This window comes from Streptomyces sp. NPDC020192 (assembly GCF_044388685.1).
Taxonomy (GTDB): Bacteria; Actinomycetota; Actinomycetes; order Streptomycetales; family Streptomycetaceae; genus Streptomyces.
Window position 1 is genome coordinate 115344 of record NZ_JBIRXG010000010.1, and the last position, 57671, is coordinate 173014.

At 72.8% G+C, this 57671-nt stretch carries 48 protein-coding genes (2 of these 48 cut by a window edge); 31 read left to right on the top strand and 17 right to left on the bottom strand.

Going from position 1 to position 57671, the window contains the following annotated elements; all coding sequences use genetic code 11:
- Together ACH47Z_RS20615 and ACH47Z_RS20620 are read right to left on the bottom strand one after the other, a co-directional pair.
- A protein-coding gene (locus ACH47Z_RS20615) for an alpha/beta fold hydrolase (protein ID WP_399075576.1) crosses the window boundary here: on the bottom strand, positions 1-1463 show its 5' portion. It extends 118 nt beyond the left edge of the window; 1463 of the gene's 1581 nt are visible here — the first part of the coding sequence; it begins with the start codon at positions 1461-1463; its stop codon lies beyond the left edge, outside the window.
- A 107-nt stretch (positions 1464-1570) separates the two neighbouring features.
- Positions 1571-2320 carry a hypothetical protein gene (locus ACH47Z_RS20620; protein ID WP_399075578.1) on the bottom strand — a complete coding sequence of 250 codons (750 nt, stop codon included), beginning with the start codon at positions 2318-2320 and terminating at the stop codon, positions 1571-1573.
- A 144-nt stretch (positions 2321-2464) separates the two neighbouring features.
- Here ACH47Z_RS20620 and ggt point away from each other — a divergent pair, with 144 nt between their 5' ends.
- Positions 2465-4264: a gamma-glutamyltransferase gene (gene ggt, locus ACH47Z_RS20625; RefSeq protein ID WP_399075580.1), complete on the top strand. Its 1800-nt coding sequence runs from the start codon at positions 2465-2467 to the stop codon at positions 4262-4264.
- Between the two features lie 92 nt (positions 4265-4356).
- Here the strand turns inward: ggt and ACH47Z_RS20630 are convergent, their stop codons facing one another.
- Both ACH47Z_RS20630 and map read right to left on the bottom strand, forming a co-directional pair.
- Positions 4357-6894 carry an ATP-dependent Clp protease ATP-binding subunit gene (locus ACH47Z_RS20630; RefSeq protein ID WP_399075582.1) on the bottom strand — a complete coding sequence of 846 codons (2538 nt, stop codon included), beginning with the start codon at positions 6892-6894 and terminating at the stop codon, positions 4357-4359.
- 83 nt (positions 6895-6977) lie between these two features.
- The gene (gene map, locus ACH47Z_RS20635; protein WP_399075584.1) at positions 6978-7745 is read right to left on the bottom strand and encodes a type I methionyl aminopeptidase; all 768 of its coding nucleotides are present in this window, start codon (positions 7743-7745) and stop codon (positions 6978-6980) included.
- Between the two features lie 64 nt (positions 7746-7809).
- Here map and ACH47Z_RS20640 point away from each other — a divergent pair, with 64 nt between their 5' ends.
- From ACH47Z_RS20640 to ACH47Z_RS20695, 12 genes are all read left to right on the top strand, one after another.
- Positions 7810-8061, top strand: a complete 252-nt coding sequence (locus ACH47Z_RS20640; RefSeq protein ID WP_399075587.1) for a helix-turn-helix domain-containing protein — start codon at positions 7810-7812, stop codon at positions 8059-8061.
- Between the two features lie 116 nt (positions 8062-8177).
- Entirely contained in the window at positions 8178-10016 is a 1839-nt protein-coding gene (locus ACH47Z_RS20645) for a hypothetical protein (protein ID WP_399075589.1), read from the top strand.
- Between the two features lie 204 nt (positions 10017-10220).
- Positions 10221-11063, top strand: a complete 843-nt coding sequence (locus tag ACH47Z_RS20650; protein ID WP_399075591.1) for a nitrilase-related carbon-nitrogen hydrolase — start codon at positions 10221-10223, stop codon at positions 11061-11063.
- A complete protein-coding gene (locus tag ACH47Z_RS20655) occupies positions 11060-12343 on the top strand; it encodes an aspartate aminotransferase family protein (protein WP_399075593.1) in 1284 nt (427 codons plus the stop codon). The genes ACH47Z_RS20650 and ACH47Z_RS20655 overlap by 4 nt, the downstream gene beginning before the upstream one ends.
- An 18-nt stretch (positions 12344-12361) precedes the next feature.
- Positions 12362-13927, top strand: coding sequence for a PucR family transcriptional regulator (locus tag ACH47Z_RS20660; RefSeq protein WP_399075595.1), 1566 nt, complete (start codon positions 12362-12364; stop codon positions 13925-13927).
- Between the two features lie 155 nt (positions 13928-14082).
- Entirely contained in the window at positions 14083-14925 is an 843-nt protein-coding gene (locus ACH47Z_RS20665) for a nitrilase-related carbon-nitrogen hydrolase (RefSeq protein ID WP_399075597.1), read from the top strand.
- Between the two features lie 28 nt (positions 14926-14953).
- Positions 14954-16357: a dihydropyrimidinase gene (gene hydA / locus ACH47Z_RS20670; protein WP_399075599.1), complete on the top strand. Its 1404-nt coding sequence runs from the start codon at positions 14954-14956 to the stop codon at positions 16355-16357.
- Positions 16358-16368: 11 nt separating this feature from the next.
- The gene (locus ACH47Z_RS20675; protein WP_399075601.1) at positions 16369-17388 is read left to right on the top strand and encodes a TIGR03842 family LLM class F420-dependent oxidoreductase; all 1020 of its coding nucleotides are present in this window, start codon (positions 16369-16371) and stop codon (positions 17386-17388) included.
- A 163-nt stretch (positions 17389-17551) separates the two neighbouring features.
- Entirely contained in the window at positions 17552-19096 is a 1545-nt protein-coding gene (locus tag ACH47Z_RS20680; RefSeq protein WP_399075603.1) for an NCS1 family nucleobase:cation symporter-1, read from the top strand.
- A gap of 775 nt (positions 19097-19871) precedes the next feature.
- The gene (locus ACH47Z_RS20685; protein WP_399075605.1) at positions 19872-23546 is read left to right on the top strand and encodes a CHAT domain-containing protein; all 3675 of its coding nucleotides are present in this window, start codon (positions 19872-19874) and stop codon (positions 23544-23546) included.
- Positions 23543-24214 (top strand): hypothetical protein, encoded by a 672-nt coding sequence (locus ACH47Z_RS20690; protein WP_399075607.1) that lies wholly within the window; start codon positions 23543-23545, stop codon positions 24212-24214. Before ACH47Z_RS20685 ends, ACH47Z_RS20690 begins: the two co-directional genes overlap by 4 nt.
- Entirely contained in the window at positions 24214-24864 is a 651-nt protein-coding gene (locus ACH47Z_RS20695; RefSeq protein ID WP_399075609.1) for an RES family NAD+ phosphorylase, read from the top strand. The genes ACH47Z_RS20690 and ACH47Z_RS20695 overlap by 1 nt, the downstream gene beginning before the upstream one ends.
- A gap of 77 nt (positions 24865-24941) precedes the next feature.
- On the opposite strand, the gene ACH47Z_RS20700 is transcribed toward ACH47Z_RS20695, so the two are convergent.
- The 3 genes from ACH47Z_RS20700 to ACH47Z_RS20710 are packed head-to-tail and all read right to left on the bottom strand — an operon-like array spanning position 24942 to position 28055.
- On the bottom strand, positions 24942-26552 hold the full coding sequence (locus tag ACH47Z_RS20700; protein ID WP_399075611.1) for a hypothetical protein: 1611 nt from the start codon (positions 26550-26552) through the stop codon (positions 24942-24944).
- Positions 26527-27291: a hypothetical protein gene (locus ACH47Z_RS20705; RefSeq protein WP_399075613.1), complete on the bottom strand. Its 765-nt coding sequence runs from the start codon at positions 27289-27291 to the stop codon at positions 26527-26529. Before ACH47Z_RS20705 ends, ACH47Z_RS20700 begins: the two co-directional genes overlap by 26 nt.
- A 59-nt stretch (positions 27292-27350) precedes the next feature.
- Positions 27351-28055: a hypothetical protein gene (locus ACH47Z_RS20710; RefSeq protein WP_399075615.1), complete on the bottom strand. Its 705-nt coding sequence runs from the start codon at positions 28053-28055 to the stop codon at positions 27351-27353.
- Between the two features lie 237 nt (positions 28056-28292).
- Here ACH47Z_RS20710 and ACH47Z_RS20715 point away from each other — a divergent pair, with 237 nt between their 5' ends.
- Positions 28293-28988 (top strand): 4Fe-4S single cluster domain-containing protein, encoded by a 696-nt coding sequence (locus ACH47Z_RS20715; protein WP_399075617.1) that lies wholly within the window; start codon positions 28293-28295, stop codon positions 28986-28988.
- Here the strand turns inward: ACH47Z_RS20715 and ACH47Z_RS20720 are convergent.
- The gene (locus tag ACH47Z_RS20720; protein ID WP_399075619.1) at positions 28933-30093 is read right to left on the bottom strand and encodes a macro domain-containing protein; all 1161 of its coding nucleotides are present in this window, start codon (positions 30091-30093) and stop codon (positions 28933-28935) included. The genes ACH47Z_RS20715 and ACH47Z_RS20720 overlap by 56 nt on opposite strands.
- Positions 30094-30473: 380 nt before the next feature.
- Between ACH47Z_RS20720 and ACH47Z_RS20725 the strand changes: the two genes are divergently transcribed.
- The 4 genes from ACH47Z_RS20725 (at position 30474) to ACH47Z_RS20740 (ending at position 37027) form a co-directional block, all read left to right on the top strand.
- The gene (locus ACH47Z_RS20725) at positions 30474-32798 is read left to right on the top strand and encodes a serine/threonine protein kinase (RefSeq protein ID WP_399075621.1); all 2325 of its coding nucleotides are present in this window, start codon (positions 30474-30476) and stop codon (positions 32796-32798) included.
- Positions 32795-34420: a hypothetical protein gene (locus tag ACH47Z_RS20730; protein WP_399075623.1), complete on the top strand. Its 1626-nt coding sequence runs from the start codon at positions 32795-32797 to the stop codon at positions 34418-34420. The genes ACH47Z_RS20725 and ACH47Z_RS20730 overlap by 4 nt, the downstream gene beginning before the upstream one ends.
- 20 nt (positions 34421-34440) lie before the next feature.
- The gene (locus ACH47Z_RS20735; protein WP_399075625.1) at positions 34441-36468 is read left to right on the top strand and encodes an AAA family ATPase; all 2028 of its coding nucleotides are present in this window, start codon (positions 34441-34443) and stop codon (positions 36466-36468) included.
- Positions 36469-36565: 97 nt separating this feature from the next.
- A complete protein-coding gene (locus ACH47Z_RS20740) occupies positions 36566-37027 on the top strand; it encodes an FHA domain-containing protein (protein WP_399075627.1) in 462 nt (153 codons plus the stop codon).
- A 20-nt stretch (positions 37028-37047) separates the two neighbouring features.
- Here the strand turns inward: ACH47Z_RS20740 and ACH47Z_RS20745 are convergent, their stop codons facing one another.
- The 8 genes from ACH47Z_RS20745 to ACH47Z_RS20780 form a co-directional block, all read right to left on the bottom strand.
- The gene (locus ACH47Z_RS20745) at positions 37048-37716 is read right to left on the bottom strand and encodes a hypothetical protein (protein WP_399075629.1); all 669 of its coding nucleotides are present in this window, start codon (positions 37714-37716) and stop codon (positions 37048-37050) included.
- A 130-nt stretch (positions 37717-37846) separates the two neighbouring features.
- Positions 37847-38359, bottom strand: coding sequence for a hypothetical protein (locus ACH47Z_RS20750; protein ID WP_399075631.1), 513 nt, complete (start codon positions 38357-38359; stop codon positions 37847-37849).
- Complete coding sequence (locus ACH47Z_RS20755; protein WP_399075633.1) at positions 38356-38892, bottom strand: hypothetical protein; 537 nt, start codon at positions 38890-38892, stop codon at positions 38356-38358. Before ACH47Z_RS20755 ends, ACH47Z_RS20750 begins: the two co-directional genes overlap by 4 nt.
- Positions 38870-40156 (bottom strand): WXG100 family type VII secretion target, encoded by a 1287-nt coding sequence (locus ACH47Z_RS20760; RefSeq protein ID WP_399075635.1) that lies wholly within the window; start codon positions 40154-40156, stop codon positions 38870-38872. The genes ACH47Z_RS20755 and ACH47Z_RS20760 overlap by 23 nt, the downstream gene beginning before the upstream one ends.
- Positions 40156-40458, bottom strand: a complete 303-nt coding sequence (locus ACH47Z_RS20765; RefSeq protein ID WP_399075637.1) for a DUF6317 family protein — start codon at positions 40456-40458, stop codon at positions 40156-40158. The genes ACH47Z_RS20760 and ACH47Z_RS20765 overlap by 1 nt, the downstream gene beginning before the upstream one ends.
- The gene (locus ACH47Z_RS20770) at positions 40455-40973 is read right to left on the bottom strand and encodes an SAV_915 family protein (RefSeq protein ID WP_399075638.1); all 519 of its coding nucleotides are present in this window, start codon (positions 40971-40973) and stop codon (positions 40455-40457) included. Before ACH47Z_RS20770 ends, ACH47Z_RS20765 begins: the two co-directional genes overlap by 4 nt.
- A 192-nt stretch (positions 40974-41165) precedes the next feature.
- Complete coding sequence (locus ACH47Z_RS20775; protein WP_399075640.1) at positions 41166-42230, bottom strand: biotin/lipoate A/B protein ligase family protein; 1065 nt, start codon at positions 42228-42230, stop codon at positions 41166-41168.
- 281 nt (positions 42231-42511) lie between these two features.
- Positions 42512-42685 (bottom strand): SDR family oxidoreductase, encoded by a 174-nt coding sequence (locus ACH47Z_RS20780; protein ID WP_399075642.1) that lies wholly within the window; start codon positions 42683-42685, stop codon positions 42512-42514.
- A 339-nt stretch (positions 42686-43024) separates the two neighbouring features.
- Between ACH47Z_RS20780 and ACH47Z_RS20785 the strand changes: the two genes are divergently transcribed.
- From ACH47Z_RS20785 to ACH47Z_RS20835, 11 genes are all read left to right on the top strand, one after another.
- Positions 43025-44842 carry a gamma-glutamyltransferase family protein gene (locus ACH47Z_RS20785; protein ID WP_399075645.1) on the top strand — a complete coding sequence of 606 codons (1818 nt, stop codon included), beginning with the start codon at positions 43025-43027 and terminating at the stop codon, positions 44840-44842.
- Between the two features lie 92 nt (positions 44843-44934).
- Positions 44935-45780, top strand: a complete 846-nt coding sequence (locus ACH47Z_RS20790) for an inositol monophosphatase family protein (protein WP_399075646.1) — start codon at positions 44935-44937, stop codon at positions 45778-45780.
- A gap of 89 nt (positions 45781-45869) precedes the next feature.
- Complete coding sequence (locus tag ACH47Z_RS20795; protein ID WP_399075648.1) at positions 45870-47288, top strand: phytoene desaturase family protein; 1419 nt, start codon at positions 45870-45872, stop codon at positions 47286-47288.
- Positions 47285-47800, top strand: a complete 516-nt coding sequence (locus tag ACH47Z_RS20800; protein WP_399075651.1) for an O-acetyl-ADP-ribose deacetylase — start codon at positions 47285-47287, stop codon at positions 47798-47800. Before ACH47Z_RS20795 ends, ACH47Z_RS20800 begins: the two co-directional genes overlap by 4 nt.
- 285 nt (positions 47801-48085) lie before the next feature.
- Entirely contained in the window at positions 48086-49282 is a 1197-nt protein-coding gene (locus ACH47Z_RS20805; protein WP_399075653.1) for an ATP-binding protein, read from the top strand.
- Complete coding sequence (locus ACH47Z_RS20810; RefSeq protein ID WP_399075655.1) at positions 49279-50124, top strand: roadblock/LC7 domain-containing protein; 846 nt, start codon at positions 49279-49281, stop codon at positions 50122-50124. Before ACH47Z_RS20805 ends, ACH47Z_RS20810 begins: the two co-directional genes overlap by 4 nt.
- The gene (locus ACH47Z_RS20815) at positions 50121-50504 is read left to right on the top strand and encodes a DUF742 domain-containing protein (RefSeq protein ID WP_399075657.1); all 384 of its coding nucleotides are present in this window, start codon (positions 50121-50123) and stop codon (positions 50502-50504) included. Before ACH47Z_RS20810 ends, ACH47Z_RS20815 begins: the two co-directional genes overlap by 4 nt.
- A gap of 3 nt (positions 50505-50507) precedes the next feature.
- On the top strand, positions 50508-51068 hold the full coding sequence (locus ACH47Z_RS20820; RefSeq protein WP_399075659.1) for a GTP-binding protein: 561 nt from the start codon (positions 50508-50510) through the stop codon (positions 51066-51068).
- 12 nt (positions 51069-51080) lie between these two features.
- The gene (locus tag ACH47Z_RS20825) at positions 51081-52448 is read left to right on the top strand and encodes a cytochrome P450 (RefSeq protein WP_399075661.1); all 1368 of its coding nucleotides are present in this window, start codon (positions 51081-51083) and stop codon (positions 52446-52448) included.
- 94 nt (positions 52449-52542) lie between these two features.
- Positions 52543-53793 (top strand): cytochrome P450, encoded by a 1251-nt coding sequence (locus tag ACH47Z_RS20830; RefSeq protein ID WP_399075663.1) that lies wholly within the window; start codon positions 52543-52545, stop codon positions 53791-53793.
- Positions 53790-54566: an enoyl-CoA hydratase/isomerase family protein gene (locus ACH47Z_RS20835; protein WP_399075665.1), complete on the top strand. Its 777-nt coding sequence runs from the start codon at positions 53790-53792 to the stop codon at positions 54564-54566. The genes ACH47Z_RS20830 and ACH47Z_RS20835 overlap by 4 nt, the downstream gene beginning before the upstream one ends.
- A 362-nt stretch (positions 54567-54928) precedes the next feature.
- Here the strand turns inward: ACH47Z_RS20835 and ACH47Z_RS20840 are convergent, their stop codons facing one another.
- A complete protein-coding gene (locus tag ACH47Z_RS20840) occupies positions 54929-55423 on the bottom strand; it encodes a hypothetical protein (protein WP_399075667.1) in 495 nt (164 codons plus the stop codon).
- 160 nt (positions 55424-55583) lie between these two features.
- On the opposite strand from ACH47Z_RS20840, the gene ACH47Z_RS20845 reads away from it, so the two are divergent.
- Both ACH47Z_RS20845 and ACH47Z_RS20850 read left to right on the top strand, forming a co-directional pair.
- Positions 55584-56456, top strand: a complete 873-nt coding sequence (locus ACH47Z_RS20845; RefSeq protein WP_399075669.1) for a methylenetetrahydrofolate reductase — start codon at positions 55584-55586, stop codon at positions 56454-56456.
- Between the two features lie 87 nt (positions 56457-56543).
- Positions 56544-57671: the 5' portion of an AlkA N-terminal domain-containing protein gene (locus tag ACH47Z_RS20850; protein WP_399075671.1), read on the top strand. The gene runs 354 nt beyond the window's last position; the window shows 1128 of its 1482 coding nt (coding positions 1-1128); its start codon is at positions 56544-56546; its stop codon lies beyond the right edge, outside the window.

The following is a 57671-nucleotide window of genomic DNA, read 5'->3' on the forward strand; positions in this document are numbered from 1 at the left end:
AGCGCGAGGCGGTGCCCGGCGGGTACGTCGTAGGCCGTGGAGAATAGATCCAGGGTGACGTCGAACGGCGTGCCGGGCGTCCGCCCGTGCCAGGTGTACGGCGCGTGCGTGACCAGCTTGCCGAGGCCGAGCGGCCCCACGTCGTACAGATAGGCGACGAGGGTGCCGCTCTCCGCCGTCGGGGTCAGTGTGGTGTGCAGGGTGGCCGTGCCGCGTACGCGCTGGCCGGTGCCGTACGGCTGCGACTGCCACACGGCCGCCCAGCGGCGCGGCAGCAGCGGCATCGAGGCGATGGGCGGCAGCTTCGCGACCTGGTCGAGGATGCTGGACAGGAAGACGATCCCGCCGTCCGCGCCGGAGTCGACGCCCGTGTGGAGGGTGGTCGAGCCGGCGAGTGCGAACTTCTTCCGGGTGGCGCCGACCGACTTCCAGTCCGGGTAGCCCTCGTATCCCCCCGCGCTACGGGACTCCAGCTGGACCGGCCGCTCACGGTCGATGCCGTTGTCGGCGCCCTTGAGGTAGTGGTCGAACCAGCGCCCGGTGTCCGTCCAGACGTCGTTGGGCAGCCCGAACAGACCGGTCAGCTCGGCGGTCGCGTGGTCGCCGGGGCGCAGCTCCAGCCGCTTGGGGACGGTCAGCTTCTGGTAGAAGTCGGCGTACTCGTTCGGGTTGAAGACGGTGTCGCCCCACGCGTTGGCGAGCATCACCGCGGCGCCGTTCCGGTTCAGCCGGTCGACATAGGTCGCGGGGGAGCGCTTGCGCCCCCAGGCGATCATCTCCCGCTCCTTCGACAGGTTCGAGGAGTACAGGTTGTCGAACATCGCGCGCAGCTCGGGGCTCTCACGGCCGGTCAGGGTGGCCGCGCCGTCCAGGACGGCCAGCGCCTGGACGTGCTGGGTGCGCCCCGAGTAGATCGAGTCGACCAGGTCCGCCCAGCCGCTCAGCGCCGCCACCGCCCTGATCCGCCGGTCGTGGGCGGCGGCCAGCAGACTGATCCCGGCGCCGTACGACACCCCCGCCATGCCGACGTGCTTCGGGTCGGCCGGGGTGTGCGCGAGGGCCCAGTCGATGACCTTGGAGGCGTCCGCCACGTCCGGCGGACCGGCCACTTCTATCTGCCCGCCGGACTGCCAGAACCCGCGCACGTTGTAGGTGAGCACCACATAGCCGGCGTCGGCGAGCCTCTGCGCCTGCGCCAGGTACTCCACCTGGGGCAGCGACCAGCTCGTGGGCAGCACGATGAGCGGGTAGCGGTGGGCGCCGTTCGCGTTCGCGGGTGTGACGACGTTCGCCTTGAGTACGGTGCCGCCGTCGCCGGTGATGTCCACGAAGCGGACGGACGGGGTGGCGGCGGCCTGGGCGGCCGGGGCCAGGCCGACGACACCGCCGGAGATCAGCGCCGCCGAGACGGCTGAGGCGGCTGCGGTGCGCAGAGCGGTGCGGCCGTGCCGACCTTGTCCCATGGGTCACTCCTTCACTCGTGTCAGTGCAAAGTGACCCGACGGTAACCGGCTCGCTTACCGCAAGTAACCCGTCGGTAAGTTACGTGCCGGTAAAGATTGTTGAAGCGCTAAGCGGCCGTGTCGGCGGAGGCCGTCTCGGGCGGGGGAGTGCGCGCCGCGCGGGTCACGTCCGCCACCAGTTCGACCACGTCGGGGCCGTACGCCTGCGAGTTGAGCACCTTCAGCAGCAGCACGAACGAGCCGGTGCCGTACTTGCGGTGCAGGCGCTCGTGATGGCGGGCGAGATAGCGGGTGGCGGCCTGGTTGGTGATGGCCCGCTGGCCGCAGAAGAGGAACACCGGGCGGCCGGCGCCGTGCCCGTCGGCGCTGAGCCGGGCGAGCAGCACGTACTCGCTCCGGCCGCCGTCCATGCGGTAGTGCTCCCCGCCGATCCGGAAGGCGCCCGTCTCCGCGCCGGCGTCGGTGTCCACGTTGATCCGCACACCCGGCAGCAACGAGGAGAGATGCGCCGCCATCCGGCGGTTCGAGTAGGGCCCGCCGACGCAGAACTCCGTCCGCTCGCCGAAGCCCTGCTGGGTGGCGTCGTGCGCCACGACCTGGGCGTGCGCGTGGCAGTCCTTGATCAGGGCGGCGAGTTCCAGCAGGGCGAACATGTCGTACCGCATCACCGACAGGTCCGGCCCGCCCGCGTTGCGGTTCACCACCAGCAGCGACTCGGAGTGGTCCGCCAGCCCGAAGAACGCCTGCTTGCGCCGCAGCTTGCGCCGCCACAGCGAGGTCCGGGCGATCCAGCCCAGGGAGGCCGAGATGCCGGCCGCCACGAGACCGAGGACGATGTTGCGCAGGTCGTCGTTCATGGCCGGGCATGCTAGCGGCCCCAGGCGTCCGGGAGCGCACCGGTGTTCGACGTGTGACGTTCGTGTGGCAGCCCGCCGAGGCCCTCTGTCGGCCTCCCGGCAATCTCGTTACGCTGCGCTGACCGGTTCCGACGGGAGGTACGGATGCGTCGCCCTGGCAGACGGAAACTGGCGGTTCTGGCGGTCTCGGTCGCCGTGGTGTCGGTGGGGGCGGCCGCGCCGCCCGCCGCGACGGGCAGCACCCCCGTCAAGGTCCCGGTGGCCGTCGGGTACGGCGGCGCGGTCGCCAGCGTCGACGCGGACGCCTCGGCCGCCGGCATCGAGGTGCTCAGGCGCGGCGGCAACGCGGTCGACGCGGCCGTGGCCACCGCCGCCGCGCTCGGCGTCACCGAGCCCTACTCGGCCGGCATCGGCGGAGGCGGCTACTTCGTCTACTACGACGCCAGGACCCGCACCGTGCACACCATCGACGGCCGTGAGACGGCGCCCCTCAGCTCCGGCTCCGACCTGTTCCTGGAGAACGGCAAGCCCCTCGCCTTCGCCGACGCCGTCAGCAGCGGTCTGAGCGTCGGCACCCCGGGCACGCCCGCCACCTGGCAGACGGCGCTGGACGCGTGGGGCACCAGGAGGCTCGCTGCGGTGCTGAAGCCGGCCGAGCGGATAGCGCGCGACGGCTTCACGGTGGACGACACCTTCCGCTCGCAGACCGCCTCCAACGAGGCGCGGTTCCGCTACTTCCCGGACACCGCGAAGCTGTTCCTGCCGAACGGACAGCTCCCGGTCGTGGGCTCCACGTTCAGGAACCCCGAACTCGCCCGCACCTACCAGGAGTTGGGTCGCAAGGGCGTCGGTGCCGTCTACCGCGGGGACATCGGCGACGACATCGTCAAGACCGTCGAACACCCGCCCGTGGACTCCGCCTCCGGCTGGAACGCCCGCCCCGGCAAGCTGGAGGAGAAGGACCTCGCCGCCTACACGGCCACGTTCCAGGCGCCCACCAGGACGTCGTACCGCGGCCTGAACGTGTACTCCATCGCGCCCTCCTCCTCCGGTGGCACCACGGTCGGCGAGGCGCTCAACATCTTGGAGCAGACCGACCTTTCGAAGGCGAGCGAGGTGCAGTACCTGCACCACTTCATCGAGGCCAGCCGCATCGCCTTCGCCGACCGGGGGCGCTGGGTCGGCGACCCCGCCTTCGAGGACGTACCGACGAAGGAACTGCTCTCGCAGCGGTACGCCGACTCGCGCGCCTGCCTGATCAAGGACAACGCGGTCCTCACCAGCCCGCTCGCCCCCGGCGACCCGCGCCACCCCGCGTCATGCGGCGCCGGCGGTACGGCGGCCCCGACGACGTACGAGGGGCAGAACACGACCCACCTGACCGTGGCCGACAAGTGGGGCAACGTCGTCGCATACACGCTCACCATCGAGCAGACCGGCGGCAGCGGCATCACCGTGCCCGGCCGGGGTTTCCTGCTCAACAACGAGCTGACCGACTTCTCCTTCGCCCCGGCCAACCCGGCGGTCCACGACCCGAACCTGCCGGGCCCGGGCAAGCGGCCGCGCTCGTCGATCTCCCCGACGATCGTCCTCGACCGGAACAACAGGCCCGTGGTGGCCCTCGGTTCACCGGGCGGGGCGACCATCATCACCACCGTGCTGCAGACCCTGACCGGGTTCCTCGACCGGCACCTCCCGCTGGTCGACGCCATCGCCGCACCCCGCGCCAGCCAGCGCAACGCGGCGAAGACGGAACTCGAACCGGCCCTCTACAACGGTGACGTGAGGAAGCAACTGGAGTCCATCGGCCACTCCTTCTCCCTCAACCCCGAGATCGGCGCGGCGACCGGCGTACAACGCCTGCCCGACGGCAAGTGGCTCGCCGCCGCCGAGAAGGTACGGCGCGGTGGGGGATCGGCGATGGTGGTGGATCCGGCACCGTAAGGGACGCCATGCGGGCAGCGCCGGCGCCCTGTCGACCGGGGCGGCCGGCGCAGGCTTCACGGCCGTCGTCGTCTGTTCGGTGCCGTACGCCTCTACGGCTCCGGTGGCGGTGGCTGGGAGCGGCCTGTGCGGAAGTCCAGGCGGCCGTCCGTCACGGCCACCGTGACATGGCTGCCCTCGGTGATCGCGCCGTTCAGCAGGAGCCGGGAGAGCTGGTTGTCCACCTCGCGCTGGATGGTGCGGCGCAGTGGGCGGGCGCCGTACTCGGGCTGGTAGCCGCGTTCGGCGAGCCAGTCGACGGCCGCGTCGGTGAACGTGACCGTGACGCCCTGGCCGTCCAGCAGCCGGCGGGTGCCCTCCAGCAACAGGCCGGTGATCTGCCGGAGTTGCTCGCCGGTCAGCTGACGGAAGACCACGATCTCGTCGATCCGGTTGAGGAACTCCGGCCGGAAGTGCTCGCGCAGCGGCCTGAGGATCCGCTCGCGCCGCGCCTCCTCGTCCGCCTCCGCCCCGCCCGGCCCGAACCCGATCCCGGCGCCGCGCTGGGTGATCACCTCGGAGCCGAGGTTGCTGGTCATCGTGATGACCGTGTTGGTGAAGTCGACCGTGCGGCCCTGGGAGTCGGTCAGCCGGCCGTCGTCCAGGACCTGGAGCAGGATGTTGAAGACGTCCGGGTGCGCCTTCTCCACCTCGTCCAGGAGGAGAAGCGAGTACGGGTGCCGGCGCACGACCTCGGTGAGCTGGCCTGCCTCCTCGTGGCCGACGTACCCGGGCGGGGCGCCGACCAGCCGCGAGACGGTGTGCCGCTCCTGGTACTCGCTCATGTCCAGCCGGACCATCCGGTCCTCGCTGCCGAACAGCGCCTCCGCGAGCGCCCGGGCCAGCTCGGTCTTGCCGACGCCGGTCGGGCCGAGGAACAGGAAGCTGCCGATCGGCCGGTTCGGGCTCGCGAGGCCCGCGCGGGAGCGCAGTACGGCCTCCGAGACCACGGCGACGGCCTGCTCCTGGCCGACCACCCGCTGGTGCAGATGCCGCTCCAGGTCGAGCAGCCGTGCCTTCTCCTCCTGGGTGAGCCGGCTGACCGGGATGCCGGTCTGCCGGGACACCACCTCGGCGACGGCCTCCGCCGTCACCTCCAGGTCCAGCCCCTCGTCGGCCTTCTCGCCGCCGCTGGCCTCGGCGATCCGGGCCTTCAGCTCACCGATCCGGTCCCGCAGTTGCCTGGCCTGCTCGTAGTCCTCGTCCGCGACCGCCTGGTCCTTGTCCCGCACCAGCTGCTCGACCTCGCGCTCCATCGCCCGCACGTCCTGCCCCTTGGTCCGCGCGCCCAGCCGTACCCGCGCGCCCGCCTGGTCGATCAGGTCGATGGCCTTGTCCGGCAGCCGCCGGTCCGTGAGGTAGCGGTCCGACAGCTGGACGGCGGCGACCAGCGCCTCGTCGGTGTAGCGGACCTGGTGGTGGGCCTCGTAGCGGTCGCGCAGCCCACGCAGGATCTCGATGGTGTCCGTGACCGTCGGCTCGGGCACCAGGACCGGCTGGAACCGGCGGGCCAGCGCCGCGTCCTTCTCGATCCGCCGGAACTCCTCCAGCGTGGTCGCGCCGACGATGTGCAGCTCGCCCCGGGCGAGCGCCGGCTTGAGGATGTTGCCGGCGTCCATCGCGCCGCCCTCGCCGCCGGAACCCGCGCCGACGACGGTGTGCAGCTCGTCGATGAACACGACCAGCCGGTCGGAGTGGGCGCGGATCTCCTCCACGATGTTGTTGAGCCGCTCCTCGAAGTCGCCCCGGTAGCGGGTGCCGGCCACGACCCCGGTCAGGTCCAGCGCGACCACCCGCCGCCCGGCCAGCCCGTCCGGTACGTCCCCTTCGGTGATCCGCTGCGCCAGCCCCTCCACGATGGCCGTCTTGCCGACACCGGCGTCCCCGATCAGGACCGGGTTGTTCTTGCCGCGCCGGGAGAGCACCTCGATGGTCTGCTCGATCTCCGTGTCCCGGCCGATCACCGGGTCGATGCGGCCCTGCCGGGCCAGGTCGGTCAGATCACGGCCGTACTTGTCGAGGGTGGGCGTACCGGTGGGCCGCTGCCGCTCCACGCGCACCGGGACGGTCTCCGGGCCCTCGGGCGGCCGGGCGGCGCCGGCCGAGAAACGGACCTCGTTCAGGATGTGCCCGGCCGCCGAGTCCGGGTTCGCGGCGAGCGCGCTCAGCACGTGCTCCGGGCCGATGTACCCGGCGCCGCTCGCCCGCGCCAGGTCGTGCGCGTCCAGCAGGGCGCGCTTGACGGCGGGGGTGAGCGACAGCGAGGTCGGCGCCGGCCCCTCGCCCGGCGGGTGCTGGACCGGGCCGGCCCGGTCGTCGATCTCCGTCGCGAGCGAGTCCGGATCCGCACCGGCCCGGCTCAGCAGGCTCCGGGTGGGCTCCGCCGCCACCGCCGCGCGCAGCAGGTGCTGGGTGTCCAGGTCCCGGCTGCCGTGCTCGACGGCGTACTGGGCGGCCCCTCTGACCAGCTCCCGGGCAGGCTGGCTGAGCAGGCGGCTGATGTCGATGTGCCTGGGCGCTCCGCTGGGGGTGCCGCCGAAGAAGCGGGACAGGAATTCACCGAAGGGGTCGGGAGGGTAGCCGTTGGTCATGGCGTTCCGTTCCTTTGGTGCCGGTTCATATCACCTTGTCACGGATGCCTGCGGGTGGCACGTGCGGGGCCCCTTCGGGGCGCCTACCGTGCCGTGAGGATCCTCGGTCCCTCCTCCGTGATCGCCACCGTGTGCTCCACGTGGGCCGCGCGTGAACCGTCGCTCGTGCGCAGGGTCCAGCCGTCGTCCGCCTCGTAGAAGGTGTCCTTGCCGCTCGCGATCAGCATCGGCTCGATGGCGAGGGCCATGCCGGGGCGCAGCGGAAGGCCCCGGCCGGGGCGGCCCTCGTTGGGGACGTCGGGGTCCTCGTGCATCCGGCGGCCGATGCCGTGGCCGCCGAAGCCCTGCGGGATGCCGTAACCGGCGGCGCGGCAGACCTCGCCGACGGCGTGGGCGATGTCGCCGATGCGGTTGCCCGCGACGGCCGCCGCGATGCCCGCCGCCAGGGCCCGCTCGGCGGTGTCGATCAGCCGGAGGTCGGCCGGGCGCGGGCGGCCCACCGTGAAGCTGAGCGCCGAGTCGCCGGCCCAGCCGTCCAGTACCGCGCCGCAGTCGATGGAGACCAGGTCGCCGTCGCGGAGCCGGTACCGGGTGGGGATGCCGTGCACGATCGCGTCGTTCACGGAGGCGCAGATCACCGCCGGGAAGGGGGTCGGGGCGAAGGAGGGGCGGTAGCCGAGGAACGGCGAGGTCGCCCCGGCCTCGCGCAGCACCTCCCGTGCCACCTCGTCCAGCTCCAGCAGCGAGACGCCGACGCCCGCGGCCTGCCGTACGGCCGTCAGGGCCCGCCCGACGACCTGGCCCGCCGCGTGCATCGCGTCGATCGACGTGTCCGTCTTCAGTTCCACCATGCCAATTACTATACCGGTATTTAAATGGGTGGGGTGCCGGGGTGGCCGGTATTAGAATGGGCGCATGGTGCGCACCCCCCTCACCCCCGAAGAGCGTGAACGCGGCGAGCGGCTCGGGCGGTTGCTGCGCGAGGCGCGCGGCGGCCGGAGCATGACCGAGGTCGCCGCCGCGGCGGGGGTCTCCGCCGAGACCCTCCGCAAGATCGAGACGGGCCGGGCGCCGACTCCGGCGTTCTTCACCGTGGCCGCGCTGGCCGGAGTCCTCGGGCTGTCGATGGACGACCTGGCCGCACTGTGTGCCCTGGTCGCCGCGTGAGGCGACGGGTGGGGTGAGCTGTCCGCGCACTGCCGGAAAACAGTGCGTAGCAGAGCCGTAACACGACTGGTGTTGCCTGGCGGCCGGAGTGCTGGCGGTCGGGCGGGAGCTGGGCGATGGCGGTGGATCAACTCCCCGGTCGGGTGCGGGAGTTCGCGGGCTATCTGGACGGCCTGCTGGCGCGCCTCGACCAGGGGGAGGGGTGGAGCGGCGTCTTCTGGCAGCGCGACCCCGAGGGTATGCGGGCCTGCCTGGACGGGCGCGAGGTGCCGCCGTGGGACGTGGTGGCGGCCCTGCTGGACGACCTCGCGGCGGCCTACGGCACGGCCGCGGCGGACGCCGAGCGGGAGCGGGCCCGCGCCCTGTACCGGGCGGCCCTCGCGGCGTACGACACCCGCCCCGGGGCGCGTGAGGCCCTGGCCGACCGCCTCGACGTCATGCTCCGCGAGCAACGCTACGCCGCCGACCGCCAGGCCGAGCTGACCCGCCTGCTCTCCGCGGGTGCCTCCGGCGCGGAGGCCGACGCCCTCCGCCTGGACCTCGCCTGGGCCCACGACGACTACGTCCGCGCCTCTGCCCGGTGCGATGAACTCCGGGGGCGATTGGCGGCGTTGCACCGACGGGCGACGGGCAACCAGGCGGGGGCGGTACGGGGACCGTCGGACGCGGGCCTGGGTCGTCCCCTGGCCGCCGACTCCGGTCAGGTGGAGATGCCCCGGCGGGGTGACGCCGGTGCGGAGCGGGTTGCCTCGGGCGGCGTTCACGGTCGGGGGCGGGGCTCCTTGGCCGGCGAGTCGGGTTCGGTGGTGCCGGTGAGTGGTGATGCCGGTTCGGTGGGCGTGCCCGTGCGTGGCGATGCAGGTTCGGGGTGGGGCGTTGTGCGTGGTGGCCTCGGTGCGGAGCGGGGTTCCTCGGTCGGTGAGTCCGGTTCGGCGGGGGCGCCCTTGCGTGGTGAGGCCGGTGCGGAGCGGGTCGTCCCACGTGGTGACGCCCGTTCGGGGCAGGGGCCCGCGGCCGGCGGTTCTGGGCCGGAGCAGGTCGGTCCACGTCCCGGTTCCGGCCAGGACCGAGGCGCGCGGCTTGCCGGCTCCGCTCCTGCGCAGGGCCCCTTGCCCACCGGCTCCCTCCCCGCTCAGGCCTCCGGCCCCGCCGCAGCCCCCGTGGCCCGTCCGCACAGCACCGAGCCCCCCGCCTCGCACATCCCGCCCACCGCACCCCCGCCCCCCGCACCAACCGCCCCCGCCAACTCCCGCAAGCGCCGGCGCGGCAGTGCCCGCTTCGCCGGGATGGCCGAGGACACCGCCGCCTCCGCCGCCGTACCGCAGGTGTCCGTGCCGTCGGCCCCCCTGTCGCGCGGAGCCCGTTTCGCCGGGGGAGTCGAGCAGCCCGTCGAGGCGGAGCCGGTGAACGCGGAGGAGGTCGACGCCGACGCCGGTGTGGCCGTCGCCGGTGCCGTGGAACAGCTCGCGCGGTTGCGGACCGAAGGACGTACCGGTGAGGCGCACGTCCTGCTCGTCGAGGTCGCGCAGTGGCCCCCCGCCCGCTTTCCCCTGCTCGTCGACGCCCTGCACCGGGCCGGGCTCGGGGCGGACTGGGCGACGTTACTGTGGGAGGCCGCCTCGCTGCCCGCCGAGCGGCTGGTCGGGGTCGCGGACGCGCTGGTGGCCGCCGGGCGGGACGCAGACGGGCGGCAGTTGCTGCGGCAGGGCGTGGCCCGGCCGGCCGAGCAGGTCGGGGCCGCCGTACTGCGGCTGGAGGGCGCGGGGAGGCAGCGGGAGGCGCGGGCGCTGCTGGACGCCTGTGTGCGGGCGCGGGCGGCGGAAGAGGCCGCCCGCAGCGTCCTGCCCGATCCGCTTCGGCTCGTGCCCCTGCTGCTCGATGCCGCCCGTGCCGTCTCCGAGGAGCGGTACTGGGACCTCGTACACGCTCTGCGGGTTGCCGGGCACGGTGCGTGACCGCTGGTCGTCGGCCTCGTCCCGGTGTGCCCCGCTTCGCCCCGCCGGCCGGATCGGCCGCTCACCCATCGGCGTGTGAAACGTGATCGACTCCGTCGGGTTGACGACGATGGTCTTGGCAAGGGCCTCCAGGAGGCTTACTTTCGTCCCTCTAGGCCTGCTCTACGGGCGTAGAGGCTCTGAGTCCCGTCGAAGGAGCAGCTCATGGCCGACGTCGTACGCGCCGCACTGGTCCAGGCAACCTGGACCGGCGACACCGAGTCCATGGTGGCGAAGCACGAGGAGCACGCCCGCGAGGCGGCCCGGCAGGGTGCCAAGGTCATCGGGTTCCAGGAAGTCTTCAACTCGCCCTACTTCTGCCAGGTCCAGGAGCCCGAGCACTACCGCTGGGCCGAGCCGGTGCCCGACGGGCCGACCGTGCGGCGGATGCGGGAGCTCGCGCGCGAGACCGGCATGGTGATCGTCGTTCCGGTCTTCGAGGTCGAGCAGTCCGGTTTCTACTACAACACCGCCGCCGTGATCGACGCCGACGGCAGCTACCTCGGCAAGTACCGCAAGCACCACATCCCGCAGGTCAAGGGCTTCTGGGAGAAGTACTACTTCAAACCCGGGAATGTGGGGTGGCCCGTCTTCGACACCGCCGTGGGCCGTGTCGGCGTCTACATCTGCTACGACCGGCACTTCCCGGAGGGCTGGCGGCAACTCGGGCTCAACGGCGCCCAGTTGGTGTACAACCCGTCCGCCACCCACCGCGGGCTGTCGGCGCACCTGTGGCAGCTGGAGCAGCCCGCCGCGGCCGTCGCCAACGAGTACTTCGTGGCCGCCATCAACCGGGTGGGCCGGGAGGAGTACGGGGACAACGACTTCTACGGGACCAGTTACTTCGTTGATCCACGTGGGCAGTTCGTGGGCGAGGTCGCGAGCGACACGTCCGAGGAACTCCTCGTCCGCGATCTCGACTTCGGCCTGATCGACGAAGTGCGGCAGCTGTGGGCCTTCTACCGCGACCGCCGCCCCGACGCCTACGAAGGACTGATCCAGCCGTGAACGACCTCTACTCCCGCCACCGCCAGGTCCTGCCCGACTGGCTCGCCCTCTACTACGACGAGCCGATCGAGATCACCCACGGCGAGGGCCGCCACGTCTGGGACTCCGCCGGCCACAAGTACCTGGACTTCTTCGGCGGCATCCTGACCACGATGACCGCACACGCGCTGCCCGAGGTCACCAAGGCCGTCGGCGAGCAGGCCGGGCGGATCATCCACTCGTCCACGCTCTACCTGAACCGGCCGATGGTCGAACTCGCCGAGCGCATCGCCCAGCTGAGCGGCATCCCGGACGCCCGGGTCTTCTTCACCACCTCCGGCACCGAGGCCAACGACACCGCCCTGCTGCTCGCCACCGCCCACCGGCGCAGCAACACCGTCCTGGCGATGCGCAACAGCTACCACGGCCGCTCCTTCAGCACGGTCGGCATCACCGGCAACCGCAGCTGGTCGCCGACCTCCCTGTCCCCGCTGCAGACGCTGTACGTGCACGGCGGAGTGCGCGGCCGGGGTCCGTTCGCCGGGCTGGACGACCGCGCGTTCATCGACGCGTGCGTGGCCGACCTCAGGGACATCCTCGGGCACACCCGGCCGCCCGCCGCCCTGATCGCCGAACCCATCCAGGGCGTCGGCGGCTTCACCTCCCCGCCCGACGGCCTCTACGCCGCCTTCCGCGAGGTCCTGGACGAGCACGGCATTCTGTGGATCGCCGACGAGGTACAGACCGGCTGGGGCCGTACCGGCGAGCACTTCTGGGGCTGGCAGGCGCACGCCCAGAGCGGTCCGCCGGACATCGTCACCTTCGCCAAGGGCATCGGCAACGGCACGTCCATCGGCGGGGTCATCGCCCGCGCCGAGATCATGAACTGCCTGGACGCCAACAGCATCTCGACGTTCGGCGGCACCCAGATCACCATGGCCGCCGGCCTCGCCAACCTCACCTACCTCATCGAGCACGACCTCCAGGGCAACGCGCGCCGGGTCGGCGGGCTGCTCATCGAGCGGCTGCGGGCCGTCACCGCCCAGCTGCCCGGCGTACGCGAGGTGCGCGGGCGGGGGCTGATGATCGGCATCGAGCTGGTCAAGCCGGGCACCGACGAGGCCGATCCGCAGGCCGCCGCCGCCATCCTGGAGGCGGCCCGCGAGGGCGGCCTGCTCATCGGCAAGGGCGGCGGCCACGACACCAGCGCCCTGCGCATCGCCCCGCCGCTGTCCCTGACCGTCGCCGAGGCCGAGGAGGGCGCGGCGATCCTCGAACAAGCGCTGCGGAGCGCGTACTAGAGAAACAGGTGTACGGCCATGACCACCACCTCCGAGGCCCGGTACGGCTGGGAACCCGTGCTCTCCGTCCGCCAGGTGCTGGCCCTGGAACGGGTCCTGGCCGGGGAGCCCGAGGTGGTGGCCGGGGCCGGGCAGCTGGACCGGCCGGTGCGCTGGGTGCATGTCGCCGAGGCCGCCGACGTCGGGGTGATGCTGAGCGGCGGCGAGATGGTGCTCACCACCGGTGTGCTGCTGGCCGGTGACGAGGCCAAGCAGGCCGAGTACGTCCAGTCTCTGTACCGGGCCGAGGCGGCCGCCGTCGTCCTCGGTCTCGGGCGGGCCTTCCCCGCGCCGCCGGACGCGATGCGCCGTGCCGCGGACCGGTGCGGTCTGCCCATGGTGGTGCTCCACCGGCCCTTCCCCTTCGCCGAGTTGACGGAGGAGGTCCAGTCCCGGCTGGTGCGGCGCAAGTTCGCCGCCGTCAGCCTCTCGGAGTCGGTCCGTACCGCGCTCACCGGGCTCATCACCGCCGGCGTCCCCCTCCAGCGGCTCCTCGACGAGGTCGTCGTGCACAGCGGCTGCCCGGTCGTCGTCACCAACCTCGCCCACCGCGTCCTCGCCACGGCGGGGGAGCGGTCCGCGGTGGACGACGTGCTGCGCGACTGGGAGCGGATCGCCCGGCAGGCCGGCGGCGCCGACGGCGAGGGCTGGATCAGCGCCGAGCTGGGCGGCCGCGGGGAGCGCTGGGGCCGGCTCCTGCTGTGCGGCTACCGCGGAGACACGGCCACCGGGCGGCTGCTCGCCGACCGGGCCGTCGAGGCGCTGGTGCTGCACCGCATGCTCGGCGGCGGCTCCGCGCGCACCTGGGAGGAGCAGTCCGCGCAGAGCCTGCTGACCGACCTCGTCTCCGGTGTCGTACCGGCCCGGCAACTGCTGCCCCGGGCCCGCGCCGCCGGACTGCCGGTCAACCGGCGCACCTTCGTGCCGCTCGTCGTCCTCGGCCGCAGCCCCGAGCAACTCGACCGCGTGCTACGGCTGCTGGGGATGTCCGGGCTCGTCGCCGAACTCGCCGACACAGCGGCCGCCGTACTGCTCAGCCTCGCCCGGGACCAGGACGCCGAGACCCTCACCGGGCACTTCGCGGCCCGGCTGCGCGCCGGGTCCGACGCCGTGGTGGCCGCCGCGGACCCTCGTACCGCCTGGGAGGACGTGCCCGCCGGGCTGCGGGAGGCCCGGCATGTCGCCGACGCCGTCGCCGACTCCTCCCACGCCCTCGACCTACCGGCCGTCGTACGCCTCAAGGACGTCCACCTGCGCGGCCTGGTCCGGCTGCTGCGCGACGACCCGCAGGTGCAGTCCTTCGCCGAACGGGAGCTGGACGGGCTGCTCTGCGCGGCCGAACCCGAGCTGCTGAACGTGCTGCGGACCTATCTCGCGACCGGCCGCAACAAGTCCCGCACCGCCCAGCTCCACCATGTCTCCCGGCCCGCCCTCTACCGGCGCCTGGAGGCGATACAGGCCCGCCTCGGTGTCGACCTGGACGACTTCGAACAGGCGGCCTCCGTACACATCGCGCTCCTCGCGCACGACGCGCAACAGCGGTGAAACATGCGACGACCTGGGAAAACGGCGGTGAAACATGGGTCAGCGAACACGTGACACGGTGGCACGCCCACGCCCCGCAGACGTGACACGCTGCCAATCCAACGGCCTGCTCCGGCTTTCTAGGCTCACGGCACACCGAGCTACCGGAGGTCCCGATGAGCCGAGTGATCCGCGCCGCCCTGTTCCAGACCGCCTGGACCGGGGACAAGGAATCCATGATCCAGGTCCACGAGCAGGCGGCCCGCGACGCCGCCGCCCAGGGCGCCCAAGTCCTCTGTTTCCAGGAGCTGTTCTACGGCCCCTACTTCTGCCAGGTCCAGGACAAGGCCTTCTACGAGTACGCCGAGCGGATTCCCGAGGGGCCGACCGTCCAGCGGTTCCAGTCGCTGGCACGGGAGTTGGGCATCGTCCTCGTCCTGCCGATGTACGAGGAGGAGCAGCCCGGCGTGCTGTACAACACGGCCGCCGTGATCGACGCGGACGGCTCCTACCTCGGCAAGTACCGCAAGACCCACATCCCCCAGGTCCAGGGATTCTGGGAGAAGTTCTACTTCCGGCCCGGCAACAGCGGCTGGCCCGTCTTCGACACGGCCGTCGGGAGGATCGGCGTCTACATCTGCTACGACCGCCACTTCCCGGAAGGCTGGCGGGCGTTGGGCCTCGCCGGAGCCGAGATCGTCTTCAACCCCTCGGCCACCTCACGCGGCCTGTCCCGCTACCTCTGGCAGCTGGAGCAGCCGGCGGCGGCCGTCGCCAACGAGTACTTCGTCGGCGCGATCAACCGGGTCGGCGTGGAGGACCTCGGCGACAACGACTTCTACGGCACCACGTACTTCGTGGACCCGGAGGCCCAGTTCGTCGGCGAGCCGGCGAGCGACAAGGAGACCGAACTCGTCGTCCGCGACCTGGACCTGGCCAAACTCCGCGAGGTCCGCGACCGCTGGCAGTTCTACCGCGACCGGGCGCCGGGGGCGTACACGCCGCTGACCGCACCCTGACCGTAACCGAGTTGACCGAGGGAGCAGCATGACCGGCCGTACAGTCATCCGCGGTGGTCTCGTCATCACCGCGTCGGACGAGATCCACGCCGACGTCCTGATCGAGGACGGCCGCGTCGCCGCCCTCGCCGCCTCCGGTACGCCCGCCGCCGGGGCGTTCACCGCCGACCGGACCATCGACGCCACCGGGAAGTACGTCATCCCGGGCGGCGTCGACGCGCACACCCACATGGAGCTGCCCTTCGGCGGCACCTTCGCCTCCGACACCTTCGAGACCGGCACCCGGGCCGCCGCCTGGGGCGGTACGACGACGATCGTGGACTTCGCGGTGCAGGGCGTCGGCCACACCCTGCGCGAGGGCCTGGACACCTGGCACGCCAAGGCCGAGGGCAACTGCGCGATCGACTACGCCTTCCACATGATCGTCTCCGACGTCAACGACGAGACGCTGAAGGAGATGGACCTGCTGGTGGAGGAGGGCGTGACCTCCTTCAAGCAGTTCATGGCCTATCCGGGCGTCTTCTACTCCGACGACGGCCAGATCCTGCGCGCCATGCAGCGCTCCGCCGAGAACGGCGGGCTGATCATGATGCACGCCGAGAACGGCATCGCCATCGACGTGCTGGTGGAGCAGGCGCTGGCCCGCGGCGAGACCGACCCCCGTTACCACGGCGAGGTCCGCAGGGCCCTGCTCGAGGCCGAGGCCACCCACCGCGCCATCCGCCTCGCCCAGGTCGCCGGCGCCCCCCTGTACGTCGTACACGTCTCGGCGACGGAGGCGGTGGCCGAGCTGGCGCGGGCCCGCGACGAGGGCCTGAACGTCTTCGGCGAGACCTGCCCGCAGTATCTGTTCCTGTCCACCGACAACCTCGCCGAGCCGGACTTCGAGGGCGCGAAGTACGTGTGCAGCACCCCGCTGCGGCCGAAGGAGCACCAGGCCCAGCTGTGGCGGGGCCTGCGGACCAACGACCTCCAGGTGGTCTCCACCGACCACTGCCCGTTCTGCTTCACCGGCCAGAAGGACCTCGGCCGCGGCGACTTCTCCAAGATCCCCAACGGGCTGCCGGGCGTCGAGAACCGTATGGACCTGCTGCACCAGGCCGTCGTGGACGGGCACATCTCCCGGCGCCGCTGGATCGAGATCGCCTGCGCCACCCCGGCCCGCATGTTCGGCCTGTACCCGAAGAAGGGCACCATCGCCCCGGGCGCCGACGCCGACATCGTGATCTACGACCCGCACGCCGAGCAGGTCATGTCGGCCGAGACCCACCACATGAACGTCGACTACTCGGCCTACGAGGGCAAGCGGACCACCGGCCGGGTCGAGACCGTGCTCTCGCGCGGCGTGCCCGTCATCACCGAGCGGGAGTACACCGGACACGCCGGTCACGGCGTCTACACCCCGCGCTCCACCTGTCAGTACCTCAACTAGGAGTGGCGCCCATGGACTTCGGACTGGTCCTCCAGACCGACCCCCCTGCCTCCCGTGTCGTCAGCCTGATGAAACGAGCCGAGCGCAACGGCTTCCGTTACGGCTGGACCTTCGACTCCGCCGTGCTGTGGCAGGAACCGTTCGTGATCTACAGTCAGATCCTCGCCAACACACAGAAGTTGACGGTCGGCCCGATGGTCACCAACCCGGGCACCCGCACCTGGGAGGTCACCGCCTCCACCTTCGCCACCCTCAACGACATGTTCGGCAACCGCACCGTGTGCGGCATCGGCCGCGGCGACTCCGCGATGCGCGTCGCGGGCCGCAAACCCAACACCCTCGCCCGGATCAGCGAGGCGATGAAGGTCATCCGCGCCCTCGGCAGCGGCGAGGAGGCCGACCTCGGCGGCACGAAGATCCGCTTCCCGTGGATCAGGGAAGGCGCCCGACTCCCCGTGTGGATGGCCGCGTACGGCCCGAAGGCGCTGAAGATGACCGGCGAGGAGGCCGACGGCTTCATCCTCCAGCTCTCCGACCTCTACCTCACCGAGTACATGGTCAAGGCGGTGAAGGACGCGGCAGCCGCCGCCGGACGCGACCCGTCCGAGGTGACGATCTGCGTCGCCGCCCCTGCCTATGTCACCGAGGACGACTCGCCCGAGGCGCTCGCCCACGCCCGTGAGCAGTGCCGCTGGTTCGGCGGCATGGTCGGCAACCACGTCGCCGACCTCGTCGCCAAGTACGGCGAGCACTCCGCCCAGGTCCCCGACGCACTCACCGAGTACATCAAGGCCCGCGAAGGGTACGACTACTCGCACCACGGACGCGCCGACAACCCCGACACCGCGTTCGTGCCCGACGAGATCGTGGACCGCTTCTGCGTGATCGGCCCCGCCGAGAAGCACATCGAGAAGCTGAAGGCACTGCGCGCGCTGGGCGTCGACCAGTTCGCGGTCTACGACATGCACGACGCCCAGGAAGCCACCATCGACGCCTACGGCACGAAGGTGATCCCGGCCGTCAACGCCTGACCCCGTCCCTGCCGTCCGAGTCCCCCCACGCCCCCTCCTGGTCTCCCCTCCCCGCCGTCCCCGGGGAGGGGGCTGGTGCCCGCACGGCCACGCCCCGACGGGCGCGTGGAACTCGCTCCTGGCACGCATCGTCACATGAGTCTTGCGATACGAGGTGGTCCTGATGTCCCCCAGTGGAAGAACCCTGGCCGATCCGGCCGTCGCGCAGCAGGTGTATCCGGACGGCCGGGTCGCGTTGTCCGATCCGGCGGTGCTGGAAGATTCGCGTTTCGCCAACGCGGACCTGGTGCCGGTCCCGATCGCGCACCGGACATGGGGGACTTACAACTATCTCGCCCTCTGGGTGGGAATGGCGCATTGCATTCCGTCGTGGACGCTGGCTTCGGGGCTGGTGGCGCTGGGGATGGACTGGAAGCAGGCAGTGCTGACGATCGCGCTGGCGAACGTGATCGTGCTGGTGCCGATGTTGCTGACCGGTCATGCCGGCACCAAGTACGGGATCCCGTTCCCGGTGTTCGCGCGAGCGTCCTTCGGGGTGCGCGGGGCGAACCTGCCGGCGATGGTGCGGGCGGCGGTGGCGTGCTGCTGGTTCGGCATTCAGACGTGGATCGGTGGGGAAGGCATCTTCCTGCTGGCCGGCAAGCTGTTCGGCCACGGCTGGCTGCACGCCGGCTCGATCGGGGGCACGCCGTGGACCCAGTGGCTGTCGTTCGGGGTGTTCTGGCTCATCGAGGTCGCCATCATCACCCGCGGCATGGAGACGCTGCGCAGGGTGGAGAACTGGGCGGCGCCGCTGGTGATCGTCGGCGCGCTGGTGCTGCTGGGGGTCATGGCCGCCAAGGCGGGCGGCTTCGGCCCGCTGTTGGACCAGCCCTCCAGCCTGGGTTGGGGGAGCGGGTTCTGGAAGGTGTTCTTCCCCTCTCTGATGGGCATGATCGGCTTCTGGTCCACGCTGTCGCTGAACATCCCCGACTTCACACGCTTCGGCGGCAGCCAGCGCGCCCAGCTGTGGGGTCAGGCCCTGGGCCTGCCGACCACGATGACACTGTTCGCGATCCTGTCGGTGCTGGTGACGTCCGGCTCCCAGGCCGTCTACGGGGCGCCGATCTGGGATCCCATCGCACTGAGTGCGAAGATGAGCAACACCGTCGGCGCCCTGTTCGCGCTGCTGATCGTGATGGTGGCGACCTTGTCGGTGAACATCGCCGCCAATGTCGTCTCCCCGGCGTACGACCTGTCGCACCTGCTGCCGCGACTGGTCAGCTTCCGTACCGGCGCGCTGATCACTGGCGTGGTCGGCATCCTGATCATGCCGTGGAAGCTGATCGCCAACCCGCACGTGTACATCTTCACGTGGCTCGGCTTCGTCGGCGGACTGCTCGGCACCGTGGCCGGCATCCTCGTCGCCGATTACTGGATCGTGCGCCGTACCCGCCTGGCACTGGGGGAGTTGTACCAGCGCGACGGCCGCTACTGGTACACCGGCGGCTGGAACCTGCGCGCGGTGGCCGCCTTCGCGATCGGCGGCGTCCTGGCCGTCGGCGGCTCGTACTCGACCGTGGTCAAGGGCGTCAAGCAGGGCCCCTTCCCCGCCGACGGCATCATCCCGTTCCTCAAGCCCCTGGCCGATTACGGCTGGGCCGTCGGCCTGGCCTCCGCTCTGCTGGTGTACACCCTGCTCAGCCTCACCACATGGACACGGCGTTAGCTCCCGTCCCGTCCGCAGTCGCCCCACACACCGTGGGGCGGGCGTGGTTCCCGGCGTCCAGGTGGCGCGCGCCACCGTGGAGCGTGGTATCGGGGGCGGTCGAGCAGCTCGCTCGGAGGCCGAGTGCGCGGGCCGTAACCCGCCATGGTGAGCGTTCCGGTGCCGGACTGCAGACAGGCGGTCAACTGGGCTCCGCCGGCGGGCGCAAGCGCGGCGTGCCGGTGGCCGGCGGAGGAGACGACACCGACCGCGCGCCTCGCTTCCACGCGAATGAAGTGCACCCAGGAGGCGCTCGGCAAGGCCTTCGAGATGGTGGAACAGTCACCATTCGCGGAGCGCCCCTCGCCCAGCTCCTCGCACCTGAATTCCCGGGCGTGCAAGAGCTGAGGAACCAGCAGGAAGGCTCTCGGCCCTCGAATTCTCGTGGTACGGCGACACCGCACCGACGGAACTGCCGGAACCCGCTCTCGTCACCGCGACGGTTCGGTGATCCGCCCATCACGGCGAAACCAGATGCGGGTATAGCGTTCATTACGGCGGTCCTCGCGGTCCTGATCTTCCCGTGGAAGCTGTACTCCCTCCCCTGGCGGACTACGGCTGGACGGTGGGCCTCGGCATCACGCTGGTGCGTCCCCGCCTGCCCTTCGTGCCCCGCGCGGACCGGTCGTAGGCCGGCCACGACCCGGGCGTTGTCCGGCGCGATGCCGGTGAGGTGCGCCGGAACCCGGCTGCCGGAGCGCGGGAACGGGCACCATGGCAGCGGAGGGGAGGACGCATGAGTGAAGCCGGGGCCGCATCCATGGCCGACCGCGCCGCCGTCGCGCTCGCGCGTACGGACGGGTTCTCCGTACCGGTCGATCCGGAGGCGTACGAGGGGATACGGGGGCCGGAGCTCGATGCCCTGACCGATGAACTGACATTCATATTAGGCGAGGTGCGGCGTGAGAAGGGCGATGACGCGACCGGCGCCGCGGTGGCCGCGCGGCTCGGCCGGTGCCACGCCGTACGGTTCGTCCTGGACGGCACGCCCGCCGACCGGGAGCGAGCGCTGGCGCTGTTGCAGGAGGCCCGCACGTCGGCCCTGCTGGGCGAGGGGGACCGGGAGGCGGCGCGCCGGGATCTCGGGGCCCTGGTCGGGTCGCGGCTGGTGCGGCTCAACCGTGAGGTGGGGGCCGTACCCACGGGCGAGTGGACCGTCGACCGGCTCGAGTTCCTGTCTCGGATCGGCTCGCCCCTCGCCGAGGGGGGTTCGGGCATCGTGGAGGACTGCGCGCTGCTCGTCCAGCTGCTGCTGGAACGCGAGCACCCGCAGCTGACACCCCAACTCCGCGACCAGTTGAGGCTGTTCGGCGCGATGACCGAGGCCCGGGGGGCCGGTGACACCGCCGCGATCTTCCGTGAGGGCCGGCACCTGGTCGACACGGCGGACGGACCGCTGGCGCCGACGCTGGCTCCCCTGGTGCCGTTGCTGCTCCACGAGATGGAGCGTGTCCTCACCGTGCGATCGTCGCAGCCGGAGGGGACCGGTGAGGCGGCGGCCGACGACACCGACGCGTCCGGGGCGGTCCGGCAGGACCTGGCCCGGTTCCTCGCCTTCGCCGAGGTGATGTCCCCGGGGACCGTCGCGCCACGGGACCTGTCCGGACTCCTCGCCGAACTGTCGGGAGCACAGACCGCCGGCGTGGGGGAGGACGGCCGCGCACCCCTGCCGTCCAGGATGATCGCCGCCCTGGCCCACGCCGCCCTCGCCACCCGCACCGGCGACATGGAGGGCTTCCGACAGGCGCTCCGGCTGATGCACGAGGCGTCGGCCGACGGGGAACTCGACAGCCGCGAACACGGTGAGTGGCTCGGCGGCGTCCTGCCGGGACTGCTCCTCGGGGCCTCGTACACCGGTGGCAGCCTGCAGGAAGCGGACCTGGCCCGGGCCCTGCTGGAGGCGCAGCAGTGGGACGACGCCCCGTCGAGCGACGTGGCCGCCACCCTGCGCCTGTGCGTCGAGTACGTCCGGCTCCAGGAGCGGTTGACGTCCGCCCTGGACCGGGGTGACGCCGAGGCGGTCGAGGACGTCATCGACGCCGTGTGCGCACGGGAACTGGAGGAGACGTACGCCGGCGCCGAGCGATGGACCGCGGCCATGTCCGGACTGATCCTCGGCGTGGCCTACCTGGGCCTGGCCGTGCTCGCCACGTCGGCGGACGACTGGACCGCGTCCCTGCGCGCCTCCGTGCACCACGTGCGGCGGGCCGTGGAGACAACGGTGGACATGCCCGTGATGCGGGGACTCCTCGACATCATGTGGGCCCCGCTGATCAGCCTGACGGCGATCACCGAGTCGGATCCGGGCCGTATCGCCGAGGGCGTACGGCGTGCCCGGGCGGCGCTGGAGATCCCCGGATTCACCGCCGACTTCCGGCCCAGGGCGCGCGAGGGCATCGCGCATGCCCTGGACATCCTGCACCACCTCACCGGGGACGCCGGGGCCCTGGACGAGGCGATCGAGGAGCTGACGCGGGCGCGGACGGAACTGCCCGAGGGCGGGCCGGGCGAGGCCCGGCTCGTCTGGCACCTGGCCGACTACCGCGCCCAGCGTGCCATCCTCCGCGCGGGCGCGCCCGGCGCCGACGACGAACTGCGGGCCGCCGTCGCCCTCGCCCTTACCTCGCTCCGGCACTCCGCCGACGACGTCCTGCTCCAGCAGGGCGTCGGCCGCGGCCTGCGGATCGCCCGCGCGGCCGCCGACCGGGGCCGCAAGGCGGCCTTCTGGGCGCTGCGCGCGGGCCGTACGGAGGAGGCGCTCGCATGTCTGGAGGCGGGCCGTTCCCTGGTGCTCGGCGCGGCGGCCGTCTCGGCGGGTGTCGCCGACCGGCTGGCGGCCCTCGGCGAGAGCGAACTCGCCGAGCGCTGGCGCGAGGGGGCCGACCCGGCCGGGGAGTGGGGCGACGACCGCTCCCTGCGCGAACTGTCCGCCGAGGCGGGGTCGGGCCCCCTGGCCGATCTGCGGGGGCGCTCCCCGCTGGAGGTGCTGGCAGCGGCCGGCGCGGGCGCCCCCGGGCTGCCCGGTGATCTGCGGCGCCGCTCGCTGGAGGTGCTGCGGGGGCGGGGCGGGGACGACGTACAGCCGGTGCCCGCCTCCGTGGACGACCTGCGCGCCGGCCTGCTGGAGTCGGGCGCGGACGCGCTGCTGTACCTGGTTCCCGGCGTCGAGGCCCCGGACGGGGCCGTGCTGCTCGTCACCCACGAGGGCCCTGTCGAGGCGCTGCCCCTGCCCGCTCTGGCCCCCGAGGGCCGCGGGCCCGTCGCGGAGTACCTGGCGGCGGGGGCGCATCGGCAGACCCTGGAGACCGACGACTACCGCGCCTTCAACCCGCGGGAGAGGGAGCGTACCGAGCGGCGCCGGCTGCGCGCGCTGGACGGTATGTGCGGGTGGGCCGGCGAGGTGCTGGGGCCCGCCTTGGACCACCTCGCGGTGTGGGACCGGGCGCTTGCCGAGGCCGGCGTGACGGGTGCTTCGGGGGGCGCGGCCACCGCCGATGCCGTACGTCTCGTCGTCGTGCCCTGTGGTGACCTGGGCGTCGTACCCTGGCCGGCCGCCGTGCTGCGGCCGCCCGCCGGTCCTGGCGTGCCGGGTGCCGTCCGGGCCTGTGAGGTCGCCGTCGTCACGCATGCCGCCTCCGGGCGGGAGTTCCTGCGGGCCGTGGCCCGGCGGCGCATGGCACCCGCCGAGCGGCCGGCCCTGGTGTTCCACGGGGCGGACGATCTGGAGTGGGCCGAGGAGGAGATCGAGACCCTGGCCGACGTGTACTACCCGGGCGCTGTGGTTCACCACCCCGACGGCGACCCCGCCACCCCGGAGACGGTGCTGGCCCTGCTCGGGGGCCGGGCCGCCGCCCCCGCCTCGCTGGTGCACCTCGCCTGTCACGGACTCGCCGGGCCGGACCCCACCCGGTCGGCCCTTCGGCTCGCCGCGCGGCCCGGCGCCTGCGGGGACCTCACCCTGAGCGCGCTGCTGGAGGCACCCTCGGAGGGCGACGCGTTCCGCTCGGCCGGGCCCCTGGTCGTGTGCGGTGGCTGCGAGACGGACCTCACCACCCGCGACCACGACGAGGCCCTGACCGTCACCTCGGTCCTGGTGCACCGGCTGGCCGCCGACGCCGTCGGCTCCCGCTGGAAGGTCGACGACAGGGCGTCCGAGATCCTCATGCTCGTCCTGCACGACGCGCTCGCCCGGGGCCTGGCCCCGCCCGACGCGCTGCGTGCCGCCCAGCGCTGGATGCTCACCGCGCCGGACGCCCGCCCGCCGGTCCGGGCGCTGAAAGGCATCGCGGCCGGCCGGCGGCTCGCGGAGGACTTCCGGGACCGGCCCGACACCTGGGCGGCCTTCGTCCACCACGGCAACCCGGCACCGGCCACCACTCCTGCCCGGCAGAAGGAAGGAGAGCACGCATGACGTCGGAGGAACTGCTCCGGCTCCTGGAGCAGCACTGGACTACTGTCCTCACCGGGCTGGACGACGACACCCTCATCCAACTGGCCGTAGTGCTACGGGAGTTGCGTGAGGAGACCGCCGCCGGGAACCCGGCCGCCGTCGCCCGCGCCGTACGCCGGCTGAGGCGCACGCTGTCCGCGCTGCCGCCCGGCCACCCCGTGTCCCGGGCACTCGGCGGCCACCGGTACGCGGCCGGCACCCGGGAACTGCCCTCCCTCGCCACGGTCGACGCGGTGCTCGGCGTCCTCGGCACCCCACCGCCCGACCCCGCCGAACTGCTGCGGGCGGCCCGCCGGAAGCTCCTCGCCGCACCCGCGCTCACCGAGGCCGAACACGCCGCGCTGACCGGGACCGGGCATCCCGCTCCGCCCGGCGGTCTGATCCGGCTGCGCGACCCGGAGCGCGGCATCCGCTACCCCCGCTTCCAGTTCCGGCCCGGCACGGCCGAACCGCTGCCCGTCGTCCGCCGGATCAACGTCCTGCTGTGCGCGGACCGTGATCCCTGGGGCGCCGCCGACTGGTGGCTGGGCGGCAACAGATGGCTCGGCGGCGTCCCCGCGGAGCTGCTCGGTGTCCTGCCCGACGAAGCGCTGGAACGGGCCGCCGCCGAGCTGGTGGGAGCGAGCTGATGGGGCAGCAGATCCCGCCCGAGGGCGTTCCCATGGAGCCGGTGTGGCACGCGCTGCCCGCGGGCACGTTGCTGTGGCGGTGCCACGAGGAGCGGTTCGCGGCCGGAGAGTTCAACCCGACCGTCGCGCACGAGTACTTCAAGGGCAACCGCTTCGACCCCACCGAGAAGGACGCCTACCCCTACCTCTACGCGGCCCTCGACCCGGTCACCGCCCTGTCCGAAGTCCTCCTCAGGTCCGTCGAGTTCGGTGCCGCCGGCGTGCGTCTGATCCCGTGGGCCCAGGCCTCCCGGTATGTCCTGTCCGCCGTCCGGACCACGGCGGAGCTGTCCCTGGTGGACCTCACGAGCGCCGAGGGGCTGGCCGCCGTATGGCAGGACCACTGGCTGGTCGACACCGAGGAGTACGCCGGCACCCGGTACTGGGTGCGGGTGATCCGCGAACGCCGGGCCGACGCGCAGGGCCTGTGGTGGACGTCCAAACGCTGCCGGCCGCGCCCGGCGCTCCAGCTGTTCCGGGACCGCTGCCCGGAGGTCCCCCTCGAGCCCGGCCCGGAGCAGTGCCTGCGGCTCGCCTCGGCCGACGACCTGCGCACGGTCAACCGGCTGCTGGCGCCGCTGCGCGCGGTCGTCCCCGCCCCGGAGGAGTGAGCGCCCCGAGGAACACGCCACTGCCCCGGCCCTCCTGACGAGGACCGGGGCAGTGGCGTGTCCGGCGCCGGGCGGCCTCAGCGGTCCCGTACCGAGGCCGGCAGCAGCGGCCAGTTCTGCGACAGGCGCATCGCCGACTCGGTGACGGCGCTGTCCTGCGCGGCCGTCATCACCCCGTCGAGATACTCGTGGGCGGCGGCCTCGTACAGCTTGCGGGCCGTGGCGATCCGCTCGTTCGCGGCCTCCCTGCGGTCCCGCTGCCGGTCCTCGGCCGTCTCCTGCGCGGCCCGGGCCCGCTCGGTGACGGCGAGGTTCTGCTCGCGGCGCCGCAGCAGTCCCGTACGCCGTTCCACCGCCGTGCGGAAGGCGTCGAGGAAGGGGTGTTCCCGGAACAGGCCGAGCAGGAAGCCGACCCCGCCCGAGAGCAGCAGCAGCGCGCAGAACAGCCAGGTCACCGTCTGGGTCGTCAGATGCAGCCGGTCCACCAGGGTGGTGGAGTCGGCGGACGGGCCGCCGAGCCCGCGGAAGCCCGCGGCATCGCCCCCGGCGGGGGCCGCGGGGGCGTGCTGCATCACGAACTTGGCGCGCAGCGTGCCGAGCAGCCAGGTCAGCCCGCCCCACACGCCGAGCAGCGACGCGGCCGGGAACCAGCCGCCGCGCGGCGATCCGGTCGCCGAGCGCCAGCGCAGCAGGAGCCCCGCGAGGTGCGGCACGGCCACCATGACGATCGCGGACGAGACCGCGAGCGTGCCGGAGAGCAGATCGCCGCCCGTGCTGCCGACCCCGTGGAAGGGCTGGTACGCGATCCAGTAGACCGGCATCTCCACGGCCCCGATGACGCCCAGCAGGGCCCAGGTCATCCACCGGGGCAGACCGGGACGGGTCTGCAGCCCCTCCCAGCCCTCGCCGGACGCGGTGGCGGCGGTGTCCTGCCGGGCGGCGCGGATCTCCGCCCGGAGTGCGGCGGCCGAGGTGCCGTTCGGGGCGGTGCCCGCCGTGGCCACCGACTGCCAGTCGTCGCCCGGGTCCGCGCCCTCCTCGGCGTCGGCCGCGGGCTCGCCCCGCAGGGGGCCGCCGCCCGCCGGGTCCGGCTCGCCGGTGCGGGTGCCGGGCGGTGGCTCCGGGTCGGGGAAGCGGGCGCGCAGCCAGCGGTCCTCCACCCGTTCGCGCAGCCGGTCCCGGAAGCGGAGCCAGCGCGAGGAGCGGATCGCGAGGAGGTCGAGCTGCTGCCGGGCGTTCACGATGTCCCGCTCGGCCTCCCGCAGGCGCTCGTCCAGCAGCCGGGTCTCGGTCTCGCCCGCGGTCACGTCGGAGGCCGCCTGGGCGTCCTCGAGCCGTGCCGTCTCCTCCCGCAGCCGCAGGTCCTCCTCGACCCGGTGGATCACGGCGTCCCGCAGGGAGGCCAGCTCCGCGAAGTAGGGCACCCGGTCACCGCTGCCCAGCACCCAGGGGTCCAACGCCCCCTTTCTGGCCGCCTCCTGGCCCTTGCGCCCGGCCTCGGCGATGAGACCGCGTTCGGCCCTGTCGTCGAGGACCAGGGGCCGGCGGCCGGCGGGAGCGCCGGGGGCCGCCTGGGGCCGGGGCCGGGCGGTCCGCTGCCCGGTCCGCCCCGGGACCGGGACGGACCGGGTACGGCGCCGTCGGCGCGGCTCCGGCCCGCCGTCAGCGCTTGTACTGGTTGTCGACATGTGCCTTGGCCCTCCCCTCCAGGGCTTCCGTCCAGAAGGACTCGAAGTTGCCGGCCTCGCTGGGATTCGCCCAGTACTGCATGCCGAGCCCGACGGGGAAGACGTCCATCCCCTTGATGCCGGGCAGGCCCCGGCTCTTCACGAGCGAGTCGATGACCTCGGCCCGCTTGGCCTGGGTGGTGATGTCCACGCGGGACAGGGCGAACTCCCGGTCGGCCTGGTCGAAGTCGCTCACGACGAGCAGCTTGGGCGTCCCGCCCTTGTCCGGTACGGCCTCCCCGATGCGGGCCAGCGCCCCCCACACGTCCGAACCGTTCTCCGTGCGCGCGCACTTGAGCTCGGCGAGCGCCGCGACGGCGGCCTGCTTCAGGGCGTTGGCCCGCTGGACCTTCTGGTCGGTGTTCGCGTCGTGCGGCGGGTCGAGATCCACCTGGTCCTGCCGGCACGAGGAGCTGCGCGACGACCAGGTGATGGGGGCGTAGTCCACGGTTCCGCACTTCTGGTCGGTGAGGAACTCGACGAGGGTGTCCTTGAGCTTGGCCTCCGAGTCGAAGCCCTTCTTGTCCGCGGCGGCCGAGCCCGAACCGTCGACGACCACCCCGCAGGGCGTGGTGAGGGCTTCCTCCTGCTTGGTGCAGGACACGAGGGAGGCGAGCGCGCACACCAGCGGGACGACGACGGCGATCCGGCGGGCGGCGCGGGCGGGGGACCGGTGACCGGTCCGGGCCGAGTGATGCACGATTCTGTTCCCTGGCCTTCCTGGGATGCGGGCGGCGGCGGGCCGCGGACGGGGCGGGATCATCGCCATCGCTGGCCGCTCGGGGCGTCGCCGCCGCGCGCCGGTCCCGGACCGCCGCGCGCGGCCTGGTGATCGAGGATGTGCAGGGCCTGCGCGACGGCCGACGGATCGGCGTCGTGCCCGGCCCGCTCCGGGGCGTACCAGCGGTCGCTGAGCAGGCCGTCGTCGAGCCGGGCCCAGGTGTGGTCCAGGGCGGTCCGGCCGGGCAGCCAGCCGGTGGGCCGCGCGCCGCGGACATGGCCGTCGCGCCGGGTGCGGGCCCAGGCGGCGTCCCAGTAGCAGGCGATCAACTGGTTCGCCTCGTCCACGAGTTGCTGCGCCCGCTGCCGGTCGACGGAGGCGGCCGAGCGCCATTGCCCGACCATCCGCCCGAACCGGGCGAGCGCGGCCGGCGCCGGCTCCTCGCGCACGGTGTACTGGGTCACCACACGCACCGACTCGGCCTGGATCCGCACGTGCAGCTCGCGGTGCTCGGCGAGCGACCGGGAGCGCACCCGTGCGGCGCCGCGCTCCACCTGGGCGTGCAGGCCCAGGATGTAGGGCGGCAGGCCGGCGTCGTCCGGTGCGTGGCCCGCCGCCGTGTCCGTCAGGAATTCCCGGAGCCCGGCCGCGTCCCGGCGGCCGTGGAACCGGGCGAGCGCCGATGACAGACGCCCGGCTTTCAGCTGTCGGACCCGGACATTTATTCGACCCTCATTGATCATTTCGAACGTCCCCCATTCGTCGCGGGCGGTCCGGGTGGGAAGGCGCCGCGATGGGGAGAGAGTAGCGGAGCAAATCCCCTTACGGGACTGGTGATTTGGGGGAAGCCGGATCATTCTTTGTGGTGTTCCGGAAAACAACCGGATCCCGCCCGGCGCGGAACCGGACGGAGGCTTTCCGGCAATTGCGCGCTTTCCCCGGCGCCCTGGATACTCCAAGCCGTGCGAGGAGGAGATGCCGTGGAATTACGTCTCGACGGGACCCACTACCCGCTCGAAACGCTGGGCCCGGGCAGGCGGCTCGGCATCTGGTTCCAGGGCTGCACGCTGGCCTGCCCCGGATGCATGTCCCGGCACACCTGGGACCCGGCGGCGGGGACGGCCGGCACGGTCCCTCAGGTGCTCGCGCTGTGGCGGGGGGCCCTCGCCGACGGCGCGGACGGCCTGACCGTCAGCGGCGGCGAACCGCTGCAGCAGGCGGCGGCGCTCGCCCGGCTCCTGACCGGAGCGGCCCGGCTGCGGGACGAGGCCCGACGCCCCGGGTCCCCGCCCGCGGACGTGCTGGTGTACACGGGGTACGAGCCCGGGGAACTGACGCCCGAACGGCGCGCGGCCCTGGACGGCGCGGACGCCGTGATCGTCGGCCGGTTCCGGGTCGCGGAGCCCACCCGGCTGGTCTGGCGGGGCTCGGCCAACCAGCGGATCGTCCCGCTGACCCCGCTCGGCGCCCTCCGCCACGCCCCGCACCTGGCCCGGGAGTCGGGGAGCCCGCGCCTGCAGGCCGCCCCCGGCGAGGACGGCCGGCTGCGCCTCTACGGCGTCCCGCTGCGCGGCGAACTCACCGCGCTGGAACGGACGTTGAAGCAGGACGGGGTGACCCTCACGGAGCCGAGCTGGCGGCCCGGAGCACGCGGGCGTGGCTCTCCTCGGGCGTGACCAGCAGTACCGACCAGGACGGGTCCCGGCGCAGCTCCTCGCGGACCGCGTGGACCATCCGGCGGGCCACCGTCTCGACGGGCAGGCCGCCCCGGCCGGAGCCCAGCAGCGGAAAACAGATCGAGGACATCGGCAGAGAGAGGAACTCGCTTTCGTGGCGGGCAAGTTCGAAGGATCTCCGCACCGCCTCGCCCAGCATGGCGGGGGACACGTGGTAACGGTCGCCGTCGCCGACCGGGGTGGCGATCGCCGCGTGGTGGATGCGCCGTACCCCCTGGGCGGCCAGGGCGCCGGACGACGTGGCGACGACCGTGCCCGGCCGCACGGGCATGCCGGTACGGCCGTGCGTCCGCAGCCACACGCCCAGTTCCCGCGCGAGGACGTCGTCCACGATCTCGCCCGCCGCGTCCCGGACGGCGGCGGCCCGCCGCAGCGCGCCGGAGACCGTGGGGCGGAACGTCTTGGACATCTCCAGATAGGTGTTCTCCGAGGAGACCAGGACGTCCACGCCCCGCACCTCCTCGATCGGGCTCACCCGGACGGTGATCCGGCCCGCCGGCGCGGCGGCCGGCCTGACGCCCGGCCGGGACGGGCGCCGGGGCGGGAATCCGGCGGCGGCCGGTGCCGCGTGCCCCGGGGGTGCCGACGGGGCGGTGGACTCCGTGACGACATCCGTCTGCCGGGTGCCCGCCTCCCGGGCCACGGCCAGGACCGCCGCCGCGAGTTCGTCGATCACCTCGCGCTCCTGGCTCTTGCGGAAGCGCTCGGTGGTCACGCCGTAGACCCCCGCCGCGGCCTTGCGCCGGTCGGTGCCGGGCACCCCGCGGCGCGCGGCGAAGATCCCGAAGGAGTGGGCGGCGGCGCGGGCCAGCGGATCGCAGGAGTCGTCGTCGCGCACGGGATGCCCGCCGGCCAGCCGCCGCACGGCCGCGCCGAGCAGTTCCTCGATACCGGTCTGCTCGTCGTCCGGCCCGGTGCACAGGCCGGCCGCGACGGCGGCCTCGCGCAGCGCGTCCCGGGTGCAGTGGCGCAGCCCGGGCAGGCCCCGGCGCCGCAGGTCCCTGAGTTCGGCGACGAGGCTCTCGTGCGAGGGCAGGGTGTGCATGCCACGCATCGTAGCCCCGGCCGGGACAAGGCCGTAGCTCACGGAAAGCCCCTGTTCCGCCCGGGAGTTCGGGTGGTGTCCGGCGCCGCCCGTCCCTCGCGCCGGGCCGGTTCGCCGTGTGCCGGCCCGGCGGCGCGATCACGCGCAGCCGCCGTCGAAGAGGGAGCCGCCGCCGACCCGGTCCGCGACCCGAGGCGGGGCGCACGGCCCGGCCCGCGGCGCGCTGCCCGGCACGTGGGTCGCGGCGGCGTGGGCGCGGCCGACGTCGCGCGCGGCCGCCTGGCCGTGCTCGCCGCCGCGGCCCGCGGTCGCCGCGCCCGATGCCCCGCACCGGGGGCGGCCCCCGGGCGCGCCCCGCGCGTCTCCAGGGAGGCCGGACGATGACGACCCCTCGGCCCACCCGGTTCGTCGGCCCCGAGGACGGGGGTTTCACCGACGCCCGTGTCCTCGAGACCCGTCCGGTCCTCACCGACGTACCCCCCGAACTCGCCGACCGCTTCCCGCTGGTCGCCGTGCTCCGCGAGGCGCGGCGGCCCGCCGAGGCCGTCGTCCTGCGCGTCCGCGACCTGACGGCCCGTCATGGCCCGGCGGAGATACCCCTGGTCCTCAAGTGGTACCACCGGCTGCACGCCCCCGACCGGGACGTGGCACACGAACTGCGCCGGCTCGCCGAGGGCCCGGCCGCGCACGTGGAACGGCTCCTGGAGACCGGGGAGGCGCACGGACATCCCTGGCACCTGTACTGGTCGCACGGCGAGGAGACCCTGGAGAGGTACCGCGAGGACCACCCCGACGGCCTGCCCGCCGGGGCCGTCCCGGCCGTGGCGCGCCAGCTGTACGACGCCGTCACCACCCTGCACGAACAGGGCGTCGTCCACCGGGACATCACCCCCGACAACATCATGGTGCAGACCCGGCGCGGTGACACCCCCGACCTCGTCCTCGTCGACTTCGGCGCCGCCGTCCACCGGCCCGACGAGACATCGGAGCCCCGCACCGACTGGCGCGGCAAACCCCTCTACCTCGCGCCGGAGGCCGGACCGCTCAGGCAGACCGTCTCCGAGGCCGGGGACTGGTGGTCGCTCGGCATGATCGTCGCCGAACTCGCCCTCGGCAGGCACCCGATCGAGTTCCGCCGGGACGAGGAGGTGCTCTTCGAGATCGCCACGCACGACCCCGACGTCGGCGGCATCGCGGATCGCAGGACCCGGCTGCTCTGCGAGGGCCTGCTCACCCGCGCCCCGGAACACCGCTGGGGGGCCGACGAGGTGGGGGACTGGCTGGAGGGCCGGGACCCCGACGTCGCCCCGCGCACCGACGGGCCGGTCTTCCCCGACGACCCCGGGCGCCCCGCGATCGAGCCCTTCCCGTTCATGGGCCAGGAGTTCACCGGGACCGACCGGCTCGCCCTCCACCTGGACCAGAACCCCGCCGCGGCGGCCCGCATGCTGGCCGACGACCAGGACCGGGCCCAACTGGTCACCTGGCTCGGCCAGTTCGAGAACGCAGCCGACCGCAGCCCCGAGGAACGGGACCGGCTCAAGGGCCTGCGGGCCGCGCTGGCGCAGCGGCCGCCGTCCGTCGAGGACGTCGTACGGCTCCTGAACTGGCTCGGCCCCGGCCTGGACGCCTCCTGGCACGGAGCCGGCCTCGACGCGCCGGGCCTGCGCCGGCTGTGCCAGGGCGCCCGGGACGGACACGCCGAGGCCGTCGCGCTGATCCGGCAGCTGGCCGACCACCCCGAGATCCTCACCCACCTCGCCGAACGGCCGGGCGGCCGAGCACTGGACGAGACCGACCGCGCCTGGCGCGTGCTGCGGGCCCGCTGGGAGCCCACCGTACGGGAGCTGGAACGCGGCCGCCGGGGACGGGCGGCCCTCAGGCGCACCGTGGCCGTGGACGCCTGGCTGCTGCAACTGGCGCGCGAACCGGAGCGCACCCGCGGCCGGCTCACCGACCTGCTGCTGCGGGTGCGCGCGGAGTTCCCGGAGCGGGTGCCGTGGTTCGACGCGCTGCTGAACGCCCAGGACGACGACATCCGCCTCGTCGCCGCCCACCAGCTCACCGGCCGGGCGGCCGACGAGGCGCAGGCGCTCGGCGAACGGCGCGCCCACGAGGACTACGTGCGGCTCCTGGCGGCCGACCAGGACGGGCTGCTCGCCGTACTGCGCCGGCTGGACCGCCTGCCGACCCTGGGCTGGGCGCTGCTCGGCGCCACCGTCGTCACGGCACCCTGGACCTTCGTCATCGGCCTCGCCGACGTGTTCGGCCGCGCTTCCCAGGGGGCGGTCGTCACGGCCTGGCTGGAGGCGCTGCCCGCCGCCGCGTTCGTCTACGGGGTGGAACTGTGGACCGCCGTCTACATCGGCCCGCCCTTCTACCACCCCGACCGCTCGCTGGCGGGCCTGCTGATCCGCAGCGCGGAGCGCCCCGGCCGGCTCGCCCGGACCCGGGGCGGCCGCTGGGCCGGGGCGGCACTGCTCGCCCTCGCCGTCTTCCTCGGGTTCTACGCGATCGCCGAGGCCCCGTGGCTGTGGCCGCTCGCCGCGGCCGTCGCGGTCGCCGCGTGGAGCGTGCGCCGGGGCTGGGCATGGCGGCGCCTGCGGCGCGACCGCCGGGCCCGGCGGGTGGCCAACCGGCGCTCCGGGACAAGGATCGGGACACGGGCCGGGACACGGACCGACACGACAGGAGAACGGGCATGAGTTCGGGTCTCGCCTTCCCCACCATCCAGATGGTCGCACCGGCCGTGCAGTTCCCGCCGCCACCGCCGCCCGTCGACCCGCAGACGCTGCCGCACACCGGCCTGCTGCATCTGCACGACGCGGCGGCCGGCCACGTCGCCGGCGCGGCCGGGCACGCCGTCCACCACGCCACGGACGCGGCGCTCCAGGCGCTCGGCTCGCTCAGCGGCGTACTGCTCGTCGGACGGGCCGCCCTGCTCGGCACCCGGGTGCTCGCCGCGGCGGCGGTGCGGGCCGCGGAGGAGCAGCGGTGCCTCCAGCTCCAGCAGCAGGTGGCCGCCTCGGCCGCCGAGCAGTGGGAGGCCGCCGCCTTCGCCGCCGCCCGGATCAACGCCCGCAGACACGCCCTGCACGCCCGGGTGACGCGGGCCGCGCGCCACGGCGGCCCACCCGGACCCCCGCCCCGCCCCGACCTGCCGCCGCCGCTGACGCCCGTCGGGGAACAGCTCGGCGAACTGCGGCGCCAACTCGCCTACGCCGAAGAGGCGTTGAGATGCGCCGAGGAACGGCAGGCCGTGTGGGAACAGCAGCGGCTCACCGCCCGGCTGCGGCTGGACGAGGAGCAGGACGACGACTGGCAGCGCGCCCTGAGCGAGAGCAGGCAGCGCGCCCTGCTCCGGTTCACCGACGAGCGCACCGCCGACGCCGAGGCACGGCAGCCCGCCGCCCGGCGCGCCACCCCCGAGCCCCTCGACCCCGAGGGGGTCCGCCGGAGCGGCGCGGAGATCCTCGGCGAACTGGACCCGTACGCTCCTCCCGAGACCGCCGCACTCGCCGCACAGGCCGTCCGCAACGCCGTACGCCGTGCCGCCGACGACCCCCGCCGGGCGCGCCGCCACCTCAGCGAGGCACGCAAGTTCGTCCTGGACGCCGGAAACGAGGCCCGCGAGATGCGCGAGGCCCAGGAACGCGCCGCGCTGCAGTACGACTTCCTCGTCTACGAGACCCCCGAGGGCGCCGAGGACCTCCCCCCGGCCCCGGACGCGGTGGAGCTGCTCCGGCGCACCCTGGACGACGGCACCCCGCTGACCCAGCCCGAACGCAAGCTGGTGGAAGACCGCGTGACGGAGCGTCAGAAGATCCTGGAAGCGATCTACATCCGTACGCGGTGCGCCGACGCCGTGGCCGAGCTGTCGAGGCGCTACGGCGGCCGGGCCGGGGCGGGGCGTCCCGACGGGCAGGAGATCCGCCTGGACTGGACACCGGACGGCTGGGAGCCCGGACACTGGCTCAGGGCGAGCCTCGCCGACGGCACCCTGCGCGTGGCGACGATGTACCGGGGCACACCGGGGGAGCGGACACCCGAGCAGCGCGCCCTGGACGACGCCCGCTGTGCCGAGGCCCGCGAGCGGTTCGCCGAGTTCGAGGAGATCACCGGTGCGCTGGGACTGGACCTGGAGCTCACCGTCGAACACACCGAGGGGGCGCTGCCGGGCGTGCTGGGGGAGGACGCGTTCGTGGTCGACCAGCTGATCGCCGAAGCCGAACAGGCCGCCGGGCAGCAGCAGGACGTACGCCCGAACGCCGCCCGGCACCGGACCGTCGACGGCGACGAGCGCCGCCGAGCCGACGAGCGCCGCTGAGAGCGCATGGGGGAGGAACGATGGACCTGTCCAGGGAAGTCCTGTCCAGGGAACCGGAAGAGGCGGACCGGCTCCCGCCGTTCGCGGAGGAGCTGGTCGGAACGCTCGGCGTGCACGCGCAGTACGTCCTGCACGGCAACATCCGCGACCTGCACCTGGTGCGCCGGCGCGGCCGGGACCGCTTCCACCAGCTGCTCGACGTGCTGTGGAACCCGCTGCGGGAGAAGGGCTACGAGGCGCTGGTGCTGTGCGACCAGGTCAGCGGCTTCCGGGTCGCCCAGGTCGGCGAGGGCGCGGCCCGGGCGGCCGTGGAGGAACTGCTCCAGCGGCCCTGCGAGTTCCCCGGCCAGGGCCCGGCCGGGCGCCAGGCCGTACTGGAACAGCTGCGGGACATCACGGACGGCTGGGCCCGGCAGCGCGAGGAGAACCGGCAACGGCCGCTGCGGGTCGTCCTGGTGATCGACCACGCCTCCCGTCTGCTGGTCGATCCGTCCCGGCCGACCAACGACGAACGGGACTTCTTCCTCGGCTGCCTCAAACTCGCCCACGAGGCCAGGCCGTTGCCGTCCCTGCCCACCACCGCCGCGCTCGTGCCCGAAGGCCCGGGCCTGTTCAACCCGGTGATCTGGCTCGCCGAGGGGGAGCGGGACGTCCCCGGATGGCTGATCGCCGGCAGCGAGCGGATCCGCGCGGTCGCCGTACCGGAACCGGACGCCGACGAACGCACCACGATGGCCCGCCTCCTGCACGAGCGCTACGAGCGGTACCCGGGACGCGGCACCCGCGACGGCTCCGCCGCGCCCACCGGCACGGACCGGGAGGCGACGGCGCGGGCGGTCGGCGCGTTCGCCCGCGCCGCCTCCGGCCTGAGCCTGCGCGCCATGGAGGAGAGCGTGAAACTCGCCCGCTCCCGCGGACTGCCGTTCGCCGCCATGCCCGACGCCGTGCGGATCTACCGGCTCGGCGTGGAGAAGAACCCCTGGAGCCGCGACGAGATCCGCCGGCGCATCCTGCGCGGCGAGGACCCCCGCGACGAACGGTCCATCCCCAGCCGGGTACTGGGACAGGAGGCGGCCGTCGCGATGACCCTGGACATCCTCAAGCGGGCCGCGCTGGGGCTGTCCGGGGCGCAGGCGACCAGCCCCGGACACCGGCCGCGCGGTGTGCTGTTCTTCGCCGGGCCGACCGGAACCGGCAAGACGGAACTGGCCAAGGCCGTGGCCTCCGTGCTCTTCGACAGCGACCAGGCGTATCTCCGCTTCGACATGAGCGAGTTCTCCGCCGCGCACTCAGCCGACCGGCTCGTCGGTGCGCCCCCGGGCTACGTCGGTTACGAGGCGGGCGGCGAACTCACCTCCGCCGTACGGGAGAACCCCTTCCGCGTCATCCTCTTCGACGAGATCGAGAAGGCCGACAAGGGGATCCTCGACAAGTTCCTGCAGGTGCTGGAGGACGGCAGGCTCACCGACGGGCAGGGCGTCACCACCTACTTCAGCGAGTGCGTGCTCATCTTCACCTCCAACCTGGGCGTGCAGCGCACGGACCCGGAGACCGGGGAACGCGAGTGGATCGTCGAACCCGGCACGCCGTACAAGGAGTTGGAGGCCACCGTCAAGGACAACGTGAAGAAGCACTTCGAGCAGGTCATCGGCCGGCCGGAGCTGATGAACCGGATCGGCGGCAACGTCGTCGTCTTCGACTTCATCTCCGACGACGTCGCCGAGGAGATCTTCACGCTCCAAGTCCACAACATCCAGCGGCAGTTGGTGCAGGGCCACCGACTCGACCTCCGCATCGAGGACAAGGCCCGGCGGGCGCTGCTGGATCACTGCACCCGGGACAAGTGGAACGGCGGCCGCGGCATCGGCATGGTGCTGGAGACCCATCTGATCAACCCGCTCGCCCGGGAACTGTTCGCCGCGTCCGACCTCGGACCCGGCAGCACGGTCGTGGTGACGGACGTACGGGAGGCCGACAGCGGCCGGGTGGACACGACGGTGGTCCTGAAGAAGGGAGGGATCCTTGACGGAGGTAAGCGACTGGGATGATGACGACTGGGATGTCGACGTTGCCGCGCCCCCCGTCCGCCCGCTCCGTCCGCCCGCCCCGCCGTCCGTCGGCCGGCGGTGCCCGAGGTGCGGCGCGGTGGTCCCCACCGGTACGCGCGCGTGCCCCGTATGCCTGTCCCCGCCCGCCGCACCGGGCGGGGAGGCCGGCCCGGGTCCGCGGCCGGAGCGGCTGGCGGGCGGAGTGCTGCGGCTGGTGTTCCCCGGCGGCGGCCGGCATCTCGACGTGCCGCGGGGCGGGGAGCTCCGGCTCGGCCGCGACGGCACCTGGGCCCCCGAGGCGGCGGCGCTGCTGGCCGATGAGGAGACGGTCTCGGCCCGGCACGCCACCGTCGTGCACACCGCGGACGGGGCGGCCTGGGTGAGCGAGGTCGCGCAGGGCGCCACCAACGGCACCCGCGTCAACGACCGGGTCCTGGGCCCGGACGGCTCCGCCCGCCTGCGCAACGGCGACCGGGTCGGACTGGGCCCCCGGGTCTGCTTCGTGGTCCGCGGCGTCGCACAGGAGCCGGCGTCGGAACCGGCAGGGCCGGCCGGCTGAGCACCGTAACTGTACGGGGCTCAGCCCTGCCCGCTCCCCAGCGCGCCGACCGCGGCGCGGGCCGCCTTGATGGCGCCCTGGTTGATCTCGTCCGTACCGGGGGCCTTCTTCGTGTCGAAGTCGCTGCCGTTGTAGGTGACGATCACCAGGGCGTTGGAGACCCGGACCATCACCACGCCCTCGCGAGTCTGCTGCTTGTCCTCGGTGGTGAGGTTCACGACGGAGTAGGCGCTGTTCCCGAGCCCCGGCACGGCCCCGCCGCCGCTCTTCTCGGTGACCCGCTGCTGGTACTCCCGCTCGGCCTCCTGCTCCGACTGGCCGATCTCGAACGACACGTCGAGCCAGCGGTAGGAGTACCCCTTCAGCGCGTTCCAGGAGCAGGTGCGGCGCAGCGTGGTGTCCGTCGACGGGATCTCCTTGCCTTCCGCCTTCGCCCCGGGCACCAGGGCCGTGACCGTGGCCGCGGGCACGCTCGCGCAGGGCGTGGGCGCGGTGCTGTACGCCTTCGACACGGCGGTGGACGACGGGTCGGCGGAGGAGGACTGGGTGGGAGTCTTCTGGGCGGCCGGGGAGCCGGCGGCGGCGGGCGGCGCGGCGGGACCGGACGTCAGCGCCCAGCCGGCACAGGCGAGGACGGCGACCGGGGTGATCCGCGCGGTGAGGGCGAGCGGCAGAGGAAGAGAACGCACGGCGCACTTCTCGTGGGGGAGGCGGTGGGGAAGGGGTCCGCATGGTGGACGGGGGACGTCAGTGTCACACGAGTGTCGGTGGGGCGGAAGTGCCAACGCGCTGCGTACCCGGGCGGTCACGACAGCGCGTTCACGACGTACCGCTCTGCCCGTTATGTACCTCCAGCCACCGGCGGGCGCCGACCTCGCTGGGGTACTCGCGGACGGTGAGGGAGGCCAGGAACCAGCCGACGCACCACGCGGCGAACGCGGGCAGGACCGGCGCCGCGAGCAGCAGGAGGACGAGGCCCGCGCGAGACCAGTACCGAGCGCGGCCGGCCTCGCGGCGCTTGGCCGCCCGGAATCCGTCGGGCGTGGGCGGGTCCAGCAACTGCCTGCGCAGGTCCCGGCGCTGCTTGACCCATCCCAAGGCGAGGGTCACACAGGAGGCGATCACCTGCGCCATGTCCCAGATCCGGCGCGGCCCCGGCGGCAGGTCGCTGCGCGGGGCGCCCAGATAGAGCCTGAGCGCGATGGAGCAGAAGAAGGCCAGGACGGTGAGCAGGAAGAGGGCGCTGAAGGTACGGCGCAGCCAGTAGCGCGGTCCGCGCCGGTACCACGTCGTGCCGAGCCCCTGGAGGGACGGGATGTCGGTCGGCGTCATGTTCCGGTGGAGTGCTCCTCGAGCCAGCGACGGGCGCCGACTTCGCTGGGGTACTCGCGGACGGTGACCCAGGCGACCAGCCAGCCGACGACCCACGCGGCGAACGCGGGCATGACAGGAGCGGCGAGTATCACGAGCCCGCGACCCACGGCGATCAGGCCCGGGACGCGCCTGTTGTGGTCGCGCTTGGCCTGGAGGGTCTCTCCGGGAGTGGGGGGATGCCGAAGCGCCTCGCGGTGGCCCCGGCGTTGCTGCGTCCAGCCCCACACCAGGGCCGCCACGGCCGCCACCACCTGCGCGCCGTCCCACACGACACGCACGGAGGGGGGCAACAGGTCGCGGAACCCCGAGTACAGCCCCAGCGCGAAGACGCAGAACATGGCCAGAACGAGGACCATGAAGACGGCCGTACGGGTGCGGCACAGCCAGTAGAGCGCGCCACGCTTGTACCAGGTTCTGCCCAGCTTCGGCAGGGAGGGAACAGGCACCGAGAACCCGGGGGCGGGGGCCTCAGAAGATGCTTGTGACGCCATGCCAGACATCCTTCAACAGTCGCTTCCCATCGTGATAAACCCCCGTGGCGACGTGCCCGGTGCCGGTCAGCACGCCGCCGACCACCCCGTGGTCGTGAATGTCCTCGCTCCAGTGCTCGTGCAGCGAGTGGTCGATGATGCTGGTCGAGACGAGCACCGCTCCCACACCCACCGCCGCCACCGCGGCGGCCGGTGCCTCGGCCGGAAGGAGAGCGCTCGCCACCACCGCTCCCGCGACCAGACCACCGACGTTGGCTCCCTCGTCGGTGGCGACGGAGCGTTGCCAGGACCAGCCCTTGTCATGGTCGTCCTTGGCCTCGAGCAGGCCGCAGGCGCCGGCCGCGGCTACGTCCAGGACCGGCAACTCCCTCAAGGCGTCCGGCAGTGCCTCGATGCCCTTGCCCAGGCGCAGAGCGTCCGCTGCGTCGGCCAGCTTGACGTTCAGGGCGCGGTCGTACGGCAGCTTGCTGCTGTAGTCGGCCCGTGCGATGGCTTCTTCCAGCGAGTCGACCTTGGTGACCGCGTCCCGGTAGGCACTCTTGGCGGGCAGATCGTCGGGCATCGTCCGGCCCTGTTGCTGGAACACCTTGCGTTCGGCGCGGAGTTGCTTCTTGGCGGCCTGCGCCTCGGCCTTGGCCGCGTCGATCTGCGCGCGCGCCTTGTCACCCTCTGCCCGGGCGTCCTCGGCGTCATAGGCGTACAGGCCGCGCAACGCGTCGTAGAGGGTGACCTTGTCCCCCTGGGACACCGAGTCGTCCTTCGACGTCGCCTTGTCGTACAGCCCCTGCAACTGTTTCGCCGCCACCAGCCGCGCATGCTGCGCCGTGTGCAGGATCTCGTTGCGGGCCTTGGTGTACTCGTTCATCGCGGAGACGGCCTTCTGATCGTCCGCGCTCGGTGGACTCGCCGTCATGATCGGCAGCGGCGCGCCCGTCGCGTCCGTGGCCACGCCCTTGCGGGCCGCGACGTGCTGAGCGTTCTGCAGGGACGTCTCGCACGTGGACAGCGCGTCGGCGAGCGTCTCGAGGATGTCGCCCGCCGCGTGCACCAGCTCGGCGAAGCCACCGGCGGCCACCGCGTCCTCGTTCCACTTGCCGCGGAAGGCCTCGGCTGCGTCGCCCTTCCAGCTCGCGTCGTCCACGAGTTTGTCCACGGCACGACTGAGTGGCTTGACGATGCCGTCCAGCTTGTCCTTGGCGTTCTTGTACGTCTCGGCCATCGTGCGCAGTCCGCCGATGTCACCGCCGACCCAGCTGTCGCTCATCAGCCCTCATCCGGCATCAGGTCCTGGAACACGCCGTGGACGTCCACGTCGTGTCGGTGGAAGGAGTCGCGCGCGTAGGCGGCCTTGTCGCCGTGGTCGTCCATCCGGTCCGCGAGAAGGCCGTGCAGGCCGATGATGAGATGGGCAATCTCCTTGATCGCCGAATCGAGCCCCGCGTCACCGCCGCTCACCACGGGCGGCGCCACATCGTTGTGCAGCTTGCGGTAATCGCCGGCCTCGTCGTGGAAGGTGTTCGCCAACGTGGACAGATCGCCGTACACGACCTTGAAGTCGGCCGTCATCGACGCACCTCCTGCGCGTAGGCGGCCAGGTCCTCCGGCTGCCAATGGGGTTCTGCGGGTGCCGCGCTCGGGTCCAGCAGGACAGTGACGCCCTGTTCCCGCACCCCCTCGGCAAGGGGGCCGAGCGAGGTGGCCACCCACGGCTGTGCCTCGCCGAGCGCGGCGACCAGGTTCTCCGGTGAGGTGAACGCGAAAGCCACGGTGCCGTGCGCGGGATGGTCGAAGAGCTCGAAGACGACGAAGGGCACCCGCGCCGGGCGGCCGTCCGTGCCCGTGCCGGCGACGGACCTCGGATGCGCCGGTACGAACACCGGCGTGTGATAGGCGGGCACGCCCGGCTTGGGGCGCGGCTGGTCGTCCGTGAGTGGTGGCGCGGCCGGCGCGGACTCGACGAGGTCCAGCAGCGCGGAGCGGAGCGGCTGTGGGGCCGGATCCGGAAGGCCCGCCGCGGCCGGTGCTCCTGCCGGGCTCGGCTCGATGAAGTCGTGCAGCCGTGAATGTATCGGCGCCCCCACCGCCGTCACCTCTTCCCCGTTGCGTTGCGTGTGGCCGTTCGGGCCCGACCACGTTAGCCAGGGGGCAACGGGGCAAATCCGGCTATGTCGGGGTGCCGGAGCCGACGTACACGGAACTCATACGACCGTTTGGTCCAGGGGAGAGCACTCCTTGACCTGTTGCTGAACCGGTGATTCCGGTCGGGCCGCCGGCTACGGCACTCTGGCCGTCCACTCGGGGGTCGTGAACTTCGTCCGCGTCAGCTCCTCGGCCCGCGCCAGCTCCTCGTCCGTGATCTTGCCCCGCACCAGCCCGTACCGCGCGCGGAACGACTCGATCATCCGGTCGATGACCGCCTCGCGGGGCAGCCCGGTCTGCCGCCGCAGCGGGTCCACTCGCTTCTTCGCGCTCCGCGTCCCCTTGTCCGACAGCTTCTCCCGCCCGATGCGCAGCACCTCGACCATCTTGTCGGCGTCGATGTCGTACGACATGGTCACGTGGTGCAGTACGGCCCCCGGGCCTCCACCCGGACCCACGATCCGCTTCTGCGCCGCGCCCGCGATCTTGCCCTGGTCGGTCGCGATGTCGTTCAGCGGCTGGTACCAGGCCCGGATCCCCATGTCGCCGAGGGCGCCGAGCACCCAGTCGTCCAGATAGGCGTAGCTGTCCTGGAAGGACAGGCCCTGCACGAGGGAGTCGGGCACCGACAGCGAGTAGGTGATCGTGTTGCCCGGCTCCACGAACATCGCGCCGCCGCCGGAGATCCGCCGCACCACCTCGATGCCGTGCCGCGCGGCGCCCTGCGGGTCCACCTCGTTGCGCAGCGACTGGAAGCTGCCGATGATCACCGCCGGGGCGCCCCACTCCCACACCCTGAGTGTCGGCGGGCGGCGGCCCGCGGCGACCTCGGCGGTCAGCACCTCGTCCAGCGCCATGTGCAGCGCGGGCGGCTGCGGGCTCTCGTGGATCAGCTGCCAGTCGTAGTCCGTCCAGTCCGTGGCGTGCGCGAGCGCCCGGCGCACCGCGATGCCGACGCCCTCCGAGGTCAGGCCGTACATCACGGTCCCCTCGGGCACTGCCGCGTCGATCCGCGCGGCCAGCCCCGCCGCGTCGGTGTCCGCCGGGGCGCCCTCCAGCGCGCGGTTCACGGCGTCCAGCGCCTCGTCCGGCTCCAGGAAGAAGTCGCCCGCAACGCGCACGTGCCGCAGCACGCCGTCCTCGGCCTCCACGTCCACGACGACGAGCTTGCCGCCGGGCACCTTGTACTCGCCGTGCACTTCCCGGACCTCCGTTCCTCCCGCCGTCCCGCCCTCCGTACGAGATCAACGGCCCGGCCACCCGCCCTGTTCCCCCACGGGTGATCACGTGCGTACGATCACCCGTTCGAATGTCGCATCGCAGCAACGGCCGGTCCACCAGGAATCGGTGGCTGGGGCCTGCCAGGGTCGTTCGTGCGTACGCCTGGTGGCTCACCTGGGCAGCCATCGCGCTGACGACCCGCGGGCTCATCCGGTACTCCGGGCCGGCACCGTTCCCGAACCGTTGGTGTGCCTGCGGTTCAGACCGTCTTGATCGTGCCGCTGTCGATGACGTAGTTGACGCCGGTGATGTTTCCGGCCACGTCGGACAGGAGGAACGCGATCAGGGCCGCCACCTCTTCGGGTTCGGTCATGCGGCCGGTCGTGACGTTCTGGCCTTTCACGAGTTGCTGGACGAATTCGGCGAGGCTCATGCCGGCCGCGGCGGCCCACTCGCTGACCGGGCCGTTGGGGTCCTGAGAGCCGCCTTGGCGGAGGCGAAGGCGACCGGGAAGCCCCCCGGCATCAAGGGGTCGCCATCGCCGGCGCCACCGGCGGCCTCACCTCCGGACTCGTCGTGGCTGCCGCCGGCTACCCCGTCCTCGCCCTCACCGGCGGCGTCCTCGCCCTCGCCGTGCTCCCGGCCATCGCCGCCACCGCGAGCAGCCGGTGAGTGTCCCACCCCGTGTTTCCGATGACGCATCATGTGGAGTGCGTGGCGACCTCAGAACGCTCACCGGACCGACCGACGTGGGTAAACAGCGAGGTGAGAGATGCAGTTCACGACCCGACCCACCCTCCAGGGCACCTTCGGCATGGTGTCCTCCACGCACTGGCTGGCCTCGCAGTCGGCGATGGCGGTGCTGGAGGACGGCGGCAACGCCTTCGACGCCGCCGTGGCCGGGGCGTTCGTGCTGCACGTGGTGGAGCCGCACCTGAACGGGCCGGCCGGCGAGGTGCCGATCCTGCTCGCCCCGGCGGGCGGCGGCGTGCGCGTGCTGTGCGGACAGGGCGTGGCCCCGGCCGGCGCCACCGTCGCACACCACCGGGGCCTGGGGCTGGATCTCGTCCCCGGCACCGGGCCGCTCGCGGCCGCCGTGCCCGGCGCCTTCGACGCCTGGCTGCTGCTCCTGCGCGACCACGGCACGAAGACGCTCGACGACGTCCTGAAGTACGCCGTCGGATACGCCGAACACGGGCACGCGCCCGTGGAGAAGCTCGGCGCGACCGTGGAGAGCGTACGGGAGCTGTTCGAGACGGAATGGACGTCGTCGGCCGAGGTGTATCTGAACGGCGGCCGATCACCCCGGCCCGGTGAGCTCTTCCGCAACCCCGCCCTCGCCGCCACCTGGAAGCGGCTGCTCGCCGAGACCGCCGGCGCGGGCGACCGGGAGGCGCGGATCGACGCCGCACGCGCGGTGTGGCGCACCGGCTTCATCGCCGAGGCCCTGCTGCGCCAGTCCCGGCGGCCCACCCTGGACACCAGCGGCGAACGCCACACCGGCACGCTCACCGAGGACGACCTCGCCGGCTGGTCGGCGCGCTACGAGACCCCGGTGACGTACGACTGGCACGGCTGGACCGTGTGCAAGGCCGGCCCGTGGAGCCAGGGCCCGGTCCTGCTCCAGCAACTCGCCCTGCTTCCGGACGAGTTGCCCCCGTACGGCTCCGCCGAGTACGTCCATCTGCTGATCGAGAACTGCAAGCTCGCCATGGCCGACCGCGAGGCCTGGTACGGCGACGCAGCCGACGTGCCGCTTGCCGAGCTGCTGTCGGACGACTACAACGCCGCCCGGCGTGCCCTCGTCGGCGAGAAGGCCTCGTACGACCTGCGGCCCGGCAGCCCCGGCGGACGCACCCCGCGGCTGCCCGCGCAGGCATACGCGCGCGTGGAGACCGGGGGGCCCGGCTTCAACCCGATGGGCGCGGGCGAGCCGACCGTCGCCGAGTTCCCCGGTGAGCCGCAGGCCGCCGCCGACGGCACGACCCGCGGCGACACCTGCCACCTGGACGTCGTCGACCGCTGGGGCAACATGATCGCGGCCACGCCCAGCGGCGGCTGGCTGCAGTCCAACGCGGTCGTGCCCGAGCTGGGCTTCCCGCTCGGCACGCGCCTGCAGATGACCTGGCTGGAGGAGGGCCTGCCGAACTCCCTCACCCCGGGCCGCCGCCCCCGTACCACCCTCACCCCGTCCCTCGCCCTGCGCGACGGCGTACCGGTCCTGGCCTTCGGCACACCGGGCGGCGACCAGCAGGACCAGTGGCAGCTGCACTTCCTGCTCGCCGCCACGCTGCGCGCCCCCGTCCGCGGCGGCCTCGACCTCCAGGGCGCCATCGACGCCCCGAACTGGCACAACGACAGCTTCCCCAGCTCCTTCCACCCGCGCGGCCGACGACCCGGCAGCGTGACCGTGGAGTCCCGCACGGACGCCGCCGTGATCGAGGAGCTGCGGCGCCGCGGCCACGACGTCACCGTCGGCCCCGACTGGTCCGAGGGCCGTCTGTGCGCGGTGGCCCGGGACCCGGAGACCGGCGTGCTCTCGGCGGCGGCCAACCCGCGCGGGATGCAGGGGTACGCCGTCGGCCGGTGAACGGTGGGTACGACCCCTGTTCTTCATCCCGATTCCACCCGGTGTGCACCGGAGGGGCGGGGATTGTCAGTGGGGCATGCTCTCATGGACACATGCTCGAAGAGACGGAAACCATCGAAGAGTTTCTCAGCCACTGCTCGGCCGACGTGGAGGAAGCGGTGCGCAAGGCCGCCGCGGCCGAGATCCTGCCCCGCTTCCGCCGCCTCGCCGCGGACGAGGTGGACCAGAAGAGCGGACCGCACGACCTGGTGACGGACGCCGACCGGCTCGCCGAGAAGCGGCTCACCGAGGCGCTCGGCGCCCTGCTGCCCGGCTCGGTCGTGGTCGGCGAGGAGGCGGTGCACGCCGACCCGGCGACGTACCGGGCGCTCCAGGGCGACGCGCCGGTCTGGATCGTCGACCCGGTCGACGGCACCCGCCAGTTCGTGCACGGCGACGACGGGTTCTGCACCCTGGTCGCGCTCGCCCACCGGGGCGTCGTCCTGGCCTCCTGGACCTATGCCGCCGCGCGCGGCCAGATGGCCACCGCGGTCCGCGGCCGGGGGGCCTTCCTCGACGGCGAGCGGCTGTTCGCGGGCCCGCCCGCGCCCGGCCGGGACCTCGTCGTCGCCACGTCCCACCCGGACTACACCACCGACGCGGAGAAGCGCTCGCTGCGCCGCCTGTGGACCGACGGGCTGGCCCCCCGCCCGTGCGGCTCGGCGGGCCTGGAGTATCTCGCCATCGCCCGGGGCGAGTTGGACGCCGTCGCCTTCTCCTGGGAGGCCGCCTGGGACCACGCGGCCGGTCTGCTCCTGGTCGAGGAGGCGGGCGGCGCCCACCTCACCCGCGACGCCGAACCGTTCCGCATCACGGGCGCCAACGCCCTGCCCTTCACCGCGGCCCGCGACACCGCGACCGCCGAACGCGTGGTCCGCCTCCTGCGCACACAGGCCTGATCCCCGCCCGCACCCCCGTGCCAAGGGAATGTCAGTCCCCCGGCATATCCTGATCTCCACTGGCCGTCGGCTGACGAAGGGGTCCGAAGGTGCCGTCGATGCTCGATGCGGTCGTGGTGGGTGCGGGGCCGAACGGGCTGACCGCTGCCGTGGAGCTGGCCCGCCGCGGCTTCTCCGTGGCGCTGTTCGAGGCGAAGTCCACCATCGGCGGCGGCGCCCGTACCGAGGAGCTGACCCTGCCCGGCTTCCGGCACGACCCGTGCTCGGCCGCCCACCCCCTCGGGATCAACTCCCCGGCGTTCCGCGCCCTGCCCCTCGAGCGCTACGGCCTTCAGTGGCTGCACTCCGAGCTGCCGATGGCGCATCCCTTCCTGGACGGCAGCGCGGCCGTGCTGTCCCGGTCGGTGGCCGAGACGGCCGCCTCCTTCGGACCGCGCGACGCGGGGGCGTACCGCAGACTGGTCGAGCCGTTCCTCGCCCACTGGGACACCCTCGTACGGGACTTCATGTCCCTGCCCCTGACCGCGCTGCCGCGCGACCCCGTCACCCTGGCCCGCTTCGGCCTGGCCGGCCTGCCCCCGTCCACATGGCTGATGCGCCGCTTCAAGGACGAGCGGGCCAAGGCCCTCTTCGCGGGCCTGGTCGCGCACGTCATCGCGCCGCTCGGTGGTATCGCCACCGGCGCCGTCGGCCTGGTCTTCGCGCTGTCCGCGCACGCCCGCGGCTGGCCGGTGCCGCGCGGTGGCTCCCAGGCGATCTCCGACGCCCTCGCCGGGTATCTCACCGACCTGGGCGGCGCGGTGCACACCGACTACGAGGTCAAGCGGCTGGACGACCTGCCGCCCGCGCGCGCGTACGTCTTCGACACCTCACCCACCGCGCTCGCCCGCATCGCCGGCTTCGGCGACACGTATGCCCACTACCGGTACGGCCCCGGCGTCTTCAAGATCGACTACGCGCTGGACGGCCCGGTGCCCTGGACCGCGCCCGAGGCGCGCGTCGCCACCACCGTCCAGGTCGGCGCGAGCCGGGCCGAGATCGGCACGGCCCTGCGCGCCGCCTCCCGCGAGGGCCGCGCCCCCGACCGGCCGTTCATGATCACCGTGCAGCCCAGCATCGCCGACCCCACGCGCGCGCCCGAGGGCAAGCAGGTCTTCTGGGCGTACGGCCATGTTCCGGCCGGCTGGTCCGGCGACCTCACCGACGCCCTGGAACGCCAACTGGAGCGCTTCGCCCCCGGATTCCGCGACCGCGTGCTCGCCCGCGCCACCGCCGGCCCCGCCGAGCTGGCCGCCCGCAACGCCAACTACGTCGGCGGTGACATCGCCTGCGGCGCGGCCTCCGGACTTCAGCTGCTGCTGCGCCCCAGACTGTCCCTGTTCCCTTACCACACGCCCCATCCGGCCGTCTTCATCTGCTCCTCGGCCACTCCGCCGGGACCCGGTGTGCACGGCATGTCGGGGCACAACGCGGCCAAGGCCGTCTGGCGGAGACTGAGACAGACATGACCAGCATCACCCTCGTCCAGGGCGACATCACCCGACAGAGCGCCGACGCGATCGTCAACGCCGCCAACTCCTCACTGCTCGGCGGCGGAGGAGTGGACGGCGCGATCCACCGCCGTGGCGGCCCCGCCATCCTCCAGGAGTGCCGCGCCCTGCGTGCCTCCCGCTACGGCAAGGGCCTGCCCACGGGTCAGGCCGTCGCCACCACGGCGGGTGATCTGGACGCCCGCTGGGTCATCCACACGGTGGGCCCGGTGTACAGCGAGAGCGAGGACCGCTCCGAGCTGCTCGCCTCCTGCTACCGCGCGTCCCTGAAGGTCGCCGACGAACTCGGCGCCCGCACGGTCGCGTTCCCGGCCGTCTCCACCGGCGTGTACCGGTGGCCGATGGACGACGCGGCACGGATCGCCGTGGAGGCGGTACGCAGCACCCCGACCGCCGTCGAAGAAGTGCGGTTCGTGCTGTTCGACGAGCGCGCGTACGCCGCGTTCGCCCAGCATGTGCGGGCTTGCTGACGCACTGTCAACCGGCATATTTCCGGAACGGACTCCTGGTGGTCACCCGCAGGACACAATCAGCCTGTGGAACAGGGGTGTTGGGGTGTTCCGCGGTGCACAGGTTCACCTAAGTGAGTGATAGCATCCCCGCGTCTGTGACCTTGGTCCCTCTCGGCTCAGGCGCCGCGGAAAACGCTCTCAGCCCGGGTCGGACGTGGGTCGAGTCGTGCCCCACCGGTCGTGCCACCGGCTCCCGGTGCCCGTCCGTCAACGGCCGCAGGCTACCCGCCAGGAAAGGTTTCCATGATTCGAGACGTACTTGTGTGGTGCCTGGTTGCCGTGACGGCGATCACGCTCGTCGCGGCCGTGGCCCTCAGTCGTCGCAACAAGGCCATCGCGGCGAAGAAGGCCCGGGCCGAGGCCGCCCTCACCCAGAGACTGATCGAGGCCGACGCCCAAGCCGCCGCCTTACGAGCGGAGTTGCACCAGCACCGGACCGAGCACGACAAGACCATCCAGCAGGCCGAGGAAGCGGCCGAGGACAGCACGAAAGCCGTCCTCAAGGGCTCCGCGCGCTTCCTGCAGAGCCTCGCCGCCGAGCAGTTGGCGCTGCTGGAGGAGATCCAGCGCAAGTACGGCGGCCACTCCGTGCTGGGCGATCTGCTCGAAGTCAGCCACGCCAACGCGCAGATGGCGCGCAAGGCACAGGGCATCGCGGTCATGTGCGGTGCGCCGCTGGGCCGTCGTAACCGTGCCGCGAGCGTGTACGACGTGGTGCGCAGCGCGCAGGGGCAGATCCGTAACTTCCGGCGCGTCGAGATCATGCAGCAGACCGGACTCGCGCTGAAGGCGTCCGCGGTCTCGCCGGTCGCGCTCGCCGTCGCCGAACTGCTGGACAACGCCGCGAGTTTCTCGCAGACGGGCTCGCCCATCGAGGTGACGTTCCAGCGGGTGCAGAAGAACCTGTGCATCGTCATCGACGACGCCGGTGTCGGCATGAACGACGAGGAGCGGCAGAAGGCCACCGTCCTGCTCTCCGGTGACTACCGCCCGCGGCTGTCGCAGCTGGGCAACCAGCCGAAGTTCGGCTTCCCGGTGATCGGCCTGCTCGCGCAGCAGTACGGGTTCCGGGTGGACGTCACCGGTGTCTCCCGCTACGGCGGCGTGCGTGCGGTCGTCCTGCTGCCGGAAGAGCTGTGGACCGAGGAGGAGACCGCACCGGTCGTGGATGTCCAGGAGACCGGCGTCCGCGGCGCCGTGGGCCGGCCCGAGCCGGTGACGCGTACCAAGCACGGCCTGCCCCGGCGCGGCGCCCGCCAGGTGCCCATCGCCAGTGTCCCCGACCACGACGAAGACACCGCGTCGCTCACCGTGCCGCCCGCCGAGTCGGTGGAGCAGGCCGGGCGTGCGGCCGGGCGGAGCCTCGGCGCCTTCCAGCGCGGCACGCTCTCGGGCCGTAACCTCGCCGCGGCCCCGTCCGAAGGGTCGGATGAGGCATGACCGCCGACCTGTCGTGGATGCTCGAGGACATCGTGGCCAACGTGCCCAAAGCACGCCACGCGGTCCTGCTGTCCGCGGACGGCCTGCCGCGCGGGGCGACCGAGGGCATGGACCCGAAGGACGTACGGACGATATCCGCCGCCATGGCGGGCATGCAGTCGCTCAGCCGGGCCACCTCCCATTTCGCCGGACCGGGCGAGGACCGGGAGTGGAACCAGACGATCATCGAGTTCTCGCACGGCTGGATCTTCCTCATCGGCGCCGGGCAGGGGGCCTATCTGGCGGCGGCCGCCGCGCCCGACGTCGACATGCAGCAGATCTCCTTCCGGATGCACCGGCTCGTCGCCCGGCTCGGCAACAACCTCACCTCGCCGCCCCGGGTGCACGCGGAGGACGCCGGGGAGCGGCCCGGGCAGCCCCGCGCGGACCAGCAGACGGGGCGGGGCACCGGGATCCCGATCGCCGACCTCGACGAGGTGATCGGCCAGGTGCGCGGCGCCCGGCACGCCGTCCTGCTGGGCGCCGACGGCCTGCCGCGCGGTGCGACCACGGGCATGAGCCAGGACCTCGCCGACACCATCTCGGCGGCGATGACCGGCATCCACGCCTACAGCCGCGCCACCGCGCAGTTCGCCGGGCCGCTCAAGGAGGCCCACTGGCGGCAGACGGTCATCGAGTTCCAGCACGGGTGGATCTTCCTGATCTCGGCCGGCCACGGCGCCTTCCTGGCCGCTGCGGCCCAGCACGACGCCGACATCGAGGAGTTCACCACGCGTCTGCATCAGGTCGTCCCGCACCTGAGCGGAAACCCGGCACCGCGTGGGGAGGCGAGCCGCGCATGACCCGTGAGCCGGAGGAGGAACTGGAGCTGACCTCCGCCTTAGTCCCGCTCTTCGTCATCACGAACGGGCGTTCCCTGCCCCCGGAGCACGCCTACGAGCGGACGACCCTGGTGTCCGCGAGCGAGGACGCCTTCGCGTCGGCGCGCACGCTCTCCCCGGAGGCCCGTCAGGTCCTGGACCTGGTCAAGGACGGTTTCCTGTCCGTGGCCGAGGTCGCCGCCCACACCCGTCTGCCGCTGGGGATCGTCCGGATCCTGCTGGCGCAGATGGAGGACAACGGTCTGATCGTCGCGCGGAAACCCGTTCCCCGCGCCGAGCGTGTCGACCGAGAAGTGCTCAGCGCCGTGCTCGACGGCCTCAAAGCCCGATTCGGAGCGTGATTCGTGTACCTGGATTCAGGTGTCCGCACCGCGGTGAAGGTCCTCGTGGTGGGGCACTTCGGGGTCGGGAAGACCACGTGCATCGGAAGCATCTCCGAGATCGAGCCGCTGCGGACCGAGGAGGAGATCACCGAGGCCAGCGAGGGCTTCGACGACCTGTCGGGTACCCCCGACAAGACCACCACCACGGTCGCCATGGACTTCGGCCGCCTCACCATCTCCGACGAAGTGGTGCTGTACCTGTTCGGCACGCCCGGACAGGAACGCTTCAAGGAGATGTGGGAGGAGCTGTCCCGGGGCGCCCTTGGCGCACTGGTCCTCGTCGACCCCGAGCGGCTCTCCGACTCCTTCCCCATCCTCGACCTGGTCGAGCGGTTCGGACTGACGTACGCCATCGGCGTCAACCACTTCGAGGGGATGCCCAGTTACCCGCTCGCGGAGGTACGGGAGGCGCTCAACCTGTCCGCGGACACGCCCGTCGTCCCCTGCGACGTACGCGACGAGCAGTCCTCGGCGCACGCCCTCATCACCCTCGTGCGCCACCTTCTGTCCCTCATCGACTAGGAGCCACCCTCCATGCAGCAGCGACCCGGCATACAAGGGCCACCCCCCGGCTGCCCCGCGCACGGCAACCCCCAGCTCTACGGCCCGCAGTTCGGCTCCGACCCCGACGCGGCCTACGCCTACCTGCGCGCCCTCGGCCCGAGCGCCCCCGTCGACATCGCGCCGGGGGTGGAGGTCGAGCTGGTCACCAGCTACGACGCCGCCCTGTACATCCTGCAGAACCCGGCGTCGTTCGTCCGGGACTCGCGGCGCTGGAACGCGCTCAACGAGGGCCGGGTCCCCGAGGACAGCCCGGCGCTGCCGATGATGGGCTACCGGCCCAACGCCCTGTTCAGCGACGGCGCCGCGCACGCCCGGCTGCGCCAGGCCGTCACCGACAGCCTCGCCACCGTCAACGAACTGCAGCTGGTACGGCAGACGCAGGCGTCCGCCGACTATCTGATCAGCCGGTTCAGCTCCGAACGGCTCGGCCAGGCCGAGCTGATGGCCGAGTACGCCCAGCCGCTGCCGCTGCTGGTCTTCAGCGAACTCTTCGGCTGCCCGCCCGAGATCGGCGACCGCGTCATCACCGGCATCACCGGCATCTTCTCCGGCACGCCGGGCGCCGACCAGGTGCTGGCCGAGGCACTGGCCGAGCTGATCGCCCGCAAACGACGTCAGCCGGGCGAGGACCTGACGACGCGTCTGATGCAGCACTCGGCGCAACTGACCGACGAGGAGGTGCTGCACCAGCTCGTGACGCTGCTGTCCGGCGGCACCACCCCGCTGGCCGCGGTCATCGGCACCACCAGCGCCCTGATGCTCGGCGAGGACTGGCAGGCGGACCTGCCGGTCGAGGACGCGGTCAACCAGGTGCTGTGGAACTACGCGCCGATCGCCAACTACGCGGTCCACTACCCGACGCACGACGTGGAGCTCGGCGGGCGCGTGGTCAAGGCGCACGACCCGGTGGTCATCTCGTTCGCTGCCGCCAACACCGACCCCCGGCTGGCCGAGCACCGCGAGCAGCTCAGCGCCAAGGCCCATCTCGCCTTCGGGGCCGGGCCGCACGCCTGCCCCGCCAAGGACCCGGCGTTCGTGATCGCCGTGACGGCCGTCGAATCCCTGCTCAACCGCCTGCCCGACATCGAAGTCCGCGCCCCCTTCAAGGACTTGAGCTGGATGCCCGCCCCGTGGAGCCGCTCCCTGGTGGCGCTGCCGGTCCGGTTCACCCCGCGCACCATCGCGCCGGCGAACGAGCGGCAAACGGAACCGCAGGCGGCCGCCCCCGTCGCCCCGGCCGCGTCCGCCCCCCGGTCATATGCGCAGACCGTGCCGGGTGCGCCGAAGTCCAAGCCGGGCCTGTTCAGCCGGTTCCTGGCATGGACCAGGGGAGAGTGACGAAGGCAACTGCCGTTCAATCGTCAAGCTTGTATGTACGCGTCAAGCGGAGGGTATGCATGGCGGCTGATGCCTAGATCAGGAAGGGGCCGTCGTGGAGACTGCGACAACTTCGCCAGCCGACAGGCGCTTTGCCGTCTCGCTCTTCTCCCGTCTGCGGACAGCGAAGGGTCAGGCCAATCCGTTCCCGATCTACGCTGAGCTGCGCTCGCGAGGCGAGGTGGCCGCCGCCCCCTGGGGCGGGCACCTCGTCACCGGATTCGAGGTCTGTGACCAGGTACTGCGCAGCAGGGAGTGGCTGGAACCGGACAGCCGCTGGCGTGAACAGCAGGGTGACGGCACCCGCTGGACGGCGTCCTCCTCACGGGAGATGAGCCGGACCCTGCCCGCGCTCAACCCCCCGGAGCACACCTGGACACGCCGCGCGGCCGGGATGTTCGACCGCGGCTCCCTGGACCAACTCCGCGCCCCGGTGGGCCGGTTCACCGGCCGTTTACTCGACGCCCTCGCGGAACGGCTACGCGACGGCGGCGAGGCCGACTTCAACGAGCTGGTGAGCGAGGAGTTGCCGGTCGCCACCATCGGGCACTGGCTCGGGGTGCCCACCGCCGACTTCCCGCGCCTGCGCGAGCTGACCCACGACCAGGTCTTCACCCAGGAACTGCTGCCCTCCGCCAGCCAGTTGGCGCTCTCCGACGCGGCCACCGCGGAACTGCGCACCTACTTCATGGACTTGGTGCGCGCGCGGCGCAGAACGCCGGGCGACGACCCGGTGTCCCGCTGGATCACGGTCTGGGACGGCATGGAGCCCGACCGCGACAAGGCCGACGAAGCCGTCTACTTCCTCGCCCTGTTCGTCCTGCTGGCCGCCCTGGAGACCACCTCCACGCTGCTGTCCACCATGACCCTGCTGCTCCTGGAACACCCCCGGCAGTGGTACCGGCTGCTGGTCCAGCCCGACCTGGTGCCCGCCGCCGTAGAAGAATCGTTGCGCTACGACCCGCCCACCCATGTGATCAGCCGCGTCGCCGCGCAGGACACCGTCCTCGGCGGTCTCGACGTCCGCAAGGACGAGATGGTCCACCTCCTGGTCGGCGCGGCCCATCGCGACCCGGCCAAGCACGAGGACCCCGAACTGTTCAACCTGCACCGCAAGCCCGCCCACCTCGCCTTCAGCGGAGGCATCCACTACTGCCTCGGCGCGCCCCTGGCCCGCCTCGAGGCCCAGACCCTCCTCCACCAGCTGGTCACGCGCTTCCCCCGGCTCACCCTGGTACGGCGGCCGACGTGGGCCCCGCGCGTGGCCTTCCGCCGCCTGCTCAACCTGGACGTAGCCTTGTCATGACCGAGACCACCAGCCTCTACGACCCCCTGCCCGCCACCGCGCTGCGCACCGACGTGAGTGGCCCCGTCCTGACGGTCCGGCTCGGCGCCACCGCCGAGGACAGCACCCTCACCGTCGCCGCCCTGGACGAACTCCTCGCCCTGCTCGACGGACTGCACGACCGTCCGGACGTCCGGGTGCTGCTCCTGACGGCGGACGGCGAGGACTTCTGCCTCGGCGCGGACCGCACCGAGTACCAGGCGGCGCTGACCGGCGACCCCACCGGCGCCGCCCTGCGCCGCATCGCCGACAAGGCCCACCGGGTGTGCGAGGCGCTGGAGAACACCCACGCCGTCACCATCGCGCGGCTGCACGGCAAGGTCATCGGCGCCGGACTCGCCCTCGCCTCCTACTGCGACCTGCGTGCCGGGACGGACGACTGCCGCTTCCGCATGCCCGAGATCGGCATCGGCCTGCCGCCCGCCTGGGGCGGCGCCATGGGCCGGCTGATCGCCGAGGCGGGCGCGGCACGCATCCGTGAACTCATGCTCACCTGCGACACCTTCGACGCGGCCACCGCGCACCGGCTCGGCCTGCTGCACAAGGCCGTGCCGCGCGAGGAACTGGACTCGGCGATCGACAGCTGGGTACGGCCGCTGGTCCGCCGCCCGGCCGAAGCGGTCACCCTCACCAAGCGCATGCTGACCGGCTACGCCCGCGCCGCCCGCACCGCCGACGTCGGCCTCCTCGACGCCCACCTCCTCACGGCCCAGCTGACCCTGCCTCGCCGGTGAGGGGAGGGGCGGACGGCTGAGGGGCGGAGGGGCAGAGGGGGGACACCGAGGAGCTGACCGGCGGCCGGGGCGTCGGATGGCCGAGGGCGGGCGTCGGATGGCTGGGTGACCGAGGGGGCGGTTGTCGGGTTGCCGGATGGCCAGGGGAGTTGCGGACGGCCAGGGAGTTGGACGGCCGAGGGGGCGGCCGTCGCGAAGCCGGACGGTGAGGGAGCTGGATGGCCGAGGGGGCGGCCGTCGCGAAGCCGGACGGTGAGGGAGCTGGATGGCCGAGCGGGCAGCTGAACGCCCTCCGCCACGCCAGCACTTCGGGTCACTCGCCCTCCGTGGCGCCGGCCAGCCGGTCCAGGGCGCGGGCTGCACTACAGGCATATCCAGCAGTACAGCCGCTCGCCGGCGTCGCTGGCCCGCCGGGCGAGCCGGATCAGCTCCTCGGCCAGTGGCCGTACGTCTTCGGCACGGGTTCCGCGCAGCTCCTCGCACTCGACCCACCGGGCGACGGCGGCGGGTACCTCCGCGTCGGGTATCCCCGCGAGCGTGTCCCGGGCGCCGGTGCCGAGTTCGGTCACCCACGGCCCGGTCGCCCAGGGATCCTCATCGCTCGCCGGGCCGTCCGGGCCCGGAGTCGGAGTGGTCGGCCACACGCTCTTCTCCGTGACGAGGTCCACCGACCACGGCACCCGGCGGATCGCGGCGATCAGCTCCCCCAGCACCACGTCCGGATCCAGCCGCTTGGCCTCGACCCCGTCGAAGACGCCCGGTCCGGGGCACACCGGCGACCCGCCCTCCGTACGCTCCAGCACCCGCACGACCGCCGCGGCGTCCGCCGCACGGAAGTAGTCGGTCAGCACGCCCATCGTTCCCCCGTCACTCTTCTCCGGCCCCGCGGTCCCTCTTCCGGCGCCACTGGACGCAAGTAGAGCAGACCCCACTGACATCGCCACCCTGCCCCGAGCCCGGCGCACCCGCCGTGACATCATCGGCCGCGGTCAGGACCGCAGCCGTACGAGGAGCACGATGAACCCCGCTCTCACCGCCGTCCCGGTGGTCGGTGCCGCTCTGCTGGACGACTTCTCGCTGGAGATGACCGGCAAGGACGTGGTTCGGCTGGAGGAGGCGTGCGACAGCATCCCGCGCGGCACCCGGATCAACATCACCTTCCTCGCCGGCGAGGACCTCGGCATCCGGCTCGCGGCCGCCCGCGCGGTCAAGCGGCTCGGCTTCGTCCCCGTGCCGCACATCTCCGCCCGCCGCCTGCCGTCCCGCGCCGCCCTGGAGGAGTTCCTGTCCGGCCTGGCCGAGGACGGCACCGGCGAGAACGTCTTCGTCGTCGGCGGCGACCCCGCCCGCCCCGAGGGCCCCTACGAGGACGCCCTCGCCGTCCTGCGCACCGGCCTGCTCCAGGACCACGGCGTCCGGCACATCGGCATCAGCGGCTACCCGGAGGGACACCCCGCGATAGCCGACGGCACGCTCTGGGCGGCGCTCACCGACAAGGCGGCGGCCATCGGGGCCGAGCGGTTCGGCGGCGACGTCATCACCCAGTTCGGCTTCGACGTCGACCCCGTCCTCGGCTGGCTGGCGGCCGCCCGCGCCCGGGGCGTCGACCTGCCCGTCCGCATCGGCGTGCCCGGCCCCGCGGGCGTCCGCCGGCTGCTCGGCTACGCCACCCGCTTCGGCGTCGCGACCAGCGCCTCCGTCGCCCGGAAGTACGGCTTCTCGCTGACCAACCTCATGGGCACGACCGGCCCCGACCGCTTCCTGCACACGCTCGCCGACCGTTACGACCCCGAGCGGCACGGCATGGTGAAGCTGCACTTCTACACGTTCGGCGGACTGCGCCACACGGCCGAGTGGATCGCCGCCTTCCGGCAGCAGAGCCGCGCCTAGGGCGTAACTCGCACCCCCGCAGGCCCACGCACGCTGATGTCGGATTCCCGCCAGCGATCGCCCCTCCCCGTGCCCGATCCTTGAGGCATGCAGACAGCGACGCACCTCGACCGGGAGCACTGTGTGCGCGCCGTGCGGTCCAAGGACGCGCGGTTCGACGGATGGTTCTTCACGGCCGTCCTGACCACCCGGATCTACTGCCGGCCCAGCTGCCCCGTCGTCCCGCCCAAGCCCGAGAACATGACCTTCTACCCGAGCGCGGCCGCCTGCCAGCAAGCCGGTTTCCGGGCCTGCAAGCGGTGCCGCCCCGACACCAGCCCCGGCTCCCCGGAGTGGAACCAGCGTGCCGACCTGGTGGCCCGGGCCATGCGGCTCATCGCCGACGGCGTCGTGGACCGCGAGGGCGTGCCGGGACTCGCGGCGCGGCTCGGCTACAGCACCCGCCAGGTCGAGCGCCAGCTCCTCGCCGAGCTGGGCGCCGGCCCCCTCGCGCTCGCCCGCGCCCAGCGGGCCCAGACCGCGCGGCTGCTCATCGAGACCAGCGCGCTGCCCATGGCGGAGATCGCCTTCGCGGCCGGTTTCTCCTCCATCCGCACGTTCAACGACACCGTCCGCGAGGTCTTCGCCCTCTCCCCGAGCGAGCTGCGCGCACGGGCGCCCCACAGCAGCCCGGCGGCCGCCCCCGGCACCCTCTCCCTGCGGCTGCCGTTCCGCGCCCCGCTCAACCCGGACAACCTCTTCGGCCACCTCGCCGCCACCGCCGTACCCGGCGTCGAGGAGTGGCGGGACGGCACGTACCGGCGCACCCTGCGGCTGCCGTACGGCCACGGGATCGTGTCCCTCGCCCCTCGCCCCGACCACATCGCCTGCCGGCTCACCCTGAGCGACCTGCGCGATCTCACCGTGGCGATCAGCCGCTGCCGGCGCATGCTCGACCTGGACGCCGACCCGGTCGCCGTCGACGACCAGTTGCGCACGGACCCGTTCCTCGCGCCGCTGGTCGACAAGGCGCCGGGCCGCCGGGTGCCGCGCACGGTCGACGAGGCCGAGTTCGCCGTCCGTGCCGTCCTCGGCCAGCAGGTCTCCACGGCGGCCGCCCGCACCCACGCGGCCCGCCTGGTCACCGCGCACGGCAAACCCCTGGACGACCCCGAGGGCGGCCTCACGCACCTCTTCCCGTCTCCCGAGGCCCTCGCGGACGTCGACCCCGAGACC

Excerpts from the sequence above, each read along its gene's own strand:
- ACH47Z_RS20680 (WP_399075603.1), top strand. The coding sequence starts at position 17,552 with ATGTCCCCCAGTGGAAGAACCCTGGCCGATCCGGCCGTCGCGCAGCAG.
- ACH47Z_RS20785 (WP_399075645.1), top strand. The coding sequence starts at position 43,025 with ATGCAGTTCACGACCCGACCCACCCTCCAGGGCACCTTCGGCATGGTG.
- ACH47Z_RS20620 (WP_399075578.1), bottom strand. The coding sequence starts at position 2,320 with ATGAACGACGACCTGCGCAACATCGTCCTCGGTCTCGTGGCGGCCGGC.
- ACH47Z_RS20735 (WP_399075625.1), top strand. The coding sequence starts at position 34,441 with ATGGACCTGTCCAGGGAAGTCCTGTCCAGGGAACCGGAAGAGGCGGAC.
- ACH47Z_RS20825 (WP_399075661.1), top strand. The coding sequence starts at position 51,081 with ATGCAGCAGCGACCCGGCATACAAGGGCCACCCCCCGGCTGCCCCGCG.
- ACH47Z_RS20720 (WP_399075619.1), bottom strand. The coding sequence starts at position 30,093 with ATGCACACCCTGCCCTCGCACGAGAGCCTCGTCGCCGAACTCAGGGAC.
- ACH47Z_RS20760 (WP_399075635.1), bottom strand. The coding sequence starts at position 40,156 with ATGAGCGACAGCTGGGTCGGCGGTGACATCGGCGGACTGCGCACGATG.
- ACH47Z_RS20765 (WP_399075637.1), bottom strand. The coding sequence starts at position 40,458 with ATGACGGCCGACTTCAAGGTCGTGTACGGCGATCTGTCCACGTTGGCG.
- ACH47Z_RS20685 (WP_399075605.1), top strand. The coding sequence starts at position 19,872 with ATGAGTGAAGCCGGGGCCGCATCCATGGCCGACCGCGCCGCCGTCGCG.
- ACH47Z_RS20840 (WP_399075667.1), bottom strand. The coding sequence starts at position 55,423 with ATGGGCGTGCTGACCGACTACTTCCGTGCGGCGGACGCCGCGGCGGTC.
- ACH47Z_RS20810 (WP_399075655.1), top strand. The coding sequence starts at position 49,279 with ATGACCGCCGACCTGTCGTGGATGCTCGAGGACATCGTGGCCAACGTG.
- ACH47Z_RS20690 (WP_399075607.1), top strand. The coding sequence starts at position 23,543 with ATGACGTCGGAGGAACTGCTCCGGCTCCTGGAGCAGCACTGGACTACT.
- ACH47Z_RS20835 (WP_399075665.1), top strand. The coding sequence starts at position 53,790 with ATGACCGAGACCACCAGCCTCTACGACCCCCTGCCCGCCACCGCGCTG.
- hydA (WP_399075599.1), top strand. The coding sequence starts at position 14,954 with ATGACCGGCCGTACAGTCATCCGCGGTGGTCTCGTCATCACCGCGTCG.
- ACH47Z_RS20650 (WP_399075591.1), top strand. The coding sequence starts at position 10,221 with ATGGCCGACGTCGTACGCGCCGCACTGGTCCAGGCAACCTGGACCGGC.
- ACH47Z_RS20695 (WP_399075609.1), top strand. The coding sequence starts at position 24,214 with ATGGGGCAGCAGATCCCGCCCGAGGGCGTTCCCATGGAGCCGGTGTGG.
- ACH47Z_RS20815 (WP_399075657.1), top strand. The coding sequence starts at position 50,121 with ATGACCCGTGAGCCGGAGGAGGAACTGGAGCTGACCTCCGCCTTAGTC.
- ACH47Z_RS20665 (WP_399075597.1), top strand. The coding sequence starts at position 14,083 with ATGAGCCGAGTGATCCGCGCCGCCCTGTTCCAGACCGCCTGGACCGGG.
- ACH47Z_RS20800 (WP_399075651.1), top strand. The coding sequence starts at position 47,285 with ATGACCAGCATCACCCTCGTCCAGGGCGACATCACCCGACAGAGCGCC.
- ACH47Z_RS20805 (WP_399075653.1), top strand. The coding sequence starts at position 48,086 with ATGATTCGAGACGTACTTGTGTGGTGCCTGGTTGCCGTGACGGCGATC.
- ACH47Z_RS20675 (WP_399075601.1), top strand. The coding sequence starts at position 16,369 with ATGGACTTCGGACTGGTCCTCCAGACCGACCCCCCTGCCTCCCGTGTC.
- ACH47Z_RS20645 (WP_399075589.1), top strand. The coding sequence starts at position 8,178 with ATGGCGGTGGATCAACTCCCCGGTCGGGTGCGGGAGTTCGCGGGCTAT.
- ACH47Z_RS20790 (WP_399075646.1), top strand. The coding sequence starts at position 44,935 with ATGCTCGAAGAGACGGAAACCATCGAAGAGTTTCTCAGCCACTGCTCG.
- ACH47Z_RS20725 (WP_399075621.1), top strand. The coding sequence starts at position 30,474 with ATGACGACCCCTCGGCCCACCCGGTTCGTCGGCCCCGAGGACGGGGGT.
- ACH47Z_RS20710 (WP_399075615.1), bottom strand. The coding sequence starts at position 28,055 with ATGATCAATGAGGGTCGAATAAATGTCCGGGTCCGACAGCTGAAAGCC.
- ACH47Z_RS20780 (WP_399075642.1), bottom strand. The coding sequence starts at position 42,685 with ATGAGCCTCGCCGAATTCGTCCAGCAACTCGTGAAAGGCCAGAACGTC.
- ACH47Z_RS20755 (WP_399075633.1), bottom strand. The coding sequence starts at position 38,892 with ATGGCGTCACAAGCATCTTCTGAGGCCCCCGCCCCCGGGTTCTCGGTG.
- ACH47Z_RS20730 (WP_399075623.1), top strand. The coding sequence starts at position 32,795 with ATGAGTTCGGGTCTCGCCTTCCCCACCATCCAGATGGTCGCACCGGCC.
- ACH47Z_RS20845 (WP_399075669.1), top strand. The coding sequence starts at position 55,584 with ATGAACCCCGCTCTCACCGCCGTCCCGGTGGTCGGTGCCGCTCTGCTG.
- ACH47Z_RS20750 (WP_399075631.1), bottom strand. The coding sequence starts at position 38,359 with ATGACGCCGACCGACATCCCGTCCCTCCAGGGGCTCGGCACGACGTGG.
- ACH47Z_RS20630 (WP_399075582.1), bottom strand. The coding sequence starts at position 6,894 with ATGACCAACGGCTACCCTCCCGACCCCTTCGGTGAATTCCTGTCCCGC.
- map (WP_399075584.1), bottom strand. The coding sequence starts at position 7,745 with ATGGTGGAACTGAAGACGGACACGTCGATCGACGCGATGCACGCGGCG.
- ACH47Z_RS20640 (WP_399075587.1), top strand. The coding sequence starts at position 7,810 with ATGGTGCGCACCCCCCTCACCCCCGAAGAGCGTGAACGCGGCGAGCGG.
- ggt (WP_399075580.1), top strand. The coding sequence starts at position 2,465 with ATGCGTCGCCCTGGCAGACGGAAACTGGCGGTTCTGGCGGTCTCGGTC.
- ACH47Z_RS20700 (WP_399075611.1), bottom strand. The coding sequence starts at position 26,552 with ATGTCGACAACCAGTACAAGCGCTGACGGCGGGCCGGAGCCGCGCCGA.
- ACH47Z_RS20660 (WP_399075595.1), top strand. The coding sequence starts at position 12,362 with ATGACCACCACCTCCGAGGCCCGGTACGGCTGGGAACCCGTGCTCTCC.